The sequence below is a fragment of the Terriglobia bacterium genome (genome assembly GCA_020072565.1).
Taxonomy (GTDB): domain Bacteria; phylum Acidobacteriota; class UBA6911; order UBA6911; family UBA6911; genus JAFNAG01.
Genome location: JAIQGI010000011.1, coordinates 1 through 57,671, shown reverse-complemented (window position 1 = coordinate 57,671; position 57,671 = coordinate 1). Strand labels below are relative to the sequence as shown.

Genomic DNA, 57,671 nt, shown 5'->3' with positions numbered 1-57,671 from the left:
GATTCGTCACCAGGTCGACCACGTTGTAGAATCCGTCGCCGCCGCCTACAGACTGCCAGTCCTCAAACACGATCGGCGCGGTGCCCCGCTTCGAGCTCGGTCCGCGCACGGAGCCGTTGTCCTGGATTCCGCCATAGACGTTATAAGGGTACTGCATGTCGTAGCCGACCTGGTAGAGTTGGGCCAGAGGCAGTTCGTCCGGGTGATACCAATTTTTGCCGCTGTCCCAGGTGATTCCCATGCCATGGTCGTACCCGAGAATCATGTGACTCGAGTTTGCCGGATCGATCCAAAGACCGTGGTTGTCGCCGCCGAAACGGAAAGCAGAGCTCCAGGTCTTGCCGCCATCCGTGGAATGGGACACTCCAACAGAGAGCACGTAGACGTGGTTCACGTCGTTCGGATCGACGCGGATTTGGGAGTAATAATAGCCGGGACCGCCGAAATCAATTCCAGGTGGCAGTTTCTCGGGGCTCACTTTGCGCCAGGCCTTGCCTGCGTCGTCGCTTCTGTATATCTCACCGCCAATCATCCCGGCGCTTGACTTGCCTGCGCGCAATTCCTTGAGGCGTTCTTCGTCGGACATACCGGGCTTGTTGGCGTTCTCGATGACGGCATATACGACATCCGGGTTGTTCCGGGCCACGTCGATCCCGATGCGGCCGAGCATGCCGCCGGGAAGCCCGTTGGTCAGCTTCGTCCAGGTGGCGCCGGCATCGATGGTCTTGTAGATACCGCTCCCTGGGCCGCCGAGGTTGAAGGTCCAGGGTTTGCGCTCCTTGTCGTAGGACGCCGCGTAGAGCACCTTGGGATTCCGCGAATCCATGGCGACATCGCAGACGCCGATCGAGCGGTTGCCCACCTTGACGTCGAGCGATTTCGTCCAGGTCCTGCCGCCATCGGTTGTCTTGTACAGACCGCGCTCCGGGTTTTCTGAGTAGAGGTGGCCTAGAGCAGCCACGTAGACAATATCCGGATTTTTCGGGTCCACAATGATGCGGCCGATATGATGGCTTTCCTTGAGCCCCACATTTGTCCATGTTTTGCCGGCGTCAGTGGACTTGTACACACCGTCACCCCAATAGGTGCTGCGGGAGGTTGTGGCTTCACCGCTGCCTACATAAACGACCATGGCATCCGAAGGGGCAACAGCGACATCGCCGATCGAAATAACCGCCTGATTGTCAAAGATCGGTTCCCACGAAGTGCCGTTGTTCATCGACTTCCACAGGCCGCCGGAGGCTGCAGCAGCATAGATCGTGGCCGGTTCGAGGTCGGGGACCGCTATGTCGACAAACCGGCCGCTCTGGCGCGTCGGCCCGATGTTGCGGAAGGCGAAGGCCTTGAGGATATCGGGCGTGAGCGCCTGCGCGCCGAGGTCGGAGGCGAGGAGGAGTGCCGACAGCGCAAGCACTACCACGCTGCCGAGGATCTTAAGACGTGGCGTTCTCATATTAAACGGCTCCTTTGATAGAGGCATTTATCGCGGATTTGCCTGAAAAAGTTAAAGGCATAGTATCGCGGGTTTTCGATTCGTAGGCCTATGCTCGTACCCTGCCCGGGTCTATGACAATGTAGGGACATTTGTAGCGCGGGTCTGCCTGCAGAAGCAAGCTGGAAATTCACCATGCATTCGGCAGTTTGCTGTGAGACTTCTTAATTCCTATGGCCCGCTGCCCTCTGCCCATGCCGCTGCCTACCTGGCGTCGGAGCGGAATTGTTCTAGGACGGCTCCCTGCACCTGCGTTGCATCGCGGGTTGACTTGCGTCGCGCCGGTCGTGCTAGACTGAAGCCGGCCGGATCGGCCGCCGCCATGTTGTTGGCAGGAGAACCGGCTGTGGGAGGAGCAATCATAATGAGGAATTTTCGCCAGGAAGCATCGGGGGCGGTGACGGGAGATTGTGAAGAGTTTTCAGGTGGAACGCTTCCGGCACGCACTCTGGAACGGATCATCGGCAAGCCGCCGGCAGCGTGGACATCGCAGGACCTCGTCGAGCTTTTTCGCTCAAAGCGCATCCGCCTGGTGAGCCTGATGCATGTGGGGGGCGACGGCTGGCTGAAGACTCTGGACTTTGTGCCGCGGGATTTGCAGCATCTTCAGGACATACTCGAAGGAGGAGAGCGAGCAGACGGATCCAGCCTGTTCGCCGGCAAAGGAATTCGCGAGGGAACCTCCGACATGTTGCTCCGGCCCCGCGTTGAGAGCGCATTCCTGGACCCCTTCTCGCCCAGCCCGACCCTGGTGCTGATGTGCCTGCACCTCGGCCAGGATGGAGGTCCGTTACGCGAATCGCCGGACGCCATCCTCCGGCGCAGTTACGAGCATTTGCGCGCCACGACCGGTGTCGATCTCTGGGCCCTCGGGGAGGTGGAGTACTTCCTCGGTAAGCATGCGTCTGAAAGCGACATCTATGGCGCCGACGAGCGCGGCTATCACGCCAGCTCGCCTTTCGTTTTTGGCCAGACGCTGCGCCGGCAGGCTCTGGTTACGCTGGCTGAAATCGGTGTGCGGGTCAAATACGGCCACAGCGAGGTCGGCTATATTGCTGCAACCGAGGCCGATGACATGATTTGGGAACAGCACGAGGTGGAATTGGCCCTGACCCCGCTGCCGCAGGCTGCGGAGAGCGTCGCTCTTACTCAGTGGGTGCTGCGCAACCTGGTGCATCAGCACGGCATGCGCTGCAGTTTCGATCCGATTCTGCGCAAGGGGCACGCGGGATCGGGCCTCCATTTCCATCTCTCGCCCATGGTCGACGGAAAACATGCCGGGCGTTCATCCGGCGCGGAGCAGTTGAGCGCCCCGGGAAAGTGGCTTGTTGCCGGGTTGGTACAGTTCGGCAGCGCGCTTATGGCCTTCGGCAACCGAAGTGCCGGTTCGTTTGTCCGACTGAGCCAGGCCAAGGAGGCCCCCACAGCAATTACCTGGGGGGCATATGATCGCCACGCGCTCGTGCGGCTGCCTCTCATTGCCACTACAGCCGAAGGCCGCGTGGTCAGCCCGCCGACTATTGAGTTTCGTCTGCCGGACGGTTCGGCGCATCCTCATCTGCTTCTTGCCGGCGTTGCACAGGCAATGTTTGCCGGACGCCTGACTCCCGACCTGGACGCTTTGCTGGCACGCACATCCTCTTCGAGCGTCACGCCGAAAACCGGAGCCGTCACAAACGGCGATCGGCTTCCGGCCTCCTTCCCCGAGATCGCGGACCTGCTCGCCGCCCATCGTTCGGTCTTGGAACAAGGGGGCGTTTTCCCTCCTAGTCTGATCGACCAATTCCTGACCGTCCTTCGATCCTAGAACCGGTGCCGGGCAGTGGGAAAAAGACCGGCGATGATTGGCACGGAGGGCAGAGCCGCATCCAAAAAACCTCAACGCAAAGTGTGCTGAGATCGCAGTAATCGCGGAACATTCGCGCTGCTTGACCGCCAGGGACGAAGGGGCCGGAGAAATACCAGGCAAGCGCTTTCGCCCCTGTCGCGGCGGCGGCGCATGCGCTCCTCCAGGCCCCATTCATGTTGTTCGCGTCATTCGGCGCTGCTTTTTACCCGCTGGGTCCGAGTCGCAGGCATTTTGCGGCAGAACTGTCTGCTGCGATCGTCGTGTGATAGAATAAATGGAATTATCCGAGCGAGTTAGATTGATTGTTTTTGACCTGGTCGGGGATGGAGACAGGTGAGGAATGACTGAGGATCATGCAACGGATTTGATCGATGACTTTCTTGGCAGTGCCCACGTATTCGCCTCAGCGCTGGCAGACGTGATCGAAGAAGAGTTGCTGCGGGAGGTGGCTGAAAACCAAATCACCGTCTCCCAGTTGAAGCTGCTCAAGCTCGTGAACTTGACCGAAGCGCAGACGATTGGCGATGTGGCCGCTTTTCTGGGGGTCAGTAACGCAGCTGCGAGCAAGGCGGTGGACAAGCTGGTGCGGATGATGCTGCTGCGGCGCAGTGAAGGCGAAACCGATCGCCGCGCGATCCATCTCTCCCTGACGCAGCCGAGCCGGCGTCTGCTGGCCGCTTACGACGCCGCCAGGCGGCACAAGCTGCAGCAGATCTTCGGAGATTTCGAGCCTGAGGAACTCCGGCAGGCGGCGGCGCTGCTCGATCGGCTCTCCGCCCAGATCGTCAACCAGAGCGCTGAAGGGGAACAGATGTGCCTGCAGTGCGGTATCTATTTCCGCGAGAAATGCGTGCTGCGCAAGCTGCTCAGCCGCCAATGCCTGTACCAGCGCCAGAAGGAGCGCCAAGGGTCTGATGAATTACAGATGAAGAATAACCAGTGAAGGGCAGTGCTTGTTTTTGGAAGTAAACATCGGTCGATCGGCGGGCATCGTTCATTTGACCTCCCAATTGCGGTTTACAATCACAGGCCATTTACCTATCATTTCGGGGCGTGCCTGATCCCAGTCGGTTCCCGGGGCCGAACTCGGAGCAATGCATAAGCCGCAGTGGCACTCTGGAAACTCAGGGCGAAACCTATCGTTTTTCTCCACGGGAATCTCCGACCAGGTGCGCATGGATGATTCACCGGCCCCGTCCGGTTTTCGAGAGCGACCAGAAACATGAAGGAAGATGGTATGGACCGCCGCGATTTCCTGAAACGATCATCCCGGGTGGGCGCGGGCGTAGCTGCCGCATGCGGGCTCGGCTTCTGGCTCCACTCGCGCAGCCGTCACCCCGGCCAGGAGCTGTCGACCTCGCAGGTAAGAAACTATCGCGTCAATATCGGAAACGATCTGCCAAAGATGGTCGTGGTTTCGGGCGGCACGCCGGGCGGTCTGGCGGCGGCCGCGCTGGCGGCCCTCGGCGGGATGCAGAAGTTCATCGCCAGAGGCGATGTTGTGGTTCTGAAGCCCAACATCGGTTGGGACCGGGTCCCTCAGCAGGCGGCGAACACAAATCCCGAGCTTGTGAAGGCTGTTGCTCAGCTGTGTTTTGAAGCGGGAGCCAAACAGGTGGTGGTAACGGATGTATCCTGCAACGACCCCCGGCGCTGCTTCATGCGCAGCGGCATTGCCAGCGCGGCCGAATCCGCAGGCGCGACAGTACTCCTTCCCGAGGAACGCAAGTTCCGGGATTACCGCATCAATGGCGAGCTGCTGTCGGTTTGGCCGGTGTATACGCCGATCATCGAGGCTGACAAGATCATTAATATCCCGATTGTGAAACACCACAATCTCTCTCGCGTCACGATGGGAATGAAGAACTGGTATGGAATTCTCGGGGGGAGAAGAAACCAATTGCATCAGAATATCGACGTCGGCATCGCGGATCTGGCGACCTTTGTGCGACCGACGCTGACGATCCTGGATGCCTACCGGGTGCTCATGGTGAATGGGCCTCAAGGGGGAAATCTCAACGACGTCAAGCTGCTCAAGACAGTCGTGGCCGGCGTGGATCCTGTGGCCATCGACGCCCTCGGGGCCACGTTTCTGGGCTTAAGAGCAGAACAGATCCCTTATATCATGATCGGTCACACGCGCGGTCTGGGGAACAAGAACTATTCGGAACTGCAGGTGAAGTATGTCAACCTCGAATAAATCGATACCTCGCCCGGCTTTCCCGAGTCCCGAAGCACCAGAGAAGCGAAGACCCAGAATGTGGCTGCGCCGGCTCCGACGCATCTCGCAGATCGTCTTTCTGGGGCTGTTCCTGTTTCTGCTTTTCCAGACCGAGTTCCGCGGCACCTTTGCACGAGGCGCGACCGACGCTGTCCGGCTCGACTATCCGGTCAGCATTTTCCTGGAGATGGATCCACTGGTGGCTTTCTCCACGGCACTCTCGACTCATGCGCTCTACGGCAATGTCATCTGGGCGCTCGTCATCATTTCGGTGACCATCCTGATCGGAAGGTTCTTCTGCGGCTGGGTCTGCCCCTTAGGGACGCTCCACCACTTTTTCTCGAGTTATAAGCCTGAGCGCAAAGGCAAGAAGCGCGTGGATGCCAACCATTACAAAAAATGGATGTCGATCAAGTACTACCTGCTGTTCGGCCTGATCGCCATGTCGATTTTCACTTCGCTGCAGACCGGCATCCTCGACCCCATCCCGTTCCTGGTGCGCTCACTCGCAGTGTCGATCATTCCCGGGCTCAACTTCGGGCTGAGAAGCGGGTTCGATTTCTTGTACGGGACCAACATCGCGGTTCTCCAGTGGTGCGCCGATGCCGGATATCGCCTGTTCGGCTCAAACATCTTGAGCTTCAAGCCGCAGTACTACTACTTCGGCTTCCTGCTTGGGGCGATCTTCGTGGCCCTGGCGATCCTCAATCGTGCCATCACGCGGTTCTGGTGCCGGGGCATCTGCCCGCTCGGCGCCTTCATGGGGCTGCTGTCGCGCTATTCGATCTTCGGCATGGAAAAGAACCACGGCAAGTGTGACGACTGCAACCGGTGCCTGCTTCATTGCCAGGGGGCCTGCGATCCGCAGGGAAAGGTGCCATGGCGGCAGGCCGAATGCCACCTGTGCTTCAACTGCGAGGCGGCGTGCCCTGAGGATGTCATCCGTTTCAAGTTCTTTCCGAAGGCCGACTCCATTAACGTTTTGCCTGACTTGAAACGGCGCCGGGCGCTCGAGAGTGTTGCGGCCGGTCTTGTCATACTGCCGGTCGTGCGCGCGAGCACAGGTTTGGCCAAGGATTACAACTCCGGCGTCATCCGCCCTCCGGGTTCGCTGGCAGAGAACGATTTCCTGGCCCGATGCATCCGTTGCGGCGAGTGCATGAAGGTGTGCCCGACCAACGCGATTCAGCCGGCGCTTTTTGAGAGCGGCGTGGAGGGCCTGTGGACGCCGATGCTGAAGATGCGCGTCGGCTACTGCGAGTACAGCTGCGTCCTGTGCGGCCAGGTCTGTCCTACGGGGGCGATCTGGAAATTGACGGAGGCCGAAAAGCTGGGCAAAGCAGGGGCAGATGCCTCCGGGAAGAAGAACCCGGGGCCTGTGAAGATCGGCACCGCGTTCTACGATCAGGGAAGGTGCCTCCCCTGGGCGATGGCCACTCCGTGCATTGTGTGCGAGGAATTCTGTCCCACTTCGCCAAAGGCGATTTGGGTGCAGGTGGAAACGATTCCGCGCCGTGACGGCACCATGGTGACGGTTCAGCGCCCTCGAGTGGACGTTGACCGGTGCGTCGGATGTGGAATATGCGAGAATGTCTGCCCGGTCCAGGATAAGCCCGCGGTTTACGTGACCAGCATAGGGGAGACCCGCTCGCGCACGAATCAGATTCGCCTCGAGAGCGGCGCCTACCGATAATTGCGGCAATAAGAGGGCATTCCGATTTTCCCGTCAGTATTCTAGTATTAGGAAGCTATGAGTGAGAAATCGGAGTGTCCCCCTTTGCGGAGAGTATTCATGAAAAAATCCCTCGTGTTCTTCCTGCTTCTGGCCAGCTTCGGTGTTGCTTCTTGCGCCAAAAAGGAAAGCAGCAACAAGGAGGAGGCCAAGGCCGTCGAGCCGGCGGCGCGGCCTTCCGATGTATCGCCTCAGTTGCTGGCGCTGCTCCCAGCCAAGAACGAGGTCCCCGGGTGGGCGATGTCCCAGAAGCCGCGTTCTTTCAAGGCAGGGGATCTCTACGAGTATATCGATGGCGCCGCAGACAGTTTCCTGGCCTACGGATTTCAGGAAGTCGCAAGCGCCGACTACAAACAGGACGGGACGGGCTACGAGGCAGTAGTCGAAATCTACCAGATGAAAGACCCGCTCAACGCCTTCGGCAAATACACCGAGGAGCGCAATCCGGGATACCAGTTTCTGAAGATCGGGAACGAAGGGTATTCGGGAGGGACATCAGTGAACTTCTGGTCCGGCCCCTACTATGTCAAGATCACGACCTTCGATGAAAAGGATGCGATCAAGCAGGAGATGACCAAGCTCGCGAATGCCGTCGCCGGCAAGGTGCCGGCCGCGGGGGCGGAGCCGGCGGAAGTTTCCTACTTCCCTAAAGAAAACCAGATGCCCCACACCATCGCTTACATTCCCAAAGACGTGCTCGCGCAGAGCTACTTTACCAACGGATTCGAGGCCAGGTACAAGGCGGACGCCAAGGAGTACAAGATGATCCTCGTAACCCTGGAGAGCCCTGCGGCCGCACAGGACGCGTTGGCGCGCTATCGGCAGTTTCTCTCGACCGGAGGGAAGGATGTTAAAGATCTAAAGTCGCCGGGTGAGGGGGGCTTTTCAGGCAGAGACAGTTTTTACGGCAACATGGCGGCGATCCGCGCCGGGAAGAACATTGTGGTCGCGCTCGGCATTGCTTCCGAGGAGGCGGGGAAGAAGTTGATTGCCGAACTGCTCGCCCACATCAAATAGCCGCATCCGGCCGACGCAGGATCGAAACTGCAGACAGACACCGATGGGGGCTGATCGATGTCAGCGTTCCTCGGTGTCCATCTGCGGTTATGATTCTCTCTAGATATAGATTGCTCTCAGGTCGGCAATCCTCTCACCGATTCTGACATTATTTGCGCAGCGCGCCGAACAGCTGGAGCAATCAGAGCAGTTCCTCAAACCTTCATTTTCAGGGATCTCCTCAAACGTGGCCCGGGCCTGATCGAAGTTGGCGTAGCAGGCGGCGTACATGTGCGTGCGCATGAGCGTGGGTATGTCGACGCCCTTCGGACAGGTCGCAAGGCAGGTTCCGCACTGCTTGCAGTAGTCGAGGGCGAGCATGACGTTCTTGTCAGCCAGCCAGGTCTTCTCTTCGTTGGTGTAATCCAGGCCCGAGGCGACGGCGAAGCTTTCATTCAGCTGGTCGAAATTTGTGAAGCCTGGAATTGCCGTGGTGATTTCCGGATGCTGGAGCACCCACTTGAGCATGGCGGTCTGGTTGAGCGCACCCAGATTTTTGGCGCGCCCGCCGGTCTGCGTTTTCATGGCGACAATACCGACCCCTTTTGCAGAAGCGGTTTTCAGTGCCTGAAGGAAATCCGCATCACCGGAGTTCTGGAAGTTAAACCCGACCACAACCATGTCATAAATCCCGCTCCCGGCAGCACTATTCAGAATTCCCGCCTGCCCCGCGTGCTGAGAGACGCCGATATAGCGCGCCTTCTTCTGCTGCCTTGCCTCCTTGAGCGCTTCGATGACCTCCGGGTTGTTCATTTGATCCACGTTGGGCTGATGAATCAGCAGTCCGTCAACGTAATCGGTCTGAAGACGTTTCAGGCACCCGGCGAAATCGCTCAGGAACTTGTCCTTGATCGAACCGGCCGGGACGCGGGGAAAGGGAATCTTGGTCTGAATGATGACTTTGTCGCGCACCCCCAGCTGGGCGATGACGCTCCCCACCATTTCCTCGTTTCTCCCCTGCTGATAACCCAGCGCTGTGTCGAAGAGGCGCACCCCTGCTTCATAGGCCTGTTTCAGTACTTCAGGATTGTTGGCGTTCATCACGCCCATGCTGACAATCGGCACCCTGATGCCGGTTCTGCCGAGGGTGCGCTGGATAGCGGCCTTGCCCTTTGCCGTGTTGCCAACCGGTTGCTGGCCGGGCATCCAGCGACGCGGCACGCCGATCACGCCCGCAGAGGCCAGGGCCAACGAGGTCTGAGACAAGAATTTCCTTCTGTTTTTATCCGGACTGTCTGATGCCATAACTGGGGCTCCTGATTGATTCATGAGTTTCTACTTCGAGGCTCTTTCTTTCTCCGGGAAAAATTTCTCGAGCACTTCCGGGCCGGGCTTCGGAGTCGCCAGGCTGACGATGATAAGGGCGCCCAGGGATGCAATGAGCGCCGGATAGATGAGCGGGATCCCCCAGGGATCGCCCTCGGGGACCTGTTCTGCAGGCAAGAGCTTGGACGCGATGAAGAAGAACAGGCAGACGGCCGTTCCCGAAATGATCGAAGCCAGACCGCCCGCCTTTGTGGCGCGCTTCCAGGCCAGGGCCGCGAGCAGGGCCGGTGTGATTGCGACGCCGTAGATCGTATAGGCGAACAAGCTCATCTGGAGGATGCTCGTCAGTTGCGTCGCGAGCAGGAAAGCCAGCACACCGATGACGAGGACGAGGATCTTCTGCAAGGGGACCAGGGTCTTTTCGTCTGCGTCCTTTTTCATGAATCGCTGATAGATGTCGCGCATGAGCGTCGTCGACGGGGAGAGCAGATAGTTCATGCCCGTGGAGAGGACGACGGCGCAGGCCGCACCCAGGAGCAGCACCCCGACCCATGGCGGCACCAGGCTTCGGGCGGCCATGAGAACTACTTTGCCGCCCGCTTTAGGGATGGTCAGGTCGATCTGGCCTTTAAACTTGCTATAAGCGAAGACGGCGATGATGACCACGACGGTTTCGACAAAGATCGTCCCGATCGTCCACCAGGCGACGGCCTTTTTCGCGTCCTTGGCGGACTTGGCGCTATAGAACTTCTGGTACATGCTTTGGACACCCATGAGCAGGAACAGCGTCGAAAGGAAATAGCCGATGGCCTTAAGCCATGGATGGGCTCCAAACTGGTTGTTGACAACGGCAAAGTATCCGGGATCAAGTGCCGCGTGGGCGCCCGGCAGGCCACCCGCCGATGAGACGACGAAGGGTACCGCCAGGAGACAGGCCAGCACAATAACGATTCCGTTCGGCAGATCCGTGTAGGCGATGGCCACCATGCCACCAAGCATTGTGAAGAGAATGACGAACGCGGCCGCGATGATCGTGCCCGTCCACTCGGAGATCTGGCCGTCGGTGATTACGTTTAAAATGAATCCGCCCGCCACGAATTGATAGGACACGATCGAGATGAAGGACAGGATCAGCGCGAGGGCTCCGAAGAGCCGGGCCGCCGGTCCGTAGCGGACCTCAAGGACATCGCCGACCGTATACTGGCCGAAAGTGTGGATCTTGGCCGCAAGAAAGTAAATGAGGATGATGCCCACCCATGCCCCGCCGGCGAGCCACAGGGCCGAGAAGCCGGCCTTGGAGGCGAACTCGGCTCCGCTGATGAACGTGCCGGAACCGATCCAGGTGCAGATCAGCGTGAAGACCATGACCTGCCACTTCAAGCTGCGGCCGGCGACCATGAACTGCTCCTGGCTCTTAATCCGTCTGGAACGGATGAAGTTCAGCACCGTAAGGCCGAGGAGATAGGCCAGAATGATGTAGAGATAGAAGTACATTTTCCCTCCTTCTCAGCAGGGTTGTTGAGAGGATCGGTGTCGCTCACGTTGGCAAGGAGAGTTTGTATCTCAAGCGGGCTGGAGGAACAAGGAAAATCCGGGCGCGGTGCAAGAGCGGGGGGCCTACCCTGAAGTGCGGCAACTTTCTGCCGCCTTTAAATGGAGCAAAGCGGAGCCCGGCATCCAAGGCACAAGCACCCTTATGCACTCCCGCGGCTTTGTCGAGAATTTTCAAAAGCACTTGCCTCCCCGGGGGCCGCAAGATTTCTCGCTTGCTCCTCAATGCCGCCCGCATGAAAATGAAATTTGGCATCCGACGACAGCGCAAAACGGAATCACAGCCGGACGCCGATCCGGCTGGATAATGATCGGCGTTTATCCGCAAGCATCTGTGGTTTAAGATTCTTGATCGCCTGGCCGCCAGGTGAGACCCGGAGAGGTCATGCAAGAATCCACGCAACCCCAACTGGTTAGAGCGCTCGGGCTGCGCGAAGCAATCGCGATCCAGATGGGCATGATCATCGGGTCGGGGATCTTTGTGGTTCCGGCCACGATCGCCGGCCGCCTTCATGCCCTCGGGCCGATCCTTCTTGTGTGGGTTCTGGGCGGACTGCTGATTCTCTTCGGAGCCCTGACCCTGGCCGAGTTGAGTTCAATTCTCCCCCAGGCCGGCGGTCCTTACGTGTACCTCCGGCACGGCTTTGGATCCGTATGGGCTTTCATGTTCAGCTGGAATCATTTTTTCATCAACACGGCCGGTTCCGTCGCCGCCATTGCGGTGGCCTTCGCGACCTATCTCGGGCACTTCATCCCGGCGCTCTCGCCCCAGCGGCCCTTCCTTTCCAGCCACTGGGTATGGTTCGGTCGCCCGATGAGTTTCACGGTCGGTTGGGTTCAGATCGCAGCCATGGCGACGATCGCATTGGTCACCTTCATCAACGTCCGCGGGGTCAAGCTTGGCGGGTGGGTCATGAATTTTTTCACGGCGGCAAAAGTCTCGGCACTGGCAGCGTTGATTCTCGCGGTGGTTTTTTCCGGCAAAGGCAGGATGGCCAACCTGTCGCCCATCTGGCCTGACAGTTGGACGAGCGAGTTGACCGCCGGCCTGGGCCTGTCCATGATCTCCGTGCTGTGGGCCTATGACGGCTGGATCACGGTGACGCTGACGGCGGGAGAAATCAAAAATCCGCAGCGAAACGTCCCGCTTTCACTGGTGACCGGCACCCTTTCGGTTATCGCACTCTACGTTGCCGCCAACCTCGCCTATGTCTATGTCCTTCCGTTGCCCGCCATGGCCGGTTCCCCGCGCGTTGCCGCCGACGTGGCCGGCGAGGTGCTCGGCCCGTTGGGTGTCCTGTTGATCATCGCCGGGATTCTTTGCTCGACATTCGGCACCATCCATGGCTGCGTGCTGGGCGGCCCGCGATGCATTTACGCCGCCGGTGCAGACGGCACATTTTCCAGGAGCTTTGGCAAGGTGCACAAGCGGTTCCACACTCCCGCAGTCGCCATCGTGACTCTAGGTGTCTGGGGCGGTTTGCTTACGCTGAGTGGAACCTATGATCAGATCACTTCCTATGTGGTCTTCGGCTCATGGGGATTTTACGCGCTCACCGCTTTGTCGGTCATGGCCCTGCGGCGGAAAATGCCCCAATCACCGAGGCCCTACAGGGCATGGGGCTATCCGTACACTACGCTCCTGTTTGTCGCTGTGACGGGCTGGTTCCTCGGCAATACGCTGGTGCGCGACCCGCGCAATGCGATCATCGGAATCGTCCTGCTCCTTATCTCTCTGCCGTTTTACTATCACTGGACAAGGAAAGCGAGGACTGTGTGAGGAAGTGCCTCAATGACCGAAAGGAGTCAGAGCAACAATGGGAAAAAGAGTTCTCCTCGTGGGATTCGGCATGCAAGGAAAGGCGGTGCTCCATGATCTGGTGCACTGCGCCGACATCTCCCGCATCGATGTTGTGGACAGCAGGCCCGATCTCCAGTCTGATTTGAGCATCTACCCGTCCGGAAAAGTCAGCGGCCGAATCCTGGATGCCACCGATGAGGAAAGTCTGGCTGTTCTCTTGCGCCATGCGGACGCCGTTGTCGAGGCTCTGCCCGGGGCTTTCGCCCTTCAGGTAGGCCGGCTCGCAGCGGATTGCGGCGTGAACCTGGTGAGCAGCATGTACTATCTCAACCCGGGCGAGCAGGAGGCCGAAAAGATCCAGTCCATCAACAACGAGATCCGTTACATCCATGGCAAGGCGAAAGGGAAAGGGATAGTAATACTCACTGAGTTCGGATTGGATCCGGGCCTGGACCTCATTCTCGGGGCCAAGGCAATCGGCGAGCTGGACGAGGTCCATGAACTCCACATGTATGGAGCAGGCATCCCGGGCCCGAATGCCCGCTCGAATCCATTACAGTACAAATTCTCCTGGTCGATCATCGGGGTCATGAAGGCATATCGGCGTGCTGCCAAAATAATCAAAGCGGGACAAGTTCAGGTCATCGAGCCAGCCAGGCTCTTCGAACCAGCGAATTGTCACCTGCTTGATGTGGCTGAGATCGGCAGCCCGCTGGAATGTTTTCCCAATGGGGACAGCGTTCACTATGCCGAGTTGTTCGGCGTCCGGGATTCGATTCGGGAAATGGGGCGGTACACCTGCCGTTTGCCCAGCCATTGCGCCTTCTGGAATACCATGGTGAAGTGCGGCTTCCTCGATGACAAGCCGATACGCTGTGGTGATCTGTCCGCGTCGCCGATGCTCTATACGACGTCGCTTCTGGCGTCGCAAAAACAGTTTTATTATGCAGACGACGAACAGGATATGACATTGGTGCGGGTAGAGGCGCGGGGGACGCGCCATGGGAAAAAGACCGGAGTGATCTACCAACTGGTCGACACCCGTGACCTGGAATCAGGGCTCACCTCGATGCAGAGGACGGTAGGTTTTACGCTGAGCCTGGGTGCGCAACTGATCCTGGAGCGAAAACTGGATAGATCCGGTCTTCTGACACCCCTGGACGTGCCTTATGAGAAGGTGTTTCCCAGACTGGAAAAGCACAATATTCATGTTCAGCGCCTGGAGATTCCGGCAGACCGCCTGCGGATGTGAGCGTAAACCGATCAAGGAAAGAGCAAGGGGCAAAGGGGGATGCTTGACAAAATGAGATTCAAATTCGCCGGGTTCACACTGCCCAAAGCCAGATACCTCGGAGACTGCAGCACACAGGTCCAATCGAAGCAGCCTGGAAGGAGGAGGTAAACCATGACTGACGAAGTGCGTTCTGCGCTTGAATCAGGGATTCTCACGCTCACAATCCACAGGCCTGATCAGAGGAACGCACTGAATCAGGCGGTGCTTAAAGGGCTGGGGGAGGCGTTCCGACAGGCAGCCGGGAACCGGGCGGTTCGGGTTGTGACTCTTACGGGAGCCGGAGATAAGGTTTTCTGCGCCGGAGCCGACCTGAAATCATCGCTTCCCCAAGGGCTGGGAGGGGACGCGTTCAGCCGAAGCGACTATCGCGAACTGCTCATGGAAATCCTGCGCTGCCCCAAACCCACGATTGCACTGGCCCGGGGGCATGTCATGGCAGGGGGCATGGGCATCCTGCTTGCCTGTGACCTGGCGCTGGCCTGCGATGACGTCCACTTCTCCACACCCGAGATTCAGGTGGGGATGTTCCCGATGATGGTGCTCGCGCTTCTCTATGGCCACGTCGGGCGAAAGAAGGCAACGGAGATGCTGTTCCTCGGGGAACGGATGGCGGCAGGAGCAGCCATGGAGTTGGGAATCGTCAATCATGTGTATCCTCGCGATCGCTTCGAAATAGAGGCCGGTGAGCTGGTTCGGAAACTGGCCGATACGAGCGGCAGCATCCTCCGCCTGGGTAAGGAAGCAATCCTGCGCGTCGAAGGCCGGACCTTGCGGGAGGATCTCGCGTATCTCGAGTCGGCCCTGGCCAGGGTGATGTCATGCGCCGATAGCAGGGAGGGCATGAGCGCATTCGTCGAAAAACGCAAGCCGCAGTGGAAAGACGAGTGAGACGCAAATGACGAGCGACGAATGGCATGTGCTGCCGGCGCCATTCCTCCTCATCATTCGCGTCTGAAGTGAGGTACTACTTTAACTTACCCAACAAATGGCGCGCGATCACCAGGCGCTGGATCTCGCTGGTTCCTTCGCCTATTTCGGTGAGCTTGGCGTCGCGGAAATAGCGTTCTACAGGGTAATCCTTTGTGTACCCATAGCCGCCGAAAACCTGGATGGCCTTGGTTGTGGCGCGCATCGCGACTTCACTTGCATACAGTTTGGCCATGGACGATTCGTGGCCATGGGGCCTGCCTGCGTCCTTGAGGCGTGCCGCGTGATAGGTGAGGTGCCGTGCCGCTTCGATTTCGGTCGCCATGTCGGCAATCATGTTGGAAACCGACTGAAACGAGCCGATGGGCTGATCGAATTGACGGCGCTCCTTCGCGTATGGGATCACCTTGTCGAGGGCCCCTTGGGCAAGACCCAATGCGAGCGCGGCTATGCTTATGCGTCCGCCGTCGAGGGTGTTCATGAAGATTTTAAATCCCTGGCCCAATTCCCCGAGCAGGTTTTCCTTCGGAATTCTGCAGCCCTCAAAAATCAATTCACGCGTATCCGAGGCTCTGAGCCCGAGTTTGTTCTCTTTCTTCCCGAGAATGAATCCGGGAGTTTTTATGGGTACAATGAACGCGCTGATGCCGTGGGCGCCCTTGATTTCCCTATCGGTCTTTGCGGTTATCACCGGCGAGAGGCTGTAGGTCGCATTTGTGATGAACTGCTTGCGTCCGTTAATGACCCAACAGTCGCCCTCGAGCACAGCCTTCGTCTGGGTACCGCTTGCGTCGGATCCTGCGTTGGGTTCGGTGAGGCCAAATGCGCCAAGTCCCGTGCCGTCGCACAGCGGAGGCAGGTATTTCTTCTTCTGCTGCTCCGTGCCGTAGGTCAATACCGGGTACACCCCGAGTGAGGTGTGTGCGGCGAGCGTCAGCCCGTGAGAACCGTCCACGCGCGAGAGTTCCTCGACGGCGAGGATGTAGCTCAATTCATCGCCGCCCGAGCCGCCGTATTCTTCCGGTACTGTAATCCCAAGGATCCCCAGTCCGGCGAGTTCCCGGACTGTATCTCCGGGAAACTTCTGCTGCTCGTCGTGCTCGGCCGCAATAGGTTCGATTTTCTCGCTGGCAAAATCCCTCAGGGTACTTTTGATGAGAGCTTGTTCTTCGGTCAAATCAAAATTGGTAAACATGCATGGCTCCTTCGCTCGCAATAAACCCCTCGAAGGAAAACCCTATTTACACACGAGCCCGAGTTTACGGAGTGCATCGGCAAGCGTGCGCGTTCCGGGACTTCGTCGCAATCCTGCGGCGTGCAAATTCAGGAAACTGCTCGCTATGCGCCGCTCGCTGCCGGTTTCAGTTCCACCAGAGGCTGAAATGCGTCCACCTGCTGGCCTGCTTTGACGTAAACCTTCTCGACGGTTGCCTGGAACGCCGCGCGCATCTCGTGCTCCATCTTCATGGCTTCGACGACGACGAGGCCATCGCCGCGATCCACCTCATCTCCCTCGGTGACATTCACCTTGATCACCAATCCGGGCATCGGAGCCTTGATCGTTCCCTCGGCTTTTTCCGGCATACCCTCTTTGAGACGGGACAGCGCGCTCTGCTGTTTTGGCTGTTCCAGGCAGAAATGGATTGCGCCGACGGCAACGAAGATCTTCTCTCCCCGAGTGGCCACACGCGCCAGGTAGGACTTGCCGTTTACCAGCAGAGAAACGGCCTGCGGGGACACCCAGTGAACATCCACCTCGATCCGTTCGTCCCTCAGAGTAGCGATGGCTTTCCCCTCGATGTGTTCCAAAGAGATTCTGTGGGTTGTTCCGTCTGCAAGAAACTCGTAGTCCATGCTATGTCCCGCCGATGGTCCACTTTCCTGTGGTCTGCCAGGGAGTGGGTTTTTTCAGCATCTGTTTTCTTGTACCGGCAACGCCGCCCTGGGAGTCGGCCAGCGCCGCTGCGATCAGGGCGATGTCCAGAGAGCCGCCGCTGCTGTTGCCTTGTTTCCAGCCTGAAAAATGTTGCTCGATAAAGTGGGTATGGGTCCTGCCGGCGACGAACTCTGGATGAGCGAGCACATCGGCCAGAAATCCGATGGTTGTGGGAATCCCGAGGATGGTGTAGTCCTTCAAAGCGGAAATCATCCGCCTCCGGGCGGACTCCCGGTCCTCAGCCCGGACGATGAGCTTGGAAAGAATCGGGTCGTAATGTGGAGTTACTTCGATCCCTGAGTAGATGCCCGAATCGCAACGAATGTCGGGCCCGGCAGGCTCCTCTGCCAGTAGGATCCGGCCCGGGCTGGGGAGGAAGCCCTGCTCAGGATCCTCGGCGTAAATCCTGCATTCCATGGCATGGCCGCGCTGCCTCAGGTCATTCTGCACGAAGGGGAGTCTGGCGCCGTCGGCGATGTGTATCTGCTGTTTGACCAGGTCTATTCCCAGGACCATTTCCGTGATTGGATGCTCCACCTGGATGCGGGCATTGACCTCGAGGAAATAGAAGTTCCGGGTTGTATCCAGGAGAAACTCCACAGTGCCGGCATTGGTGTAATTGGTGGCCCGGATGATTGCCACGGCAGTCTCGCCCATCCGCTGGCGCAGGTCGTCATCGAGGGCGACCGATGGGGTCTCCTCGAGAATCTTCTGGTAACGGCGCTGGATGGAACATTCCCGCTCGAAGAGATGTACGATCCCTCCGTGCCGGTCCGCCAGGACCTGAAACTCCACATGTCGTGGCTGCTCGATGTATTTCTCGAGGTAAACCGAGTCGTCCCCGAAAGCGGAGCGGGCCTCACGCCGGCTGGTTTCGATGGCGGAATTGAGTTCCCTGGGCGCGCGGACGATGTGCATGCCCTTGCCCCCCCCGCCGCCGGAAGCCTTGATGAGCACGGGGTAACCGATCCTGTCGACCGTCTCCTCGAACTCGCGCAGCGACCTGCTGGAGGTCATCATCCCTGGAATCAGGGGCACTTTGATGCCGGAGGCAGTGTTGCGCGAAGCTACCTTGTCGCCCACAAGCGCCAGTGCCCTGGAATCCGGGCCGATGAACACGATGCCCGACTCTTCGCAGCGCCTCGCGAATTGAGGATTCTCGGCCAGGAAGCCGTAGCCGGGATGGATGGCACCGGTGCCTGTGCGTCGGGCCGCGGACAAAATGGCATCGATGTTCAGATAGCTCTCCAGCGGTGGTGGAGGGCCGATGCATATCGCTTCATCCGCCATCTGCACGTGACGCGCCCCTCGATCCACTGTGGAATAGACGGCGACCGTAGCAATCCCCATTTCCCGGCAGGCACGGATCACGCGCAGGGCGATTTCTCCACGATTGGCTACCAGGATCTTCTTGAACATCTCATCCTCAGAAACCACGAAATGCTCGGTAGACACGAATCTGATTTCGCGTCTTCCCTGCGTTCCGTGCTTTCCTTTTCATGCTACATTCGAAACACGCCGAATTGATGCTCGGGTATGGGGGCGTTCAGGGCCATGGAGATGCCCAAGCCAACAGCTGTCCGGGTGTCGATGGGATCCAGGATGCCGTCATCCCATAACCGGGAACCGCTGAAGTAGGGACTGGATTCCTCCTCGTACCTGGCCAGGATAGGGGCCTTGAACTTCTCCTGTTCTTCTTCGCTCATGTTCTGTCCCTTGGCCTTGAGGCTTTCAACTTTCACCTGCAGGAGCACAGAGGCTGCCTGCTCCCCGCCCATGACCGCGATTCTGGCATTCGGCCACATCCAGAGGAGGCGCGGTGAATAACCGCGCCCGCACATCGCATAGTTGCCGGCACCGTAAGACCCGCCGACGATGACGGTGAACCGGGGCACCTGGGCGTTGGCGACGGCGTGAACCATCTTGGCGCCGTCCCTGGCGATGCCTCCGTGTTCATACTGCCGGCCGACGATAAATCCGGTGATGTTCTGCAGGAAGAGAAGAGGAATCTTGCGCACGGCACACATCGAAATGAAGTGCGCGCCTTTCAGTGAACTCTCCGAGAAGAGAACGCCGTTGTTGGCCACAATGCCGACGGAGTAGCCCATGAGACGAGCGTAGCCGCAGACCAGAGTGGGTCCATAGAGTTCCTTGAACTCGTGGAAACAACTGCCGTCCACAATGCGGGCGATCACCTCGCGCATGTCGAAGGTCTTCCTGAGGTCTCTGGGGATTACTCCGTAGAGCTCTTTCGGATCATATGCCGGCTCCATGGGGTCGGCGATGTCGACAGGGAATTTTTGAGGCACTGGAAGATTCTCGATGATGTTGCGGGTGATTTCGATGGCGTGCTGGTCATTGAGGGCGTAGTGGTCGGACACGCCGGAGATGCGGCAGTGCACATCCGCCCCGCCGAGTTCCTCGGGCGTGACATCGACACCGGTTGCGGCCTTGACCAGAGGCGGACCGCCAATGAAGATCGTGCCCTGCCCTTTGACGATCACAGTTTCGTCGCTCATGGCGGGCACGTAGGCTCCTCCGGCAGTGCAGGAGCCCATGACCGCCGAAATCTGGGGGATGGCCAGAGCCGACAGGCGAGCCTGGTTGTAAAAAATCCGGCCGAAGTGGTCCTTGTCCGGAAATGTCCCGGTGTGAAGTGGGAGGAAGATGCCGCCCGAATCCACGAGATAAACGCAGGGCAGGCGGTTTTCCAGTGCGATTTCCTGGGCACGGACATGCTTCTTGATGGTCTCCGGGAAATAAGTCCCGCCTTTGACCGTGGCATCGTTGGCCACGACCAGGACTTCCTTGCCGTGCACCACCCCGACACCAGTGATGATTCCGGCACCGGGAGCTTCGTTGTTATACATCCCGTAGGCTGCCAGGGGACTGAATTCCAGGAACGGGGTGTTGCGGTCGAAGAGCAGATCGAGGCGCTCGCGGGCGCTCAGTTTTCCCCGCGCTTTGTGCTTCTCGAGGGCGGCGGGAGGGCCTCCTTTCTTCACCTCAGCGAGGCGCTGTTTGAATTCCTCCACCTGAGCCTTCAGGGCTGCCGCGTTCTCTTGGAACTCCTTGGACCGGGGGTTAATCTTAGATTCTATTCGAAACATAGGAAGGGCCGGGAATCTGGGAATGCGTTGCCCAGGCCGCAATACCGTGCGGATCCACTGCGTGCCTGGCGCGCGGCAGCCACCGCGTGGCCAGGACCGCCCTGCCACGCAGAGCCACGATCCGGCTGCACAACCGTTTATCTCTCATTTCTAGGCCGGCACACACTTGTAGCCGTAGCACAGGATGCCTGCGTCACCCTGTTTCTGGAGCCTGCGAAACTCGATGCGCATTCGCTGCCCCATTACCAGTTTGTCAAATTCACAATCCACAATCTGGATCGTGATGCGAACCCCGCCGTCCAGCTCCACGATGCCCACAGCATAAGGTGTCTGATCCGCGAACTGAGACGGTCCGACCCGGATAACGGTGTAGGTCACGAGATGACCCTCGTCATGGAGCTTTACGGTCTCGAACCGGCGGCATCGGCACTTGGTGCAGATGAGGCGCGGCGGGAAAAAAACCTCGCCGCAGGATGTGCACTTCCCGGCTTCGAGGCGATAGCGCTGAGGGATTTCTCTCCAATACCTCGCAGGATTGGGCATGGCCTACAAACCTCCCGTCAAAAGCTTAAGAAACGGGTTCCCGCCGCCGAGACGATCTCAGAATGGCCCGTGAACCCGGTTCAAAAACCACGAGGAACGCGAAAAACCTCCCCAGGCATTTCGTGTGTTTCGTGGCTTGATATTTTCTTGTCATTCTCGAACCGGAATACGCTAAACGGCCTCGAAGATGTGCACCACGCTGCTGCCGCCGGTGCCTCCCATGTTTTGCGTCAGGCCGATCCTGGCCCCTTTTACCTGACGGGCGCCGGCGCCGCCCCGCAGCTGTGTGGCGATTTCAACTACCTGGGCCACTCCGGTGGCGCCCACAGGATGGCCTTTGGATTTCAGTCCTCCGCTGGTGTTGACCGGGATTTTGCCTCCGAGGGCGGTTAAGCCACTCTCCGCCGCCTGGCCGCCCTTGCCTCGCTCCACCAGGCACAGAGCCTCGAGCACCATGATCTCTGCAATCGTGAAGCAGTCATGGACTTCGACCACGTCCAGATTTTTTTGGCCTATGCCGGCCATGCGGTAGGCGCTCTCGGCAGCCTTTGCGGTCGATTCCAACCAGGTCAGATCCTTGCGGGAGTGCAGGGCGATCGTGCTCGATGCCTGGGCCGACGCCAGCACCTTCACCACGGGCTTTTTGGATATTTTTCGCGCCATTTCCAGAGGACAAAGCACGACGGCAGCCGCCCCATCCGTGATGGGCGAGCAATCCAGGATGCGCAACGGATCCGCCACCAGCACAGACCCCATCACATCCGCGAGACTGATTTCGTACCGATATTGCGCTACGGCATTCATTGACCCGTGCTTGTGGTTCTTCACGGCTACATGGGCCAATTGTTCGCGCGTGGTGCCATAGCGGCACATATGCGCCTGGGCCATCAGGGCGTAGAGCCCCGGGAAGGTGATCCCTTGATATGCCTCGTATTCCATGTCCGCGGCTGCGGACAGCGCATAGGTCGCTTCATCCCCGTTCACATCGGTCATCTTTTCGACGCCGGCCACGAGGACCAGGTCGCTCACTCCTGACGCCACTTCGATGAATCCCTGCCGGAACGCAGCGCCACCCGAAGAGCAGGCGGATTCCACGCGCGTGGCCGGGACCGGGTTCATCCCCAGGTAGTCGGCCAGCAGGCAGCCCAGGTGTTCCTGCCCTACGAACAGCCCGCCGGACATGCAGCCGACGTACATCGAATCGAAGTGGTCCAGGGCCGCATCGTCCAGAGCGTTCAGCGCGGCTTCCACAAAGATGTCACGCAGTGACATCTCCCAGAGCTCGCCCCACCTCTTGTTCAAGCCGACTCCCAGTACTGCTACTTCTCTCATTGCGAGCTTCTCCTTACTCCGCCTTCCGGATCTTGCCGCGGTATTTGGCATAGGTCCCGTAGTCGATATAGACCTTATTGTTGTCGAGCATTTCCCGGGTTTTCACGGCCTTGTCACGGACCTCCTCGATGAGGTCGGTCACCGTATAAATGAAACCGTCGCTGCCCGCGCCCGACCCATAGGAGACCATCAGGATTTTGTCCCCAGGCCCGGCCACATCCAGGATCGCCGTGAGCCCCATTGGAGACGAGCCGGAGTAAGTGTTTCCCAGCTTGGGCACCAGCCGCCCGGTTTCGATCTGTTCTTTGGTGAAACCCAACTCCTTGCCGGCCCTCAGAGGGAACTTGCCGTTGGGCTGGTGGAAGACGACGTAGGTGAAGTCCTTGGGGGTCATCCCCGCCTTCGCCATGATGCCGCGGGCTGCGCCGAGAACGTGCTTGAAGTAGGCCGGCTCCCCTGTGAAGCGGCCGGCGTGCCGTGGGTAGTGCTCATATTCCCGGCGCCAGAAATCCGGAGTGTCCGTCATGAAGGAGTATGTCTCGTTCACTTCCGCGACGACGTTTTCCCTGCCGAAGATGAAAGCCGCAGCGCCGGCAGCGGTGGAATACTCCAGAGCGTCTCCCGGAGCCCCTTGAGACGTGTCCGCCCCGACGGCCATGCCATACCTGATCCGTCCCGATTCAACCTGGCACAGACACACGAACATGGCCTCGGTCCCGGCCTTGCAGGCGAATTCAAAGCTGGCGGAATGTACCTCGGGGGTGGCGCCGATCGCCTCGGCCAGGATTGTTCCGGAGGGCTTGACCGCGTAAGGATGGGACTCGGAGCCGACGTAGACCGCACCGAGATCCTTCGGATTGATTCCCGCGCGCCTGATGGCTTTCCTGGCGGCCTCCACGGACATTGTGATCGTGTCCTGATCCGGGCCGGGCACTGATTTTTCCTCCAGGCCAAGACCGCGCTTGTAACTGGGTGCGTCCGCCCCCCAGATCTTGGCAATCTCTTCGACTTTGATTCTGTTGCGAGGGATGTAGGCTCCGTAGCCGATAATACCGGCCATTAGTGATCCTCCTCTGAAGACTGAGCAAGAAGAGAGAACTCAAACCGGTTTTCATTTAACCAGTTCGTTTTGCGTAACACAAGGGCATTATGGCTTTCTCCTGATCTGAGGGAGCATCTGCGCTTTGCCGGGACACTGATTCAATCCGCGTCAGGACGAGTGTTTCCAAATCCAATTTGCCTGGAACGAATCGGGACGCACAGATACCGTGGTTTTACCACGGCCTTTCAGACAGGAACCGGCGGTTGGCTTGCTGCGCCTGGCGTTGCGCTTTAACTGCGGCGATGCGGCTCTCGATGTAGGGCCTCAACTCGGGCGCCAGCAAAAGACATCGGGCAAAGTCACGCTCAGCCTCAGCGTCTCTGTTTTGCATGAGTTGTACCAGGCCGCGGCACAGGTAGGAAGGAGTGTCATTCGGCTGAAGCTCGATCGCTTTGTCGAAGTCGGCAATGGCTGCTTCCAGGTTGTCTCTCCGCTCGTGCACGCGGCCGCGCCCGGCATAGGCATTGGCGCATTTGGGGTCGATTTCGATGGCTTGATTGTAGTCGGCGATGGCTTTATCCGGCTCGCCTCTGGACGCCCAGATCGATCCTCTATCGGAGTAGGCTCCCGCCTCTCCAGGGTCAATCTGGATCGCACTGGTAAGATCGGCAAGCGCGGCATCCAGGTCCCCGACCTCAGATTGCACCCTGCCCCGATTCCGGCAATATGCCGCGATATCGGGACGCAGCTCCATGGCCTTGGTGAAGTCGGCGATGGCGGCGTCGAAATCCCGAATGTGCCGGCGGGCGGCTCCGCGATTGTTGTAAGCACTCGCCAGACGGGGATTGCTCTCAATGACCCGGTCAAGATCAGCGATCGCACCCGCAAAATCGCTCCTGATCAGGCGGATTTCACCGCGAACGTTGTAGGCATCGGCGAGGCTGGAGCTGATCTCGATGGCCCTGCTGAGATCATTCAGAGCGCCATCGAGATCCCCTTGGTTCTTTCGCGTGAGGCCGCGATTGTAGTAGGCCTCGGTTGAGTTCGGGTTGATTGCCAGCGCCTTCGTGTAGTCCCTGATCGCACCCTCGCGGTCCCCTTTGGCTTTGACGGCATTGCCCCGATTTATGTAAGCCGCTGCCAGACGCGGATTGATTTCCAGGGCGCGCCCATAGTCGGCGACCGCGCCGTCAAAGTCCGATAGAGCATGCCGGGCCAGGCCGCGACTGTTATATGCCGCGGCCAGATTGGAGTTCTTGACGGCAAGGGAGAACGAATCAGAGTAGAACTTGGGGAACCTGGCGATGGCAAGATCGAAATCCGCTATTGCGGCGGTGAAGTTCTTGTCGGCATATCGAGCCTTGCCGCGGTTGTAGAAGGCTTCTGCCAGAGATGGATCGATGCGGATTGCCGTGCTGAAATCGCGGATTGCTTCATCGATTTTCCCCTGGGAAAAGCGCACGCCGCCGCTGCAGTTGTAGGCTCCGGCGAGCTGGGGCTTGATTTCGATGGCCCGGCTGAAATCCGCCAGGGCGCCATCCGGGTCGCCCTGGCGCTGACGTGCGATGCCGCGGTTTACGTAGGCCTCCGCCAAATTGGGCTTGATCTCGATCGCCCTGCTATATTCGCGGATTGCCTCTTTCAGGCTATCCTTCGCAAGATACAGATTTCCCCTGTTGAAAAAACTCTCCGCGGACGGGTGCTCCAGGTAGCTCTGGGCTCCGAGAGCTGCAAATGGCGACATCAAACATAAGAGAAGTGCAAGCCAGACAGGCTGTGTTTTCGTGACCATCGGGCAGCCTCCGTCCTGTCTACACTAGGGCATGAGCCTGGAGCAACTGCGTCACCAGGTACTCTTTGAGCGCCATGGCGCGGTGCGGCCGCTTGACCTGAGTTGTGTTCGAATGTGGCGGCAAGATATCACAAGTAATTGGAGAATCCTAATGATTCCAGTTTGGTGTACCTGTGAAGTGTTGCCGGATGGCGGGGAGGGATGCTTACGGACTTGGGATCGGACCGGGAATGTGTCTTGTCGTCCTTTCCTTATTTCCCGATGGTGCCGGTCTTGGGCATGTCTTCGGTGAACAGCCAGTCTTCGATCGGGATGTTGAATTTCACGCTCTCGTAAGTGAACGGTGTGATTTGCTCTCTTTGCGACCCGGCGACAATCTCCAGGAGCCGGGTCGGCATCGTGACGTCGCCGAATTTCTTGAAGTCCCAGAAGACGCGCTTCGACCTGCCCGCAACCTCCTGCAAGAAATAGAAACTCTCCTTGTCAATATAGAGGTCGGTGGTTTCTCTGCCTATGAGTGCGGCGATGACGTACGCAGGCCTGGTGGCGACCACCTTGTACTCGTTCGATTGCAGATCGGTTTTTTCCCTCCATTCGACAACAGCGTCTTCCTTGCGCACCAGCGATTCGGCCTTGTCGGCATAGTGTGCGATGCCGTAGCACTGATTCATCCATCGCTTCATTTCCTCGAGGTTGCTGCGCTCAGGAACAAGGTTCCTCCGGCTCCAGGCCGTTCCGTTATTCAGGAAGTACTCGTAGAAATAGCGACCACCCCGGACCACCGTCATGTCCTTTTCGACGCGGAGCTTTCCCGGTGCCTTGGCAAACACCCGGTACGCTGCCCGGAATGTGATGCCGTCGGACATGTCGACGGTTCCCTTGATGGTCATGCTTTTCCAGCTGGTGAGCTTGTCACCGCCGTGGGCTTGCACGGAGCGGCTGACGATGTCCTTCGGCGACATCTCATATTTGAAGCCTCCGAGGAGAGTGAGGCACAGCAGCAGTGCGGGCAATGGCTTGACGATGGCTCCGGTTTTCATGACCGCTCCTCAGATCCGGGTTCGGTAAACGTGAGTTGAGCATGTGCCTCGAGCAGGCGCTCGCGCACGGGCAAATGGTACCTGCAGGCATTCTCGCAGGGCGCATTGCACCCGCGGCATGCAGCCGCAGTCCGAGCGACGGGGACTTGCCTGTATTTCGCCATCGCATATTTCTGGTCGCCATAGTTCTCGAAGTACATCTTGTAGCGCAAGATGTCCCAGATCGGCACTCCCTGCGGGCAGGATCCATAACAGCCGTTGCAGCCGGGCCGGCAATACTTCGTGCTGATGGCTGCCTCCAGAACCTCCAGGTGGTCCTGGTCTTCCCGCGTCAGTTTTGTGGTGCCCGAGACCGCGAGATATTCCGTGGCCAGGTCGAAGTTGGGCATTCTGACCACCATGGTGTCGAACAAATCCGATGCCAGGATCCACTTGAGGACCGCCTGGCGGGCGCTGGTGTTTTTATTCTGCAGCGCCCGGATGTTCAGATCCGACTGGTAAATCGTCATGGTTTTCATGGCTATGGTCGCAACGCCCCGGGCCCGGGCCTTCCTGAGCAGAGGTTCGACGCCGTGCGTCAGGAAGTTGGCCCCGACCAGGATCACATCGAACCGGTTGTTGTCGATGCCCCACTCCATTTCCCGAAGCACGTTGACGCTGTGGCCGGAAGCGCCCGTGAAGCGAATCTTTCCCTGCTTCTTGGCCTCATCCCACGCCTCGTAGATCGCCGGGTTTTGAATGCGCTCGATGCCGCCGTACCTGGGGTGGCCGATAGAATGAATCATCATGCAGTCGATGTATTTCGTGTTGAGCTTCCTCAGCGAGACGTCGAGCGCCTCCAACAGCGCACTCTTGGAAACGGACGCTGTCACCAGCGGTGGATCCCATTTGTCTACGACGAAGATTTTGTCTCGCCACTTGGGCAAAGCCTTGCCGACGATCTCCTCATGCCCCTGATATTGAGCGCCCGTATCGATCAGGTTGACCCCGCATTCGAAAATATAGTCTATGATTGCCGGCTCGGTCTGGCCCGACCCCCCGGAGATGTCACTTACTTTCCATCCGGTCTTGCCGAATGGCTTGAGTCGCCTGATCTTGGGTCCGGCTGCCGGCTGAAGGGCGATCATCCCCGAATTACGGGGAATGGCGGCGCCGGCGGCGAGCGCAGTTGAACTGTGGAAAAACTGGCGTCGCGAGAGTTTCCTCATGAGGTTCACCCCACCTGAGTGATGCCGATGCTCTGGGAGTGTCAAGACACGTTTTCATCTCGACAAACAATCCGCGATACGTGGTCCGGTAGCCTATCACGAACTTTCGGCAATGCCGCAACGAAATTGCAGCGATCTCCGTGGAATACGCAAGCTCGCCTGTGCCTTGATTCATTCAGTGGGGTGCGGGAACTATGGTCGTCGGCAGGCTGCCGAACTCCAGCAACAATGTGGCAGGCAAGGCAGTTGACTGATTCGATATATCGTACGATACTATCGCCAGATATAGCGTTAGATGACGAGGTGAATATTATGCGAGTTCATGGTTGGGGATTTTACAAGGGACGGTGGAGTTCATTTGGCCCCTGGGGTCAACGCGGCAGGTTTTTCGAGACGGGCGAAGTCCGACTCGCGATTCTTTCGCTCCTGAATGAGGGACCCAAGCATGGATACGAGCTGATCAAGGAGCTGGAGGCGCGTTCCGGCGGTCTCTACCGCGCGAGTGCCGGGACGGTCTACCCGACGCTTCAATTGCTCGAGGACGAAGGCCTGATTGTCTCAGAGCCCCAGGCGGGCAAGCGGGTATATCGGCTTACCGACGCCGGGAAGGCCGAGCTCGAGCGGGAAAGCGATACCGTGCGCGGCATCTGGAACCGGGCGGCGCGCTGGGAGGATTGGTCCCAATGGATGGGGCCTGAAGCCGCGCTCATCGCTGTCCCCCTGGGTGCCCTCATGAAGGCCACATTCCGGGCTGTTACGCACGCCGCCGAAGACCCGGTTCGCCGGGAGCGGATCCGGGAAATTCTCGAGCAGGCGCGCCGCGAGCTGGAAGAGTTGAATGATTGATTGCGAACGGTCGGGGAGGATTGAATGTCCGTCAGTATTCGCATGGAAAATCTCAAGAAAATCTACACCTCTGCGCCCCCGCTGGCCGCTGCCGGGATGCGGGGCGCCGCCCACAGCATGGGCGGGTTCCGGCGCAAGAAGCAGGCAATTCGGGTTGTGGCGCTGGACGGGATCTCACTCGAAGTCGGCGCCGGCGAAATTTTCGGGCTGCTCGGGCCCAATGGCGCCGGCAAGACCACGACCGTGGGCATTCTCACCACCCGGGTCCGTCCCACAGACGGCACGGCCTGGATCGGCGCCCACAACGTGTGGCAGGAACTGGTGCAGGTCAAGCGCTTGATTGGCGTGGTGCCGCAGCGGCCGAATCTCGATTTCAGTTTGACCGCCCGGGAAATCCTCGTCTTTCACGGGGCCTACTTTCAGGTTCCCCCGGCGCAGCGCACGCGGCGCGCCGCCGAGTTGCTCGACCGGTTCAAGCTGACCGAGCGGGCCAATGAGATGCTGCTCGGCTTTTCCGGCGGAATGCTGCAGCGGCTCTCGATTGCCCGGGCCATGATGCATGACCCGGAAGTCCTGTTTCTGGATGAGCCGAGCGCGGGCCTGGATCCGCAGACACGGCTGCTGCTTTGGGACATCATCCGCGAGTATCATGCGCGCGGCAAGACCATCCTGCTCACGACCCACAATATGGAGGAGGCGGACGCGCTGTGCCGGCGCGTGGCCATTGTGGATCACGGCAAAATCATTGCCCTGGGCACGCCCCAGGAACTTAAGCAATCTGTGCCGGGGGGCTTTCTGCTGCAGCTGCAGTTTGACGCGCCGACGCCGGAGCTCCTGCAGGGGCTCGAGCGGCTGGAGGGCGTCACGGAAGTTCGGCCCCGCGGCGACGGCACTGTCTACATCTACGCGGACCGCGGCGGCTCGCTTGTCCCCGAAGTGGCAAGCCTCGCAACGGAGGCGCGCGTCGGCATCCGCGACGTACACATCTCGGAGCCAAGCCTCGAGAATCTGTTTCTGCATCACACGGGAAGGAGCCTGCGCGAATGAATCCAAAAACCTTTCTGGCCATGCTGGCGCGCGACGCACACGTCGCGCGCCGCAACTTCGTGACGATCCTCGTCCAGACGTTGCTGCAGCCGATGTTTTTCGTCTTTATCTTCGGACGTGTGATGACGACGAGCGGCCTGATGTCCGGGCAGTACAAGGTGCTGCTGCTGCCGGGGATCATTGCCATCAGCATGGTCATGTCGGGTATCATGGCCGTGGCCATGCCCCTGGTGGCCGAGTTCCAATTCAGCCGTGAGATCGAAGACCGGCTGCTGGCGCCGATGGAAATCGAGTGGCTGGCCGTTGAGAAGGTCCTGGCCGGGATGATCCAGGCGCTGGCGGCCGGGCTGGTCGTGCTGCCCGCAGCATGGCTGGTGATGGGGCGCGTCGCGGTAAGCGTCGACCATCTCCTGCTCTTTACGGTGATTGCCCTGCTGGTGTCATGCCTGGCGGCGGCGGTCGGCCTGACGCTGGGCTGCAGCGTGGGGCAGACGCAGATCGGCCTGATGTTCAGCATGGTGCTCGCGCCGATGATTTTTTTCGGATGCACCTACTATCCGTGGCGCACACTCGACGCGTTCCCGGTGTTGCAGTGGGCGGTGCTGGTGAACCCGGTGGTCTATGCCAGCGAAGGCTTGCGGAGCGCTCTTGTTCCACAGTATCCGCACCTGTCGGTCTCCCTGGTCCTGATCGCTTTGGCCGTTTTCGATTTCGCGTTTCTCTTTTTCGGCCTGCGCCAGTTCCGCAAGAAAGCAGTGAGCTGAGGAACAAGCCGTGAAACCCGTGAAAAACACGAACAGGAATGCTCTGGTGAGTTGGGTGGCCGCCTACTCCACCGTGACACTCTTGGCAAGGTTGCGGGGCTGATCGACATCGCAACCGCGCAACACTGCGACATGATATGCGAGCAGCTGCAGCGGGATCACGAGCAGCAGGGGAATCAGATAATCTGACAGCGCGGGTACGTGGATGATGTGGTCCGAAAACTGGGCGACGTGCTCGTCCCCCTCGGTGGCGACGATGATCACGATGCCGTCGCGCGCCCGCACTTCCTGGATATTGCTCAGCATCTTCTCATAGCGCAGCAGCGACTTGGGATTTGAGGCATCCTTCGCTGCCAGAGCCACAACCGGGAGATCCCCGTCGATCAAGGCGTTCGGGCCGTGCTTCATTTCACCGGCGGGATAGCCTTCCGCGTGGATATAAGATATTTCCTTGAGCTTCAAAGCGCCTTCGAGGGCTATGGGAAAGTGGATGCCGCGCCCCAGGTAGAGGAAGTTGTAGCGCCGGAACAGGATGGAGGCGAGTTTCTCGTACTGGGCGTCGCGCGCCAGGAGTTGCTCGATGCAGTGGGGGGTGCGCATGAGGTCGGCGAGCAGGACCGAGGTCTGCTCGGCTGTCACCTTCTTGCGCAGCTGTGCCAGATGCAGCGCCAGGAGGAAAAGCACGGCGAGCTGAGCAGTGAAGGCCTTGGTCGAGGCGACGCCGATCTCGGGACCGCTGCGCGTGTATAACGTGCCATCGCTTTCCCTGGAGAGCATGCTGCCGACCACGTTGCAGATTGCCAGCACCCGGGCGCCCTTGGCTTTTGCTTCACGCACAGCCGCGAGCGTATCCGCGGTTTCGCCCGACTGGCTGATGGCGACCACAAGGGATCGTTGGTCCAGGATCGGATCCCGATAACGGAATTCCGATCCGTAGTCCACTTCCACGGGGATGCGGGCCATCTCCTCCAGGAGATATTTGCCGACCAGTCCGGCGTGCCAGGAGGTGCCGCAAGCCACGATGTGAATACGGTCGATGCCCGCAAAAACCTCTTCCGACAGGTTAGTCTCATCGAGAAACACGCGCCCGGAGTCGAGCGAGACGCGTCCTGCGATGGTGTCCTTGATTCCGCGCGGCTGCTCGTGAATCTCCTTGAGCATGAAGTGCCGGTAACCGCCCTTCTCTGCCATCGCCGGGGTCCAGGTGATTCGCTGGGGCGTGAACGGAACGGTCTCACCCATGAAGTTTTCGACCCGCACTCCCTCGGCTTTCAGCGTAGCCATTTCCCCGTCACCCAGGAAATACACCATCTGGGTGTGATCGAGCAGCGCCGGCACGTCGGAAGCCACCAGCTGTTCTCCGTCGCCCAAACCGAGGGCCAGCGGAGGACCGTTGCGCGCTGCCACGATCATTTTGGGGCTGTCGGCCGAAAGCACGCAGATGGCGAAGCTGCCGCGCAATTGTAAGGCCGCTGTGCGCACCGCCTCCGGAAGTGAGTGCCCGGGCATCAGGGATTCGATCAGATGTGCGATGACTTCCGTGTCGGTCTCGGTGACGAATCGGTGGCCCGCCTGATGCAACCTTGCCTTCAAGTCCAGGTAGTTCTCGATGATGCCGTTGTGGACCACTACTATTTTCCCGGAACAATCCCGATGGGGATGGGCATTTTCCTCGGTGGGTCGCCCGTGGGTCGCCCACCGGGTGTGCCCGATGCCGTATTCTCCCTGCAACGAAGTGCCATTGATGGACTGGATGAGGTTGTTGAGCTTCCCGGTGGATCGGCGGATCTGCACGACATCGCCGGAAACGACGGCGAGCCCGGCGGAGTCATATCCGCGGTACTCGAGCTTGCGCAAGCCCTGCAGGAGAACCGGTACGGGTGGTTTAGGCCCAATATAGCCAACAATGCCGCACATAACAGTCAAGCTCCATCAATTGAGGTTCTCTGCCGCCGAAGATGCGTGCTAGAATCCCGGGCGAACAGTTATTGTGATCGGCCAACCATGGGCGTTGCCCGGAAGATCCCGCAGCAGCGGGAGATGAGAAATGCAATTCGTCGGAGGTGCGACCCCGTTACCACTCCTGCCTCCGACGCTTTGAACCACATTAAATCAATCGGTTTCACTGAAACGAGCCATTAGGGTGAATACCATGGATCTGAAGATTGTCCAACTATCCGTTCCGGACGGCAGCAACATCATCCTGGGCCAGACACATTTTATCAAGACGACCGAGGATCTTTACGAAATCATTACCACGGGCTGTCCGCACGCCAAATTCGGAGTCGCCTTCTGTGAAGCCTCCGGTCCGTGTCTGGTCCGGGTTGAGGGCAATGATGAGGCGCTCAAGAACCTTGCGGCGGAGAACGCCATGCTGCTCGGAGCCGGACACACTTTTGTGATTCTCCTGAAGGACGCCTTCCCCATAAATATCCTGAATGCCGTGAAATCGTGCCCCGAAGTCTGCACTATATATTGTGCCACGGCCAATCCGCTGCAGGCGATCATTGTGGAAACATCCCAGGGCCGCGGCATTCTGGGAGTTATTGACGGTGCCCCACCCAAAGGGGTTGAGATGGAAACGGATATCAGAAATCGCAGGGAGTTTCTCCGCCGGATCGGATATAAAAGATAGTTGATGACGCACCTTAATGTTTGCCTTTCGACCGGGAGTTGGAGGATAGGCAGCAACAGCAATCTGGATGATAAGCGGGATGTCCCTAGGCATGCCAGGCTATTATTTTATCCTGTGAATTCCGTCCGTCGCTGGTGAAAGGCTCTGCCTTTATCGAAATGCGAGGAGCGAGATGAACCTGCAACAGTACAAAGTGTCTCCGGAACAACTACGCTGGCGCTGCGACTGCTCCGCCTTTCCTTTCGGCACCACGGCCGATATTCCTCCCCTTAAAGGGCTGGTAGAGCAGGAACGGCCCATCCGGGCCATCCGCTTCGGGCTGGGCATCGCCTCCCCGGGCTACAACATCTATGTGAGCGGCCTCACGGGCACTGGGAAAACCACCGTCATCAAGCAGTTTCTCGATGATATTGCCTGTACCATGCCCACGCCCGACGACTGGTGTTTCGTTTACAACTTCCGCAGCCCCAATTCCCCTACCGTCCTGAACATGCCGGCCGGCGGAGCCAAAATACTCAAGGCCGGAATGGACGAACTCGTGCTTCACTTGAAAACCGACATTCCTAAGGCTTTCGAGAGCAAAGAGTACGAACAGAGCGTGCACGCCCTGATCCATGAGAACCAGAACCTGCAGCAGGAAATGTTCAACCAGCTTTCGGAGAAGGCCCGCACGCAGGGGTTTTCTCTGGAAATCTCGAAAATGGGCGTTTCGGTCGTTCCCATCATCGACGGCAATCCTGTCGGCCCGGAGCAGTTCGAAGCGCTCGATGAGGCAACCAAGAATGATATCGAGACGAGGCGTGAAGCACTGCAGCAGGAGATCAACGCCTTTCTGCGCCAGGTGCGAGACATCAATAAATCGAGCCGCGACCGTGTCAACGAGCTCAACAGGCGTGTCGGCATGTATGTCGTGGGAATGAAAATCGAAAGCCTTAAGGAGCAGCACGCTCAGTTACCCAGGGTCACTGCCTATCTGGACGACGTCCAGGACTATATTCTGTCCCATCTGGATGATTTCACGGAGGATAGTCAGAAGCAAGAATCTTCCCCCACTGCGAAGCTGAGCCTCGAGCCGCCGGCAGACCCGTTCGTTAAGTATCGGGTGAACATCGTCGTGGACAACACCGACGTCCAAGGGGCGCCTGTCGTCATTGAAACCAATCCCACCTACTACAACATTTTTGGCCGCATGGACCGCTGGACTCAACTGGGCACCCTTCAGACAGATTTCACCATGATACAGGCCGGCGCCTACATGAAGGCGAATGGGGGATTTCTCGTCGTCAATGCCCACGACGTTCTGTTGAACTTCGGCGTGTGGGAAACCCTGAAGCGCACGGTGAAGAACAAGGAAGTCCGCATCGAAGACCTGAGCGTGCAGTATGGCCTGGTGCCGGTTGCGGGAATGCGTCCGAACCCGATTCCGACCAATGTCAAGGTCATCATGATCGGCAACCAGATGATCTATCACCTCCTGTATGAGATGGACGAGGATTTCCGCAAGATTTTCAAGGTGAAGGCGGACTTCGACTCCCAGATGGACCGAAGCACGAAGTCGTTGCAGAGCTACGCTTCCTTCATCAGCAACCGTTGCCATCATGAGAACCTGCTCCACTTCGATCCGACCGGCGTTGCCGAGGTCATCGAGTACGGCGCACGCCTGGTGGATGATCAGGAAAAGCTTTCCTCGCGGTTCAGCGACGTCGCCGACATTGTGAGGGAAGCGAGCTTCTGGGCGGCCCAGGACCGGCGGGAGATCGTTTCGGCCGATCATGTGCGCCGGGCCATTGAGGAAAAATATTTCCGCTCCAGCCTCGTCGAGGAACGCCTCCGGGAGTTTATCACCGAAGGAACGATCATGGTGGACGTGACCGGGGAAGCCGTCGGGCAGGTGAATGGACTTGCGGTGATCGACCTCGGCGACATCCGCTTCGGCAAGCCTTCGCGCATCACGGCGAAAACATTTGTGGGCAAGAGTGGGGTTCTGGATATCGAGCGGGAGTCGAAGATGAGCGGGAAAATCTACGAAAAGGGGGTGCTGATCCTCGGCGGGTATCTCGGTGCCAGCTTTGCCCAGGAACGGCCGCTGTCGCTCTCGGCGAGCATCTGCTTTGAGCAGTCTTATGAAGGCGTCGACGGCGATAGTGCTTCATCGACGGAACTCTATGCGCTGCTCTCGAGCCTGTCGAACGCTCCCATCAGGCAGGGCATTGCGGTGACAGGCTCGGTCAACCAGCACGGCATGATCCAGCCCATAGGAGGGGTGAACCAGAAGATCGAGGGATTCTACGACGTCTGCAAGGCCAAAGGGCTGACCGGAGACCAGGGTGTCATGATCCCGATCCAGAACATCAAAAACCTCATGTTGCGCCCGGATGTGGTAGAAGCTGTGAAGCAGGGAAAGTTCCACCTCTATGCCGTGCGCTCGATCAACGAAGGCATCGAGATCCTCACCGGTTTGCCCGCAGGGGTCAAGGTCAACGGTTGCTATCCGGAAGGCACCATCAACCAACGTGTAGAGCAGCGGCTGAAGGATTTCGCGGAGGGACTGAAAAAATTCACCGAAGCGGACAGCGAAAAAGAGAAAGACGCAAAATAGGTCCGATCGACGGATAACACCCCTGAAACACATGGAGCTCGTGTCGTGTGTCTCGCGTCTTTCGTGGTTTTGAGAAAAGCAGAGCATTGAATGGATCTAATAAGCATTGAGGAGGCGTACGGGCTGGTGCTCGAAAGCCTGCCTCCCCCCCGCGTGGAGCGAGTCCATTTCCAGTCAGCGCTGAACCGCGTGCTGGCGGAGGATCTGGTCGCGAGCATGGACATACCTCCATTTCATCGCGCCGCAATGGATGGCTATGCCGTGCGCGCAGCAGATGTCAGGAGCGTCCCGGCCGCTCTGAAACTCGTCGGTGAGGTGCGTGCCGGCCGCGAAGCTTCAGCGGCGATCGACCCGGGCCAGGCAATGGCGATCACGACCGGGGCGGCGGTTCCGGCCGGGGCCGATGCCGTGCAGATGCTCGAACACGCCCAGCCGGCTGCAGACGGACGGAGCGTCACCATCCTTCAGCCCGTTGAGCCGGGCCAGAATGTCGTGCCGCGGGGTTTGGAGGCGGCAACCGGTGAGACTGTGCTCGATGCCGGCCGCATGCTCGGCCCGGCAGAAATCGCCGTACTGGCGACCTTCGGCTGCACCCAGGTTGCCGTCTGGAGCCGGCCACGGGTTGCCCTGCTGGCGACGGGCGACGAGTTGGTCGAGGTCGAGGAGACTCCTCACGGCGGACAGATCCGCAACTCCAATGCCTACTCCCTGACGGCTCAACTCCGCTGCCTGGGAATCGAGCCCGAGTATCTGGGCATCGCCTGGGACCAGCCGGCAGAGTTGCGCCGAAAGGTGGTGGAAGGCCTCGCTAGAGACGTGATCATCATCTCGGGCGGGGCTTCCGTCGGTCCCTATGATCTCGTCAAGACCATCTTCGAAGAGCTGGAGATCACAATCCTCTTTTCCCGGGTGGCTGTAAGGCCGGGCAAGCCAACGATCTTTGCACGCAAGGGAGACAAGCTCGTCTTCGGTTTGCCGGGTAATCCGGTTTCGTCCCTGGTATCATTCGAGAACTTCGTGCGCCCGATTCTCGGACGCATGTGCGGCCTGCCCAGACCGGACCTGACGCGCATTGCCGGAGAGCTTTCGAGCCCGATGAAACAGATGCCGGGAAGAACGGCCTTCTTGCCCGCCCTGGTATCCTGCGAAGGCGGCGAGTGGAAGGTGGACCCGCTTCCCTGGAGAGGTTCCGGCGATATCATCGGCTTTTCACGCTCCAATGCACTGGTCATTTTCCCCGGCAACCGCGACATGCTGGCTCGCGGAGAAAGGGTCGAGGCCCTGCTTTTGCCGGACTTTTTCCTGCGGAGGCGCTAGATGCACGACCCGAAGCTCTCGCATGTCAATTCCGAAGGAGCGGCGCGCATGGTTGATGTCTCCGAAAAGCCCGTAACCCGGCGCCAGGCGATCGCAGAGTCCTATGTGAAACTCTCGCGCCAGACCATGGCGCTTATCACGGAGGGCAGCTTGCCGAAGGGAGATGCGCTGGGGACCGCCCGTCTTGCAGGAATCATGGCGGCGAAACGAACCCCCGATTTGGTGCCGCTGTGCCATCCTCTGCTCCTGACTCATGTGGATGTCCGGACGGAAGTACGTGATGCCGGTGTGAGATTTGAAGCAAGCATCTCAGCCGCCGGCCAGACGGGTGTCGAGATGGAGGCGCTCACCGCCGCTTCTGTGGCTGCGCTCACGCTCTATGACATGGTCAAGGCCGTGGAAAAGGGCGCGACGATCGAGAGAATCCGGCTGCTGGAAAAATCCGGCGGCAAGAGCGGCGCATTCCGCCGCAAGCGGGTCCGACCGGCCAAATACACGAAGTGAAAGAGGTGCCATCCCGAATTTCCCGAACCATATCCGGCCCTTGATGGTGAGACCTGGGAATTCGGAATGTCCCCTTTTCACTTTGTGGCTGCCGCAGCTTGCCAGTTCAGATTTGCGCGCGCTATACTCCTCGCTATCGGTTGGGATCGTGTTACGTTACTTTGAATCAGACAAGGCTGCAAGACTATGCCGATCTACGAATATTCCTGTCTCGGCTGCAAACGCAAGATGAGCTTCCTGGTGCTGACGCCGTCCTCGTTTCAGCCTGTCTGCAAGTTTTGCAGGGGCACGAACCTGGAGCAGCTGTACTCGCGCTTTTCTTCGCCGAAATCCGAGGAACAACGTCTGGAATCCCTGGCCGATCCATCGAGCCTGGGCGGTCTGGATGAGAACGATCCTGCCAGCGTCGCCCGCTGGATGAAGAAAATGGGTAAAGAGATGGGCGAGGATGTGGGGGAAGATTTCGACCAGATTGCGGAAGAGGCGGCACAGGAAGTTGCTTCCGGCAAGGCAGGCGAGGACGAATCCGCAGGCCCGGGTCCCTCCGACGACTTGTGAAATTACCGCGGGACACACAAAGGCTCTCGTGGGTTTCGGGTCGTTCGCGGTCTTCCCTCTGTCTACTCGAAACGGAGCAGGCGGGCTCCCAGCCACCCAAGCACCAACGCGGCGGTCAACATCGCGATCACATGAGGGAGCGCGCTGGTCCAACCCGCCTGAAAGCTGATCAATTTGTGCAGCGCGCCCATGGCCCAACCGGTCGGCAGGCAGGCTGCCAGTGTCTGCATCCACCGCGGCGTAATCTCGATCGGCCACCAGCATCCGCCCACAGCGGCGAGCACCATGCCCGCCAGCACGCCGATCGCGCTCGCTTGTCCTTCCGTACGCGCCAGGTTTCCCAGAAGCAGGCCAAGGGACGCGCAGAGGGCTGCCCAGCCAAGCATCACGAGGAGAATCATCGGCAGTGCAGGTCCCCATCTCATCGAGAAGATCACCGTCCCTGCAATCATGGCGAAGGTGATTTGAACGCACGCCAACGCCATCTTGCCTGTCCATTTGCCTAGCAGGATGGCGCCGCGCGGAATCGGCGTCGAGGCGAGCCGCCGCAGAAGCCCCTTCCTGCGCTCGACGACAAGGGTAATGGCGCCGCTGGTCAACAACACGGTGAGGGTAAACATTACCATGATTCCGGGAATGGCCTGCTCGAATCCGGTCGGTATCAGCCGGCGCTTTCCTGCCGGCTGGACGTCCAATGTCACGGAACGGGGAGCCTCCTTCAGCCTGCGAAAAGCTTCGGGGCTCGGCTCCTCTCCCGCCTCTAAGGTGCTGATCAGATCCGCCAGCGTCGTATAGACGGCACGCGCGAGTCGGACCTTGTCGTAGTCCTGCTCCAGGCCCGCTTCCTTGCGCTGAAGACGCAGAACAACCTTCTCTCCGTTGACCACCTTGTCCGTAAAACCTCGGGGGATGACCATGCGACGCGGCTGCTCCGCAAAACTCTCCGCCGTCTGCGGCCTGACGATACGGTAACCGCCTTCCTGCAGGCGAACGGCTATTTGATCGGCGAGAAACCCGGCGCCATCTTCCACCCGGAGCGCCAACTGCTCGCCCTGTGCGATCGTGCCGCCGCCAAAATCCTTCGTGACCGTGCCGATGAAGTAAAAGAAAATGATGGGCATCACGAAAAGCCAGAGGAGTGTCAAGCGGGTGTGCAGCACGAACTGCAGGTCCATCCTGGCGATCAGCCATGTGCTGCGCAACATTTTTACCTCCCTGCCAGAACGTGCCGGATGCGGCGCGCGCTCAAAAAGAGAAGGCACATGCAGGCGACCAGGAAGACAGCAAAAGCGATCGTGATAGACACTGGATCCGCCCGCTTCAGGAGTATGTCCTTGAGTCTTTCCGCAGCCCAGCCGTTCGGCGTCCAGCGTCCGACCGCGGCCATCCAGCCGGGCATGGTCTCCAGAGGGAAGAAGCTGCCGCCGAGCATCAGCAGTGGGAACACCAGGCTGGTTACCAGCACGGATGCGGTCTGGCGGCTGGGAGCAAGTGTTTGAAGCAGCAAAAAAAGCGCAAGCAGCAACGCGCCTGTGGCGGCTGACCATGCCACGGCCAGCGGGAAAACCCCAAAAGGCAGCGAGAGGTACGCCATGCCGATCGCGAGGATCACGGACGACAGGAGCGTCGAGATGATCAGGGCGGAGATCATTTTCCCGGCCAGGAGCCCGGGCACGCCGCCCGGTGTAGTGAGAGTTCGTGCCAGCGTTCCCCGATCACGCTCCTGCCAGTAATCATCGCTCAAACCCAGAGTAGTAAACGTCAGAGCCATGAGGAGGATCATGGGTAAAAACAGCAATGAAAAGTTGATCTCGCTGCTTTGGGCCTGGTCTGTTGTGGTCTCGATCTCTATCACCGGTGGAAAGAGATACTTTTGCTGGCGTTGGACGAACCGGTTGATCGAGATGCTCAGCCGGGCGATGGTAGCATCGGGAAAACTGGTGCGGCCCGCCCCCGGACCGGCGGCCATTTCACGGAGTTCCTTTCCGAAGAGCTGTTGCAAATAGGCGATCGCGTCCGTCAGCATCTCGAGCCCCTCTTTGAGAATTCCTGGCAGGATGCGCTGTTCGGGATTGGTCACGAGCAGCAGCCTGGTCGGCTGCTGGTTGAGGACTGCCGCTGCGAAACCCCGCGGTATCACCAGGAGCGCACTTCCATCCCCCTGCTCGAGGCGGGTTCGGCCCGTCTCCTGCGCGACCGATTCCGTCTGGACGAGATTGCCGGCGTCGAATTGCCCAAAGGATCTCACCAGGAGGCTGCTCAGGAGGCTGCCGTCTTCATCCGCAACGAGGAGGCGAGCGCTGAGCTGCGGTCCTTCCTGGCCCCCGAATGCGAGCGCGATCAGGCTTGCAATGGCCAAGGGAATGACGAGCCAGAGAAGCAGGGCAAGCGGATCGCGCAGGCGACGCCGCACGTCCTTGATCGCCGCGCTCCATAGGAATCTCACGGTCACTCCCTCAGTTCCTTGCCGGTGAGCTTGATGAACAGGCTCTCCAGGCTTGGCTGAGTCAGCGTGGTTTCGCGCACCTCGGCGCCTGTGCGCGCGAGGGCAGCGAAGAGGTCCGGTAGCTTGCGCGAGGCGCCGAGAATCGCAAGCCTCAGTGCCCCTTCGTCAGCCTGCACTACTTCCACTCCATCCAGCGCCTTCAACGCCTCGACCGCCTTGGCGGCGTCGAAATGTCCCACGAGCCGCAGGATGTCGCTTTCGCCAAGAAGGGCTCGAAGTTCCGGCAGCGAACCGCTTGCGATGACCTTGCCGTGGTCGATCGCGGCAAGCCGATCGCAGAGGGTCTCGGCCTCATCCATGTAGTGGGTGGTGTAGAGCACGCAGGCGCCTTCGCCTGCCTGGCTCCGCACCATACCGAGCAGATGCACACGAGACTGCGGATCCACGCCGAGCGTGGGTTCGTCCAGTAACAGCACCTTCGGCCGATGCAAAATGCCGCAGCCGAAGTTGAGCCGGCGCTTCATGCCCCCGCTGAAGCGCTTGACCGGTTCACGCGCCCGATCGAGCAGGCCAATGCTCGCGAGCACCTCTTGGGCCCGCTGCTTGAGTGGGGCCCCCCGCATCCCGTATGCCGCTCCCCAGTAGAGCAGGTTTTCAGTGGCGGAGAGCTCTTCATACAGGGCCAGGTCTTGCGGGACGATGCCGACCTGCGCTCGCGCTGCGCGACCCTCCAGAATCACGTCGTAACCCATCACACGGACTCTGCCCGTGGTGGGCTGGAGCAGCCCTGAGATGCAGCCGATGGTCGTGGTCTTGCCCGCACCGTTGGGCCCCAGCAGCCCCAGAATTTTCCCGGCCTCGGCGGTGAAGCTTACATCTGCAACTGCGAGCAAGTCGCCGTATTTCTTGGACAGTCCTTCAACCTCGATCAAGATGCCTCCGCAAACTCCAGCACCGCAGTCCTGGTCCGTGTTCCTCCCACTGGTTTCATATACGAATTTTTTTGCCAGTCCGTTGACCGCCAAATTCACGGGCACGCTTCGTATCAGCACACGCCCTCACATTTCTGTACCATGGCCGCAGCTTTGGGCAGGGAGGTTTCGATTCATCAAATGCGCGATTCAAGTAAAAACAACAGCTCGGAGTCCGCCGTCAGCGCAGGGGGCCTTTGCCCTGCCTGACCAGAACGGGTTCCTCCTGAGTCAGGTCAACAATAGTCGAGGGCTCCAGACCTCCAGGTCCAGCATCCAGAAAAAGATCCACCGTGCGTGCGAAGGTCTCAGCTATTTCATCAGGGTCGCTGAGAAAACCCTGATCGGGCAGGCAAGCGCTCGTGCTGATTATGGGCAATCCGAATTCAGACAGCAGAGCCTGGCAGGTGGCGTCATCCGGCACCCTTATGCCAACCGTTTTTCGATTCTCCAAGAGGATCCGGGGAACCTGCTTCGTAGCAGTAAGAATGAAGGTATAAGGCCCAGGAAGCAGATGCCGCATGATTTTATATGCGGGATTGGAGACGAAGGCATATTCTGCAATGCCCTTCAGATCCGGACAGATGAAGCTCAGAAGCTTGCGTTTGTCATTGCCTTTGATCTGATAGATCCTTTCGACCGCCTTCTTGTTGAAAAGACCGCAACCGAGCCCGTACACGGAGTCCGTGGGATAAATGACAAGCCCGCCGTTCCTTAGCACATCGACGGCGGCTTTCAAGTGCCGTTCTTGCGGACTCACTGGATGTATCGGCAGTCTTTTCATAGATTCAGAATCACTTTACCCGATTTCAGCACATTGGGAAACCTGGCGCCAGGCCGGGGACTTCCTGCACGACCGGCTCTCCGGGACCGTTCTGCCGAATAGCCGGGGAATTTCCTCCAGATCCCATGTCATTCCATGAGCTGTTTTTCCCCTGGTTTTCGCATTTGGTGGCAGAGGACGAAACTTGGCGCGATCCTCGGACCCTTTGCTCAGACCCAGCCAGCGGGGATGACCCGCTTCCGAATTCAAAGGAGGTTTACTCATGAGCGCAGTCTTGGTTATCGTCATCGGCTTGGCGGCGGGATTTCACGCAGCCCTCTATGGTGCCTACAAGGACTCTCCCCATGAATCGTTTATGGCTCGGCGGTTTGTGCGCGAGCTTGTTTTCGCCACCGGTGTGGCCGCGGTGCTCGCTGCGCTGCACCTCTCCGATGGCCAAACCCCATTCGTGATCTACCTGTCGGTTTTTGCGCTGGCGCGCATTATCACGGAATTCTGGAAGCTGTTCCTGCGCGTCGAACCGCAAGAAGACTTCCGCATCCCCACCCAGGTCCATTGGGTCAGGGGAGTCGTGCATGATCCTATCATTCGTCTGATCATGGGCATCGGCTTTCTTGCCGGCATCTACGGTTGCTATCGGCTGTTCCGGCTCTTGCCGCACTCGCTGCCGTGGGTCGTAACCGGGCTGATCGTCGGTTGCGGGATAGGCCTCGCGGAGGCGATGGTCGGCGCATATAAGGACGGGACCATTGAAGGTTTCTCCTTCCGCAAATTTCTGAAGAGCCCGACCTTCGGGACGCTCGGCGGACTCGTCGCATGTTTTCACACGACCAGCCTGGCGTTCCTGCTCCTTGCCGCCATCGGGACCATGCGGATGTTCAACGAGCTGCTGTTCAAAATGATCGTGCGCGACTATACCCCTGGAAAGTTCAAGTCCATGGTCGGCCCCTTCCAGGAATGGATGACTCGGCGGCGCTTCTTCCTGCCGCCCTATGCCGCGACTTGGCTGCTTTATCTGGTCCTCTTCGCCCGTTTGAGCTGATGGGGAGGGCGAGAAGCGGAATCCGTACAAGACAGGAGAGTGCCATGACAAGGCTTGGTTTTATAGACTGCGTCCTGAACGCCGCCTGTCTTGTGCTTGCTTCTCACGGCATGAAAGGCCCTGGAGGAGGATGACATGGAGACCTGGCAGCAACTGAGCGCGACGGGATTGTTTCTCTTATGCTTCAGTCTGTCGATCGTGAGTGCCCTCGTGCCCTGGGTGAACGGCGAGGTGCTACTGCTGTCGCTTACCGCGCTGGCCCGCTCTCCATCCGATCTTGTGGTGCTGGTACTGCTTGCGAGCGCAGGACAGATGGTGGGGAAGTGCGTCCTGTATTGGGCAGGCCGCGGCACGGGCTGGCTCCAGTCCGCGCGCATCCGGCGCGTGGTGAACGCCTGGCGGGAGCGGTTCGAGCGGGCGCCCTCCAAGCTGCTCGCACTCGTCTTTGTGAGTTCCGCCCTCGGCATCCCGCCCTTTTATGTAGTAACGATTCTGGCAGGAGCTCTCAGGGTGAGGTTGGGCCCCTTCATCGGCGTGGGAACGTGCGGCCGGTTGGTACGGTTTGGAATTCTGGTCGCCGTCCCTCACTTCGCGATCCGGCTGCTTCGCTAGAAGCCTCTTTGGAGCTGGGCGACCAGCAGGATGATGCAGACAAGCACCGCGATCCCGTACGAAAGCGCGAAAATCCAGCGCCGGGCCAGCCAGACAGGATAGCTGACCGGTTTGTTGGCGTGCATCCCCCTCACCTGGCGCTTCAAAAACGTCTTGTAGAGCTCTACGCCGACCCGTTCACCCCCGACAGCAGCAAGGGCGATCACGAACCAGTTCGTCGAGAAGCGGATGAAGAGCATCCCGGTCATGGCGCTCACGATGGGGCTCCGGACGAATTTCGCCGGTATGAATCCTTCGAACTGTGAGTCCTTCAGCGCACCGCCGATGGCAACGAGCAACCCGCCGGCAGCCCCCACAATCAGTCCCGGCAGCCACAGGTTCGCAGAACCGGTCACCATCCTGGCAAGCCACCAGGCCAGCAGGCGGAACAGCCAATAGGAACCGATCACGAAACCGACGCCCAGCAGCACTTTTACGACACGAGCATCGGCCGGCACGCGCATCCTGTTGAGTAGCTTGTAGTACTCGCCGTGCGCGCCTTTACGGAAGAAGCCCTTGTAGGCCTCGTCGACCACCCGCTCCACCGCTACAATTGCAAAGGCAAAAATGCCGAGATTGTCTGTGGCGCGAATTCCGGCGATGCCGGCGTAGGATAAGACAGCGCCGGCGGCAGCCCCGACGAGAATACTGCGAAAAAACCTGCCGATAAAGAAACCCTCCCACGGCGGATCCTTAAATCCCTGCCAACTGGATACGATGAGGCCAGCCACCGCCCCCGTTGCTATCGGAAGAATCTTCAACAGAGCGAGCACCAGATGATCGCCTCCTTCACGAGCTGCAGAAATGGTACTAAGAATTGCTCTCACAAGCCAGAATTGCGGGCAAACTAAAGTTACCCTGTGTTCCAACCCGAATTATTCGTGAAGCAGAGCCAAACGCCGGTGAAAGGCAACCAAACTGGACGCGGATAGACGCTGGCCGGAGCTTTTGCCGTCCTGCTTGCCCGGAACGCTGGCGCCTGCGGCGCGGCAAAATCTCCTGCACGCCGTCCAAGACCGAACGGTCAGCGTCTGTCAGCGTTTTTCCGCGTCCCAAAATTCATTTTGATCGCATATTCACTAATAATCCGATCCGGGCCAATGTCCTTCCTCTTCTCTGCCCGAGCTAGTTCTATTATGCATGTCGGGCTCTTCCGGGAAAATCGGGAGGCCCCCTTTTTCATTTATGGTAGATTATTTTGATGCAACAGACGCTTGAGAGCCGGACGCCGGCGCTGGAATTGGTCGAACTTCTCGCTCGGCGCCATCCCGATCTCCCCATCGAGGCTATCTTCAAGGAAGACCTCCTGCGGCGGGGGATGGCATGGTCGGGAGAAGCGCTGGAACTGGCCGCGAATTACAAGCGCAAGGCTTATTTCATTTTTTCCTTCGACATGGTGCCGATCTCGGGAATGGAACTGGGCGAGAACATCAGGGCCCCCGAGGAGGTCCGCCTGGTTGGAGGCGCGTTCAATTTCAACCCGGTGATCGTCTCCGTGCGCCTCAATCCCACATCTCCCTATCGGGTGGAATCGGAGGAAAGCGGCCTGGTCCTCAAACTCGATGGGCACGCCGTCGCGCGCGTCGAGCTGCAGAAATCCCCCGCGTACTACGAGCGTACTCTTTCGAACGGCAAACCGATCACCGATATCGCCCCTACCATCGAATGGGGCTATCTGCTGTATCTGACCGTATTCCGCCTTTGCCAGTATTTTGGGGCCCAGGAGGAGTGCCAGTTCTGCGACATCAACGAGAATTACCGGCAGCAGAAACAGGCGGGCAGGCCCTACACTTCCGTCAAATCGGTGGCCGAGATCCTGGAAGCGCTCGAGATCATTGCCGCTACCGACAGCGACAGCAAGGCCTATACCGTCACCGGCGGGAGCATCACGTCGACGCTGGAAGGGAAGTCCGAGGTTGACTTTTATGTGCAGTACCCGGAAGCCATAGAGACGCGATTTCCCGGGCGCTGGATCAGCAAGGTCGTGGTCCAGGCGCTGCCCAAAGATGAGGTTCAGAAACTTCGCGATGCGGGGGTGCAGATCTATCATCCGAATTATGAAATCTGGGACAATAGCCTGTTCGAAACTTTGTGCGCCGGGAAAGCCCGTTACATCGGCCGGAAGGAGTGGATACGCCGGATCCTGGATGCGGCGACGGTGTTCCCTCCCGCGCATGTGATCCCGAATTTCGTGGCCGGGATTGAGATGGCCGGACCGCGCGGTTTTGCCACGGTGGACGAAGCAATCGCCTCGACGGCGGAAGGGATTGATTTTTTCATGAGCCACGGTATTTCGCCGAGGTTCACTACATGGTGCCCGGAACCGCTAAGCGTGCTGGGTAGAGATCGAAAAGGCGCCCCGCTGGAGTACCACGTTCGCCTGCTGCGTGTGTACCGCGACACGCATGCGAAGCACCACCTTCCTGCCCCGCCCGGATACGGGGAGCCGGGTCTGGGGCGGGCGGTCTTTTCGGTTTCCTCTTTTATGGATGTGCTGCCGCCGCGGCCGGACTGTTAGTGCCCCATGCCCGAATTGCCCGAAGTAGAGACCATCGCTTGCAAGCTCCGCAGCACGATTGCCGGCAAGCGCATCGCCGCGGTTCACCTTTCCGGCAAAGCCCTGCGCCGGCCCATCCCCGCCGATCTTGCTTCCATTCTTCAGGGCCGCGCGATTCGGTCGATACACCGCAGGGGGAAGTATCTGATCCTGGAGATGGAACCACACGCCTTCTGGCTGATCCACCTGGGGATGTCAGGAAGGATTTTCTATCTGCCCAGCGCGTCCGAACCCCCGAAGCACACCCACGCTACTTTTCGATTCACCGATGGAGGAGAGCTTCAGTTTTGCGACCCGCGGCGTTTCGGACTGATGGATGTTTACCAGGTCTCCAGCCTGGCGGCTCTCCCCGAGCTGCGCCTCTTGGGAAAAGACCCTCTCAGTTCAGGATTTAACGCTGACTGGCTTTTGCCGGAACTCGCGCAGAGCCGGAGGGAGATCAAGTCGTTTCTGCTCGACCAGCATAAAATCGCCGGCCTGGGAAACATTTACGTTTGCGAGGCGATGTTCCGCGCCCGGGTGCATCCGACAAGGCGCTGCGACACCTTTACCCGGCGGGAGGCGGTCAGTCTGGCTCGAGCGATACGCGAAGTTCTCCGGGCTGCCATCCGCAATCGCGGCACGAGCTTTTCCGACTTCATGGATTCCGACGGGGAACCCGGTGCGCATCAGGACTTCCTGCATGTCTTTCAAAGAGAGGGAGAGAAATGCCGGCGCTGTCGTGCGACAATAGTGCGCATGAGGCAGGGGAATCGCAGCACATACTATTGTCCTCGCTGCCAGAATGGCAGGCTGGGGAGCCAAGGAAAGAAGGGTTGATCCTGTGACAGAAGACTACAAGAAATGCTCGCATTGCAAGGGTACCGGCATCTGCCATGTGTGCCATGGAACCGGGCGGCTGGCTCTTCAAAAGGGCAAGCAATGCACCTCCTGTTTCCCTCATGGGAGCGGGAAATGCCAGAACTGCCGGGGACTGGGGGGCTTTGACCGGGCCGGCCATCCCTCCGCGCCTCCCGATTCGGCCTCATCATCAGAGCCGGTCTCCTGATTTTGGATCTTGGATTTTGGATTTGAGCTGGATAGCGACTTCGAATCAGTTGAGGTTAACTCCGAAAGACAGGCCGGGATTCCAAAATCAGAAATCCAGAATCCAAAATATCAAGGTGCTCAACGTGTACTGGTCACCTTCGTGAGGCTTCGCGGGCGGTCCGGGCTCAGGCCCTTCAGGAGTGAGAGCTTCTCTGCGAAGATCTGGCCGGGGATGATGTAAGGGATTGCCGAGTAGAGTTCCGGAATGGAGGCCGGGATTTCGATCGCGCAGCGGGCTTGGTTCAGTGCCGTCTTCTCGCTCGAGATGACCAGCATGTCTGCCTGCAGCTCCTTGAGCCGCGAAATGAGCACGCGCATGTCGCGCAGGACTTTGCCGGGTGGTGCAAAGAGCATCACCGGAAAATCCCGCTGCACCATGGCAATGGGGCCGTGCAGAAAATCCGCGGCAGAGAAACGCTCGGCGATGATGTAGCAGGTTTCCATGAGCTTAATGGCGAGTTCGTAGGCATTGGCGTAGTTCAGGCCGCGGCCGACCACGGCGCAGCGGTCCATGAATCGATATCTTTCAATGATCGACTCGATCCGCGGTGACAGGCCGAGGGCAGCCTGCGCGTAATCGGGGATGCGACGGAGGGGCTCGCAGTTGCCGCCGCTCAGAGTGTCGGCAAGCATGTGGAGGAGCATGAGCTGACAGGTGTAGGTCTTGGTGGCGGCGACGCTTCTTTCCATGCCGGCGCGGGTGACGAAGGCTTCATGCACAATACCGGCCATGCTGGATCGGCTGTGATTGGTGATGGCGAGCACGTGCGCGCCGCTCCTCTTGCAGCTTTCCAGGACGGCATTCACGTCGGCTCCCTCACCCGACTGGCTGATGCCGACGACCAGGGCGTCACGCAGCTTCAGCCGTTTGCGATACAGCGTATGCACCGAAGGGGCGGAGAGAGAAACCGGTATGCCGGTGCTGATCTCGAGCAGATATCGCCCAAACAGAGCGGCGTTATCCGAGGTCCCGCGCGCGACGAGCACGATGAGGCGCAGATCGCGACTCTTCAGGAAAGAGGCCAGGCGAACCATCCTCGGCAACTCGGAGCGCAGCGTGCGGTCGAGAGCCTCCGGCTGCTCGGCGATTTCCCGAAACATGATCGACACGCGGAATTTCCTCCGGCACCGATCATGGGCAACGAACGGCATTTTTGTCAATGACTGAAAAGGGGACATCCCGCTTTTCCTGCCTTTTCGCGGCCGTCAGGATGTGAAGGCAGGAGATGCAAAGTGTCGCCGTATGTGCGAGGAGGTGGCGGCATCAATCAGAATCGTCGTAAAGCAATCGAAACCGGGGATCGTGCCGAAAGGGCCGGGGTCGTTGGTTGTTATCTTTCCGGTCGTATGCGCGAGCAAGCCGAAGAATCGCTGCAGGAACTCGAAGCGCTGGCAGATGCTGCCGGCGCCGAGGTCGTCGAGCGTGTGCTTCAGGTGCGTCTCAAGCCCGATCCGGCATTCTTCATCGGCCGAGGCAAAGCTGAAGAGCTCCGCCTGCGCACAGAGGCTGAGAATCTCGATCTTATCATCTTCGATCAGGAGCTGACTCCGGGACAGCAGCGCAACCTCGAGAACAGGATCGGCTGCAAGATCCTCGACCGCACCCAGCTGATCCTGGACATATTCGCGCGCCGTGCCCGCACGCGGGAAGGGCAACTCCAGGTCGAGCTGGCGCAGCTGAATTACCTGCTTCCCAGACTGACAGGGAAGGGCACGCTGTTGTCACGGCTGGGCGGCGGGATCGGCACCCGGGGGCCGGGCGAGACGAAACTGGAGATGGACCGGCGGCGCATCCGCAGCCGGATCGCTCGCCTGAGCTGCGAGCTGGAACAGGTGCGCGCGAAGCGGGACCTTCAACGCGCCCGGCGGCAGGGCGTGCCGGTGCCGATCGTGGCTCTGGTAGGCTATACCAATGCGGGCAAGTCGACGCTGTTCAACACCTTGACGCAGGCAGGCACCGAAGAGAGCAGTCGGCTTTTCGCGACGCTCGATCCGCTGCTGCGTCGGGTGATACTGCCCAACCGGCTCCAGATCGTCCTCTCCGACACGGTAGGCTTCGTGCGCAAGCTCCCTCACGACATCGTGGCCGCATTCCGCGCTACGCTCGAGGAAGTGCGGGAGGCGGACCTGTTGCTGCACCTCATCGACATCAGCAACCCAAACTGGCGCGATCAGGCCAAAGCAGTAGAGGACGTGCTGGCGCAGCTGGAGGTGTCGAAGACCCCTACCATCGCGGTCTATAACAAGACCGATCTGTTGCCCGCCGGCATGGCCGCACACACCCCCCCGCTGCCCGGGCACCGATTTGTTCTTGTCTCCGCCAAGACCGGCACGGGGCTGCCGGCCTTGATCAAGGAACTCATGGCGGAACTCGAGTCCTTTGCCATGCAGGTGGAGCTCAAGATTCCGTACGCCAACGCTGCAGTGCTCTCCCGGATTCACGAACAGGGCCGGATTCTCTCGGAGGTGTACGAAAACGACGGCGTCAAGGTCAACGTCGTGATCCCGCGTTCGGCGGCGCGGTCGTTGCGCCGTTACGTTCTTCACAAGGAGCACGAGGAGCATTCAAAATGAAAAGAAGGGAATTCAATCGCCTGCTGCTGGCATGCGCCGTCGGAGCGGCGGGCTCATTCCGATTGCCGGAGTTCGTCAGGTCCGGTGCCGGGCCAAACCCGGCGGGCTACACCATCAATCCGGATCGCCTGCGCTCGAGCCTGGAAGCGCTGTCGCAGTTCGGGCGCAATCCGCAAGGCGGCGTGACACGCGTAGCCTGGACTCGGGCGGATATCGAAGCCAGGCGTTTTGTGATGGGAAAGCTGATGCCGGCTGCCGGCCTCAAAGTCCGCATGGATCCTGCCGGATCAATTTTCGGCAGACGGGAGGGGCGCGAGAACCTGCCGGTGATCCTGTTCGGCTCGCATATCGACAGCGTTCCGGAAGGCGGCATTTTCGATGGTGCGCTCGGCTCGCTGTCGGCGATTGAGATCATGCAGACGCTTGCGGAGCGAAGGATCGAAACCCGCCATCCGCTCGAGTGCGTGATCTGGTCGAACGAAGAAGGCACGCACTACGGGCGCGGATTGTTCGGATCGCGGGCAGTCGTCGGAGAGTTTGAACCCGGAGAGCTGGATGAAAAGGATGAGCAGGGGGTATATATCCGGGACGCCGTTGCCGGCATCGGCGGCGATCTGTCGCGCATAGGGGAAGCCGTGCGCAAGGCGGGCGAAATTACGGCGTACCTCGAATTGCACATCGAACAGGGGGGCGTTCTTGACCGGGCGGGAATTCCCGTTGGGATTGTGGAGGGCATTGTGGGCGTCGTGCGCTACCGGGCGGTAGTCAACGGGGAAGCCAATCATGCGGGAACCACGCCCATGCCCGACCGGCACGACGCCCTGGTTGCTGCCTCCCGACTGGTTATTGCTGTCCGGGAGGAGACCGTTCGGGAACCGGGCCGCCAGGTGGGTACGGTGGGAAAACTTTCGGTTCATCCCGATGTGCCCAATATTGTTCCAGGACAGGTCGAGCTCGTCATCGAACTGCGCGACCTCGCAATGGGAAAGGTCGCCGGCATTTTCAAGCGCATCGAGATGCGCGCCGCGGAGATCGCCGCTTCAAGCGGCACAAAAATCACGCTTCAACCCACCAGCACGCACCAACCGGCGCTGGCCGCTCCCTGGGTGAGAGAAGTCATCGCGCAGGCGGCGGCAGCGACGGGGCTGAAGACGCTCAGCCTGCCATCCGGTGCCGGGCATGACGCCCAGATGTTGGCTCGAATCGCTCCTATGGGGATGATTTTTGTGCCATCCGCGGGCGGCATCAGCCACTCGCCCAAGGAACTGACCCGATGGGAAGACGCCGCAAACGGATGCGAGGTTCTCTACAAAGCAGTCCTTGCCGTCGACAAACGCTACTGAGGGTTGACACCGGGAATGGTTCTGCCACGGGCCTCCCTGGAGGCATCGGGGGATAAATTCAGTCCCCACCAGCTCCAGTGCCGTCCAGCTGGCTTCATACGCGGTTTCTGCCGTGCGCGGGATGATGATGGTTCAAAGGCACGATTGGATTCTGCCTTTCCACATCCCGCCTTTTCCTTGCCAGTGTCGTCGGGCCGAGTCGATGGTCATGAACGTGTAGAGGAGCGCTGCCACGGGGAGCAGCAAGGCGGTCAATCCAGGTTGCCGGTAGAGTCGGATGGTGGGCCGATAGGCCAGAGCCATGAGCGCCCAGGCGGCACCGCCAAGCCCGGCAATCAGGAAATGACGCGTGAGGCTTCCAGCCGCAAGGCCGATCACCGGCACCATGTAAATCACGATCATTCCAACAATTGTGAGCAGGAGCCCGATCGGAGAATATTTCAGCTGCACGTAGGCGCTGCGCGCCACCATATTCCAGATATCTGCAAACCTGTGAGGGCGGATGCTGTGTGAGCGCTGAGTGAGCTCGATCCGGATTGGTCCGCGGGCCTTGATCAGCCGCGCCAGCGCGCAGTCATCGATCAGATCCCCGCGAATGGCTTCGAGGCCGCCCGCCCGTCGCAGCGCCTCGATGCGCACCAGCATGCTGCCGCCGGCGGCCGCGGCGATCGGATGCCGGGGGCTGTTTGCATATCGGAACGGATAAAGCTTGCGGAAATAGAATATGAATGCGGGAATCAGCATTCGTTCCCAGAAAGCGGCACAGTAAAGCAGCGCCATGGTCGAGACGAGATCCAGCCTCCGGCTCTCCGCCCGCCCAACGAGATCGCGCAAGGCCTGCCGGTCATGTTCGAGATCGGCATCGGTGAACCATATGTACCTGGCGCGCCGGAGAACGACACTGGCATGCTCTACTCCCTGCGCCATTGCCCAGAGCTTGCCGGTCCACCCCGTGGGCAACGCTTGGCCGGGAAAAATATGAAACGCATGTCCCTCACCTTCGGCGGCCAGCCGAGCCTGAGCCGCCGTTCCGTCATCGCTGCTGTCATCGATCAGGACTATCGAAAACTCACCGGGATAATCCTGGGACCGCAATGAGGTGATAGTACGTTGGATAACAGGAGCCTCGTTCCGGGCAGGCACCACGGCTACCACGGCAGGCCACTCCGCGAACTCATTGGCGTCAGCCGGCAGATCCATGTCGAGCTTCCAAAAAAATCCCCGGAAGAGCAGCAAGTAAAGCCAGGCAGCCAAAGATAATGAGGCGAGTATGAGCAACACGGTGGCCAAGATATCACCTTCCAGGTACCACGATGAAAAAAATGGGTTACAGGATGCCGGTTTTTGAGGAGCTGTTTTCGGAGCAGGAAACGGCTATTCAGTCACAGGATTTCGTTGATAGTATTACCACATGGAAAAGCCTGTGATTCGGGTGGGCGTCAGCAGCTGTCTCCTCGGCCAGAAAGTCCGGTTCGATGGTGGGCATAAGCTTGACACGCTGATCACAGAAGTACTGGGGAGCTGCTTTGAGTGGGTTCCCGTTTGCCCCGAGATGGAGATCGGCCTCGGAACCCCGCGGGAAAGCCTGCGCCTGATCGGGAGTTCCGAAAGTCCGCGCCTCATCGCGATCAGATCGGGCACAGACCACAGCCGTAAAATGCGGGACTGGGCCGAAAAGCGGCTCGAGGAGCTTGCGCTACTCGATCTGAATGGCTACGTATTGAAGAAGGACTCCCCTTCGTGCGGCATGGAGCGTGTGCGGATATATGACGAGAATGGCATGGCGCGGCGCACGGGGAGCGGGATCTTTGCCGGACTGCTGATCCGCCGGTTCGAGATGATTCCGGTGGAGGAGGAGGGGCGTCTGCACGACATGAGTATCCGCGAGAACTTTGTCGAACGCGTTTTCGCACATCATCGCTGGCAGGAATTCGTAAAGGCCGGGCCGCAGTCGCGTGATCTCGTGGTTTTTCACACCAGGCACAAGCTGACACTCTCATCTCATAGCAGTGAGCGCTATCGGAAATTGGGGCGTCTGGTCGCCGACATCGGCAGACGGAAAATAAACGAGGTGCTCCAGGAGTACGGCCATCTCTTCATGGAAGCACTGAGAGTCAGGGCGACTGCGAGGAAACATGCCAACGTCCTATTTCACATCCTTGGTTTCCTGAAAAACCAGATCGACGCGGAAGATAAGGCTGAACTCGCAGCGAGCATCGATGACTATCGCAAAGAACTCGTGCCCCTGGTAGTGCCCATGACTCTTCTCCAGCACCATCTGCGACGCCACCCGGTCCCTTGGGTCCTGGAGCAAACCTATCTGAATCCCTATCCCGCCGAGCTGATGCTGCGCAACCATGTGTAAAGCAAAGCACCCGATACAAATGAATGAATGATAAGGAATTGCTTTGCAGGGAGTGCGTGAGGATGGGGCAGGTGGGCGGGGAGGAGTAGGGGAATATGCCCGGTTTCGGATGGGATGCAGCTGCCGCATCCGTGAAAGGTAACCTGCAGGAGGCGAAAGCGGGAGAGGGAGAGGGGCGGGACGTCCCGCCCCTCTCCCTCTTTCCGCGCCGGCGCCGGATCCGGGCACACTTCCGCCCGGGCAAGGCCGGCTGTGTTGAAAGCACAGGAGCGCAGGCCGCCTCAGGCGGTTGCGTCCGGCCAGTGGCCGGCGTCGTCAGGGTCGACGATCTCCTCATCGTAATGGACCCATTATGCGGCAGGGGGCGGCGGCGGGCGCTCGGGCCGGTCCCACATCTTCAGGCGGCGCAGGATCTTTTCGATGACCGGGGCGTCTCCGATCAGGCTGATGATCTTGAGTGGTCCGGAGCAGCGGGGACAGACCAGGGGAAGACGTCCAGGGACTCGCCTCCAATCAGATGTCCTCATTTCCGCATACGCAAACGATGCCCGGGTTGCGCTGGACATATTCCGCACCGGAGGTCTCGACAGTTATCTTTCCGCTCCGGGCATCAACACCGCGATGGCGAGGCTCAAGATGGGTGAGCCGAGCGCGACGGCCGGAAGATGGAATGAGTGGCTGGGAGTCACAACCGTGCGGGAGATTGCCCGACTGACCGGCGGCCGGGCAGCGATTTACGAAAACGTCGGCAAGGCGCTCGACCGCATCAACGAGATCACGCGGGTGGAGTACCTGCTTGGCTATTACCCGAAGGACGAGACCTGGAACGGAGATTACCGGCGGATCGACGTGAAAGTGAATCGGCGCAATCTGCGCGTTTCCTTCAGGCACGGGTATTACGCTCGCGACGCCGTGCAACCTTCAGAACGTGACGAGAGATTTATCAATTCCCGCGTTACGGCCGCCGGAGCCTACGAGCGGGACCTGGACGAGCTTGAATTCAAAGTCGACACGGCTGCACTGAAGGACGCCGGCGGCCAACCTCAAATCAAAGTCGATCTGCAGATCGAAGCCGCCGATGTCGCATACAAGGTTTTCGGCAACCTGCACACAGCCAGGCTGCGCATCGCCATCTATTACGCGGACGCCCAGAGACATTATTTGGGTGCCGACTTGAAAACAATGGACCTGAACCTGCTCGAAGAGACCTATCAGCAGTTTCTACAAACGGGGATCCATTGTTCCATCATGATCCCGGAGAAGGCGCCCCGCCAGATTCTCAAAGTGATCATCTACGACATAGGGGGCGATAAGCTTGGAAGCAAGCTGGTAAAGTTGAGATAGTGTCGCCAAATTTGTTCAAGGACGCTTCTGTTGCCGGCAGCCCTCAGGATTTGGCTCTCTGGGTTCGCTGCCATCGGGCTGATTCATACCATACGTCAGTTCTCCGGACTTGCGCCTGGGCTTTGCTGGTGGACCCTTTCAGGGCCTCAATTGGACTTTTTATGCATGCGCCATTCCGGTCTGTCGCCAAAGACTGGAGTAGGTTACCTGGCATGTTAGATCATGATTTGGTATGATGTAGCATGAAAGGAAATGCTATGAAAAACGAGCCCTTTGCCACAAAGCTCCCGTCCGATCTCACCGCCCAATTGGACGCTGTCTGCAAAAAGCTGGGCCTGCGAAAGAACTTCGTACTCGAAACCGCCTTGAGAGAAAAACTCGAAGACTTGCTCGACGCTGAGGATCTTCGAGAAGCAATGAGCGAAGCCACGGGATTTCACGCCTGGGGCGATATAAAGAGAGAATCACGCCGGGGTGGCAAGAAGTGACGTATAAGGTAGAGTTGGAAACCCGCGCCAGACGTGAATATCGCGATCTGCCAGCCGAGACTCGCGAGCTGATCTCCGATGCCATCGACGACCTCCAGGCGGATCCTCGGCCACCCGGATGCAAAAAACTTGTCGGGGGCAACGGGTTTCGCGTTCGGACCGGTGACTACCGCATCCTTTACACCGTCGATGACAATCTGCATCTTGTGAGGATCTACAGGATCGGCCATCGTCGAGAAGTCTATCGCCGGCTTTAATGTGACGAAGCAGGTGATTCTGGAGAATCCGATAAGTATTGCGTCCCCGGGTCTCCGAAGGAAGACCGCCTATGGCGCATCGTTCAAGATCAAGAGCCTGCGGATCGTTGACGTTGGCAATGTTGCTTTGGGCGCTGGCCGCAATGCCCCAGGCCACAGAGTCCCAATTTGCTCCCCCCGGCGCACGCCCTTGGTCTGACACTTCCCCTACCGTCTCAAAGACCGCGTTTTCGCGAGACGGCAAATTGGTAGCCCTGGTTTATAGATATGGGGTTACAGTGTTGGATCTTGAGTATTGGAGGGAGAAGTGCCTGGTTACCAAAGAAGGGGTCACCGCACTCGCTTTCACCCATGACGGTGCCGAACTGGCAATCGCTGCGAAAGGTTCCAACGACAATTCACCGATCGGCGAGCCCGCTCCTTTCGTTGAGATTCAGATCATTGATGTGCGCACCGGCGCCGTAAAGAAAAAACTCCCTGACACCAGAGTCACGAATGTTATGGAAATGGCGTTCACGTCCGCGGGAGCGCTGTTTGCGGTGGTGGCCAACACTGGACCCAATGTGGCCGGGCGGTACTATATTCCCCCGCTCGACGGATTATTTCTCTGGAATGTGTTTGCCGGCAAACTGACTCCCCTGTTGACCGGAGACCAGGCGCCAACAGTGGTGTGTCAACGCGCCGCATTCGCTCCCGACGGCGAGTCTTTTGTCTTGTCGCTTGGCAATGGGCCCAAGGATGAGATCTGGATGGATTCCACTGCCGCGCCTTCCGTCGCACACAAGATTGCAGGGTTGGCAGACTATTGGGGCTACCCCTTCCGCGTCACGGCTCTGGCATTTTCAGACGACGGAAAGACGTTAGCATATTGCGCTAATCAATCTGGTACTGTTGGTCGCGGGATCGGTTCCTATGTAATTGGATTTCACGACTTTGCCAAAAGCAAGGATGTGCGAAGAATCCGGAACTTCCCGACCAACGGAATGTCCCTCGTGTTTCTGGCCGACGGAAGGCTTGCGGCCCTTCCCCAGACTTTATTACAGGCACGGATGCAAGCGATCGACTTGCCGTCCGCTTTGCCGGCGCAAATAAATCAGGCCCTCCGCGCAGTTACGATATGGAATCCGGCGAATGGAAAAGTCGAGAAGAGAATGGTTCTCCCGAGCGACAGTACCGTAAACCTGCTCATCCCGAAACAAAATGCTCTGGCCTCACTGGCCGGAAGCACTTGGTCATTTCGTGACCTGCAGACTGCCGAAGTCAAGGCCAGCATCGTGGCTGTGGGTCCCCAGTGCATTCCGGCCGGCGCCGCACTTCTGCATCAGGAAATGCGACGGGCCCAGCAATCGTTCAGCATACATCGAATCCTGGCCATATCCTTCCTCCCCGGTGATCCCGGCGTGCTGGTGGGCGTCAACGATGACGGCGTCGCCTATTTCTGGAACATGGCAACGGGAACTGAGCTGCAAAGGAGCCGGATTGTGCCTTCCACGGACTGTCTCGCCATATCGGAGAATGGCCGGACCGTCGCCGCGGCGGGAGAGGATGGGAAATCGGTTTTTTCTTTGGAGGATAACGGCAGCCTAAGAAGGGTTCCATCGACCGACATTGCGCAGCGGGCCGGCGCCCTCGCGGCATCACCGGGCGGAGAAATGCTGGCGTTCGGCGGAACGGATGGGATGATCGTCATCTGGGATGTGACAAAACGTGCGGTAGTCCGGCAATGGAAGGGTCACGGCGGGGCGGTCCGCTCCATGGCGTTTTCCCGCGATGGCACGATGCTGGCAAGCAGCGCGGATGACCTGACGCTGAATTTATGGAGCGTGGGTACAGGCGCCTTGGTGCAGTCCTTGGAAGCGCGCAAGAGGAAGGCAAATGCAGTGACCTTCGCGGCGGGCCCGAATGCGCTTCTTGCGAGTGGCGGGGATGACTCGAAAGTCATTTTGTGGGATGTGAGAAACCGAAAAAGCGTAAGAACGCTTGACGGGCATCGGGGTCCGGTACGCAGCATCTCCTTCTCGCCCGACGGCTCGATTCTCATCAGCGGGGCTGATGACGGCTTGATCGTGTGGGATGTCAAGACGGGCAAAAGGATCAAGGTCCTGTTGGGAAACTCGGCAGAATGGCCCGGAGGCCGCGGCGCACCGATAGGGAAGCCAGCGGTCCCCGGAGGCAATTACATCACCATCATGTCCATCCGTTTTTCGACCGACGGCAAACTTGTTGCCTGCGGAGGGACCAACAACACGGCTATGGTCTGGGACACCAAAACCTGGGGAAAAAGGGTGTTCAAGCCAA

General features: G+C 59.2%; 48 protein-coding genes (1 of these 48 running past the window's edge). 27 read left to right on the top strand and 21 right to left on the bottom strand.

Annotation, left to right across the window (positions count from 1 at the left end; all coding sequences use genetic code 11):
- Positions 1-1,453, bottom strand: the 5' portion of a protein-coding gene (locus LAP85_08720) for a hypothetical protein (GenBank protein MBZ5496473.1). The gene continues 1,301 nt to the left of window position 1, outside the view; the window shows 1,453 of its 2,754 coding nt (coding positions 1-1,453); its start codon is at positions 1,451-1,453; its stop codon lies beyond the left edge, outside the window.
- 403 nt (positions 1,454-1,856) lie between these two features.
- Here LAP85_08720 and LAP85_08715 point away from each other — a divergent pair, with 403 nt between their 5' ends.
- The 5 genes from LAP85_08715 (at position 1,857) to LAP85_08695 (ending at position 8,311) form a co-directional block, all read left to right on the top strand.
- The gene (locus LAP85_08715) at positions 1,857-3,299 is read left to right on the top strand and encodes a glutamine synthetase beta-grasp domain-containing protein (GenBank protein MBZ5496472.1); all 1,443 of its coding nucleotides are present in this window, start codon (positions 1,857-1,859) and stop codon (positions 3,297-3,299) included.
- 382 nt (positions 3,300-3,681) lie between these two features.
- Positions 3,682-4,284, top strand: coding sequence for a MarR family transcriptional regulator (locus LAP85_08710; GenBank protein MBZ5496471.1), 603 nt, complete (start codon positions 3,682-3,684; stop codon positions 4,282-4,284).
- 294 nt (positions 4,285-4,578) lie between these two features.
- A complete protein-coding gene (locus LAP85_08705; GenBank protein MBZ5496470.1) occupies positions 4,579-5,541 on the top strand; it encodes a DUF362 domain-containing protein in 963 nt (320 codons plus the stop codon).
- A 58-nt stretch (positions 5,542-5,599) separates the two neighbouring features.
- The gene (locus LAP85_08700) at positions 5,600-7,255 is read left to right on the top strand and encodes a 4Fe-4S dicluster domain-containing protein (GenBank protein MBZ5496469.1); all 1,656 of its coding nucleotides are present in this window, start codon (positions 5,600-5,602) and stop codon (positions 7,253-7,255) included.
- Between the two features lie 99 nt (positions 7,256-7,354).
- The gene (locus LAP85_08695; GenBank protein MBZ5496468.1) at positions 7,355-8,311 is read left to right on the top strand and encodes a hypothetical protein; all 957 of its coding nucleotides are present in this window, start codon (positions 7,355-7,357) and stop codon (positions 8,309-8,311) included.
- A gap of 99 nt (positions 8,312-8,410) precedes the next feature.
- Here the strand turns inward: LAP85_08695 and LAP85_08690 are convergent, their stop codons facing one another.
- Together LAP85_08690 and LAP85_08685 are read right to left on the bottom strand one after the other, a co-directional pair.
- Positions 8,411-9,595 (bottom strand): aldo/keto reductase, encoded by a 1,185-nt coding sequence (locus LAP85_08690; protein MBZ5496467.1) that lies wholly within the window; start codon positions 9,593-9,595, stop codon positions 8,411-8,413.
- A 30-nt stretch (positions 9,596-9,625) separates the two neighbouring features.
- Positions 9,626-11,110 carry a sodium:solute symporter family protein gene (locus LAP85_08685; GenBank protein MBZ5496466.1) on the bottom strand — a complete coding sequence of 495 codons (1,485 nt, stop codon included), beginning with the start codon at positions 11,108-11,110 and terminating at the stop codon, positions 9,626-9,628.
- A 442-nt stretch (positions 11,111-11,552) separates the two neighbouring features.
- Here LAP85_08685 and LAP85_08680 point away from each other — a divergent pair, with 442 nt between their 5' ends.
- From LAP85_08680 to LAP85_08670, 3 genes are all read left to right on the top strand, one after another.
- Positions 11,553-12,947 carry an amino acid permease gene (locus LAP85_08680; GenBank protein ID MBZ5496465.1) on the top strand — a complete coding sequence of 465 codons (1,395 nt, stop codon included), beginning with the start codon at positions 11,553-11,555 and terminating at the stop codon, positions 12,945-12,947.
- A 37-nt stretch (positions 12,948-12,984) separates the two neighbouring features.
- The gene (locus LAP85_08675; protein ID MBZ5496464.1) at positions 12,985-14,220 is read left to right on the top strand and encodes a saccharopine dehydrogenase NADP-binding domain-containing protein; all 1,236 of its coding nucleotides are present in this window, start codon (positions 12,985-12,987) and stop codon (positions 14,218-14,220) included.
- Positions 14,221-14,373: 153 nt separating this feature from the next.
- Entirely contained in the window at positions 14,374-15,150 is a 777-nt protein-coding gene (locus tag LAP85_08670; GenBank protein ID MBZ5496463.1) for an enoyl-CoA hydratase/isomerase family protein, read from the top strand.
- A 76-nt stretch (positions 15,151-15,226) separates the two neighbouring features.
- On the opposite strand, the gene LAP85_08665 is transcribed toward LAP85_08670, so the two are convergent.
- From LAP85_08665 to LAP85_08620, 10 genes are all read right to left on the bottom strand, one after another.
- Positions 15,227-16,384: an acyl-CoA dehydrogenase gene (locus LAP85_08665; GenBank protein ID MBZ5496462.1), complete on the bottom strand. Its 1,158-nt coding sequence runs from the start codon at positions 16,382-16,384 to the stop codon at positions 15,227-15,229.
- Between the two features lie 143 nt (positions 16,385-16,527).
- The gene (locus tag LAP85_08660; protein ID MBZ5496461.1) at positions 16,528-17,043 is read right to left on the bottom strand and encodes a biotin/lipoyl-binding protein; all 516 of its coding nucleotides are present in this window, start codon (positions 17,041-17,043) and stop codon (positions 16,528-16,530) included.
- Position 17,044: 1 nt separating this feature from the next.
- On the bottom strand, positions 17,045-18,544 hold the full coding sequence (accC, locus tag LAP85_08655; protein MBZ5496460.1) for an acetyl-CoA carboxylase biotin carboxylase subunit: 1,500 nt from the start codon (positions 18,542-18,544) through the stop codon (positions 17,045-17,047).
- A gap of 83 nt (positions 18,545-18,627) precedes the next feature.
- Entirely contained in the window at positions 18,628-20,235 is a 1,608-nt protein-coding gene (locus LAP85_08650; protein MBZ5496459.1) for a methylcrotonoyl-CoA carboxylase, read from the bottom strand.
- A 150-nt stretch (positions 20,236-20,385) separates the two neighbouring features.
- The gene (locus LAP85_08645) at positions 20,386-20,778 is read right to left on the bottom strand and encodes a Zn-ribbon domain-containing OB-fold protein (protein MBZ5496458.1); all 393 of its coding nucleotides are present in this window, start codon (positions 20,776-20,778) and stop codon (positions 20,386-20,388) included.
- A gap of 171 nt (positions 20,779-20,949) precedes the next feature.
- Entirely contained in the window at positions 20,950-22,110 is a 1,161-nt protein-coding gene (locus LAP85_08640) for a thiolase domain-containing protein (GenBank protein ID MBZ5496457.1), read from the bottom strand.
- A gap of 13 nt (positions 22,111-22,123) precedes the next feature.
- Positions 22,124-23,170, bottom strand: a complete 1,047-nt coding sequence (locus tag LAP85_08635; protein ID MBZ5496456.1) for a hydroxymethylglutaryl-CoA synthase — start codon at positions 23,168-23,170, stop codon at positions 22,124-22,126.
- A 214-nt stretch (positions 23,171-23,384) separates the two neighbouring features.
- A complete protein-coding gene (locus LAP85_08630; protein ID MBZ5496455.1) occupies positions 23,385-24,944 on the bottom strand; it encodes a tetratricopeptide repeat protein in 1,560 nt (519 codons plus the stop codon).
- A 251-nt stretch (positions 24,945-25,195) separates the two neighbouring features.
- Complete coding sequence (locus LAP85_08625; GenBank protein ID MBZ5496454.1) at positions 25,196-25,984, bottom strand: outer membrane lipoprotein-sorting protein; 789 nt, start codon at positions 25,982-25,984, stop codon at positions 25,196-25,198.
- Positions 25,981-27,192, bottom strand: coding sequence for an aldo/keto reductase (locus LAP85_08620; protein ID MBZ5496453.1), 1,212 nt, complete (start codon positions 27,190-27,192; stop codon positions 25,981-25,983). Before LAP85_08620 ends, LAP85_08625 begins: the two co-directional genes overlap by 4 nt.
- A 228-nt stretch (positions 27,193-27,420) precedes the next feature.
- Between LAP85_08620 and LAP85_08615 the strand changes: the two genes are divergently transcribed.
- The 3 genes from LAP85_08615 (at position 27,421) to LAP85_08605 (ending at position 29,849) form a co-directional block, all read left to right on the top strand.
- Positions 27,421-28,038, top strand: coding sequence for a PadR family transcriptional regulator (locus tag LAP85_08615; protein MBZ5496452.1), 618 nt, complete (start codon positions 27,421-27,423; stop codon positions 28,036-28,038).
- A gap of 117 nt (positions 28,039-28,155) precedes the next feature.
- Positions 28,156-29,085, top strand: a complete 930-nt coding sequence (locus LAP85_08610; GenBank protein ID MBZ5496451.1) for an ATP-binding cassette domain-containing protein — start codon at positions 28,156-28,158, stop codon at positions 29,083-29,085.
- Positions 29,082-29,849, top strand: a complete 768-nt coding sequence (locus tag LAP85_08605) for an ABC transporter permease (protein MBZ5496450.1) — start codon at positions 29,082-29,084, stop codon at positions 29,847-29,849. Before LAP85_08610 ends, LAP85_08605 begins: the two co-directional genes overlap by 4 nt.
- Before the next feature lie 63 nt (positions 29,850-29,912).
- Here the strand turns inward: LAP85_08605 and glmS are convergent, their stop codons facing one another.
- Positions 29,913-31,766: a glutamine--fructose-6-phosphate transaminase (isomerizing) gene (gene glmS, locus LAP85_08600; protein ID MBZ5496449.1), complete on the bottom strand. Its 1,854-nt coding sequence runs from the start codon at positions 31,764-31,766 to the stop codon at positions 29,913-29,915.
- Between the two features lie 235 nt (positions 31,767-32,001).
- Here glmS and LAP85_08595 point away from each other — a divergent pair, with 235 nt between their 5' ends.
- The 5 genes from LAP85_08595 to LAP85_08575 all read left to right on the top strand — a co-directional run bounded on the left by LAP85_08595 (position 32,002) and on the right by LAP85_08575 (position 37,462).
- Positions 32,002-32,484 carry an adenosine-specific kinase gene (locus LAP85_08595; GenBank protein MBZ5496448.1) on the top strand — a complete coding sequence of 161 codons (483 nt, stop codon included), beginning with the start codon at positions 32,002-32,004 and terminating at the stop codon, positions 32,482-32,484.
- Between the two features lie 172 nt (positions 32,485-32,656).
- Positions 32,657-35,083, top strand: a complete 2,427-nt coding sequence (locus LAP85_08590; protein MBZ5496447.1) for an AAA family ATPase — start codon at positions 32,657-32,659, stop codon at positions 35,081-35,083.
- A gap of 90 nt (positions 35,084-35,173) precedes the next feature.
- Positions 35,174-36,400, top strand: a complete 1,227-nt coding sequence (locus LAP85_08585; protein ID MBZ5496446.1) for a molybdopterin molybdotransferase MoeA — start codon at positions 35,174-35,176, stop codon at positions 36,398-36,400.
- Positions 36,401-36,904 (top strand): cyclic pyranopterin monophosphate synthase MoaC, encoded by a 504-nt coding sequence (moaC, locus tag LAP85_08580; protein MBZ5496445.1) that lies wholly within the window; start codon positions 36,401-36,403, stop codon positions 36,902-36,904.
- 186 nt (positions 36,905-37,090) lie between these two features.
- Positions 37,091-37,462, top strand: a complete 372-nt coding sequence (locus LAP85_08575; GenBank protein ID MBZ5496444.1) for a zinc ribbon domain-containing protein — start codon at positions 37,091-37,093, stop codon at positions 37,460-37,462.
- A gap of 62 nt (positions 37,463-37,524) precedes the next feature.
- Here LAP85_08575 and LAP85_08570 read toward each other — a convergent pair whose 3' ends face one another.
- The 4 genes from LAP85_08570 to LAP85_08555 all read right to left on the bottom strand — a co-directional run bounded on the left by LAP85_08570 (position 37,525) and on the right by LAP85_08555 (position 41,663).
- Positions 37,525-38,667, bottom strand: coding sequence for an ABC transporter permease (locus tag LAP85_08570; protein MBZ5496443.1), 1,143 nt, complete (start codon positions 38,665-38,667; stop codon positions 37,525-37,527).
- A 2-nt stretch (positions 38,668-38,669) separates the two neighbouring features.
- Positions 38,670-39,908, bottom strand: coding sequence for an ABC transporter permease (locus tag LAP85_08565; GenBank protein MBZ5496442.1), 1,239 nt, complete (start codon positions 39,906-39,908; stop codon positions 38,670-38,672).
- Positions 39,909-39,910: 2 nt separating this feature from the next.
- Positions 39,911-40,840: an ATP-binding cassette domain-containing protein gene (locus LAP85_08560; protein MBZ5496441.1), complete on the bottom strand. Its 930-nt coding sequence runs from the start codon at positions 40,838-40,840 to the stop codon at positions 39,911-39,913.
- A 220-nt stretch (positions 40,841-41,060) separates the two neighbouring features.
- Positions 41,061-41,663, bottom strand: a complete 603-nt coding sequence (locus LAP85_08555) for a threonylcarbamoyl-AMP synthase (protein ID MBZ5496440.1) — start codon at positions 41,661-41,663, stop codon at positions 41,061-41,063.
- A 262-nt stretch (positions 41,664-41,925) separates the two neighbouring features.
- On the opposite strand from LAP85_08555, the gene LAP85_08550 reads away from it, so the two are divergent.
- Positions 41,926-42,705: a hypothetical protein gene (locus LAP85_08550; GenBank protein ID MBZ5496439.1), complete on the top strand. Its 780-nt coding sequence runs from the start codon at positions 41,926-41,928 to the stop codon at positions 42,703-42,705.
- A 135-nt stretch (positions 42,706-42,840) separates the two neighbouring features.
- Positions 42,841-43,317, top strand: coding sequence for a VTT domain-containing protein (locus LAP85_08545; protein ID MBZ5496438.1), 477 nt, complete (start codon positions 42,841-42,843; stop codon positions 43,315-43,317).
- Here LAP85_08545 and LAP85_08540 read toward each other — a convergent pair.
- Positions 43,314-44,129, bottom strand: coding sequence for a hypothetical protein (locus LAP85_08540; GenBank protein MBZ5496437.1), 816 nt, complete (start codon positions 44,127-44,129; stop codon positions 43,314-43,316). The two genes, LAP85_08545 and LAP85_08540, sit on opposite strands and share 4 nt — an antisense overlap.
- Positions 44,130-44,557: 428 nt before the next feature.
- Here LAP85_08540 and LAP85_08535 point away from each other — a divergent pair, with 428 nt between their 5' ends.
- Together LAP85_08535 and mutM are read left to right on the top strand one after the other, a co-directional pair.
- Positions 44,558-45,874 carry a radical SAM protein gene (locus LAP85_08535; protein ID MBZ5496436.1) on the top strand — a complete coding sequence of 439 codons (1,317 nt, stop codon included), beginning with the start codon at positions 44,558-44,560 and terminating at the stop codon, positions 45,872-45,874.
- 6 nt (positions 45,875-45,880) lie between these two features.
- Positions 45,881-46,732 carry a bifunctional DNA-formamidopyrimidine glycosylase/DNA-(apurinic or apyrimidinic site) lyase gene (mutM, locus tag LAP85_08530; GenBank protein MBZ5496435.1) on the top strand — a complete coding sequence of 284 codons (852 nt, stop codon included), beginning with the start codon at positions 45,881-45,883 and terminating at the stop codon, positions 46,730-46,732.
- 348 nt (positions 46,733-47,080) lie between these two features.
- Here mutM and LAP85_08525 read toward each other — a convergent pair whose 3' ends face one another.
- The gene (locus tag LAP85_08525) at positions 47,081-48,112 is read right to left on the bottom strand and encodes an SIS domain-containing protein (GenBank protein ID MBZ5496434.1); all 1,032 of its coding nucleotides are present in this window, start codon (positions 48,110-48,112) and stop codon (positions 47,081-47,083) included.
- Positions 48,113-48,349: 237 nt separating this feature from the next.
- Between LAP85_08525 and hflX the strand changes: the two genes are divergently transcribed.
- Both hflX and LAP85_08515 read left to right on the top strand, forming a co-directional pair.
- Positions 48,350-49,576, top strand: a complete 1,227-nt coding sequence (gene hflX, locus LAP85_08520) for a GTPase HflX (protein MBZ5496433.1) — start codon at positions 48,350-48,352, stop codon at positions 49,574-49,576.
- Positions 49,573-50,919 (top strand): Zn-dependent hydrolase, encoded by a 1,347-nt coding sequence (locus LAP85_08515; GenBank protein ID MBZ5496432.1) that lies wholly within the window; start codon positions 49,573-49,575, stop codon positions 50,917-50,919. Before hflX ends, LAP85_08515 begins: the two co-directional genes overlap by 4 nt.
- A 132-nt stretch (positions 50,920-51,051) precedes the next feature.
- On the opposite strand, the gene LAP85_08510 is transcribed toward LAP85_08515, so the two are convergent.
- Positions 51,052-52,209: a glycosyltransferase gene (locus LAP85_08510; GenBank protein MBZ5496431.1), complete on the bottom strand. Its 1,158-nt coding sequence runs from the start codon at positions 52,207-52,209 to the stop codon at positions 51,052-51,054.
- Positions 52,210-52,330: 121 nt separating this feature from the next.
- Here LAP85_08510 and LAP85_08505 point away from each other — a divergent pair, with 121 nt between their 5' ends.
- The 5 genes from LAP85_08505 to LAP85_08485 form a co-directional block, all read left to right on the top strand.
- Entirely contained in the window at positions 52,331-53,284 is a 954-nt protein-coding gene (locus tag LAP85_08505) for a DUF523 and DUF1722 domain-containing protein (protein MBZ5496430.1), read from the top strand.
- A gap of 420 nt (positions 53,285-53,704) precedes the next feature.
- The gene (locus tag LAP85_08500) at positions 53,705-54,628 is read left to right on the top strand and encodes a hypothetical protein (protein ID MBZ5496429.1); all 924 of its coding nucleotides are present in this window, start codon (positions 53,705-53,707) and stop codon (positions 54,626-54,628) included.
- Positions 54,629-54,885: 257 nt separating this feature from the next.
- Complete coding sequence (locus LAP85_08495; GenBank protein ID MBZ5496428.1) at positions 54,886-55,116, top strand: hypothetical protein; 231 nt, start codon at positions 54,886-54,888, stop codon at positions 55,114-55,116.
- Positions 55,113-55,373, top strand: coding sequence for a type II toxin-antitoxin system RelE/ParE family toxin (locus LAP85_08490; GenBank protein ID MBZ5496427.1), 261 nt, complete (start codon positions 55,113-55,115; stop codon positions 55,371-55,373). The genes LAP85_08495 and LAP85_08490 overlap by 4 nt, the downstream gene beginning before the upstream one ends.
- A gap of 278 nt (positions 55,374-55,651) precedes the next feature.
- Positions 55,652-57,671 (top strand): WD40 repeat domain-containing protein (locus LAP85_08485; protein ID MBZ5496426.1); only part of this gene is annotated, 2,020 nt, incomplete at its 3' end.

Coding starts and splice junctions, on each gene's coding strand:
- LAP85_08660 (MBZ5496461.1), bottom strand. CDS start 17,043: ATGGACTACGAGTTTCTTGCAGACGGAACAACCCACAGAATCTCTTTG.
- LAP85_08645 (MBZ5496458.1), bottom strand. CDS start 20,778: ATGCCCAATCCTGCGAGGTATTGGAGAGAAATCCCTCAGCGCTATCGC.
- hflX (MBZ5496433.1), top strand. CDS start 48,350: ATGCGCGAGCAAGCCGAAGAATCGCTGCAGGAACTCGAAGCGCTGGCA.
- LAP85_08610 (MBZ5496451.1), top strand. CDS start 28,156: ATGGGCGGGTTCCGGCGCAAGAAGCAGGCAATTCGGGTTGTGGCGCTG.
- LAP85_08550 (MBZ5496439.1), top strand. CDS start 41,926: ATGAGCGCAGTCTTGGTTATCGTCATCGGCTTGGCGGCGGGATTTCAC.
- LAP85_08650 (MBZ5496459.1), bottom strand. CDS start 20,235: ATGTTTCGAATAGAATCTAAGATTAACCCCCGGTCCAAGGAGTTCCAA.
- LAP85_08495 (MBZ5496428.1), top strand. CDS start 54,886: ATGAAAAACGAGCCCTTTGCCACAAAGCTCCCGTCCGATCTCACCGCC.
- LAP85_08625 (MBZ5496454.1), bottom strand. CDS start 25,984: ATGAAAACCGGAGCCATCGTCAAGCCATTGCCCGCACTGCTGCTGTGC.
- LAP85_08715 (MBZ5496472.1), top strand. CDS start 1,857: ATGAGGAATTTTCGCCAGGAAGCATCGGGGGCGGTGACGGGAGATTGT.
- LAP85_08710 (MBZ5496471.1), top strand. CDS start 3,682: ATGACTGAGGATCATGCAACGGATTTGATCGATGACTTTCTTGGCAGT.
- LAP85_08590 (MBZ5496447.1), top strand. CDS start 32,657: ATGAACCTGCAACAGTACAAAGTGTCTCCGGAACAACTACGCTGGCGC.
- glmS (MBZ5496449.1), bottom strand. CDS start 31,766: ATGTGCGGCATTGTTGGCTATATTGGGCCTAAACCACCCGTACCGGTT.
- LAP85_08620 (MBZ5496453.1), bottom strand. CDS start 27,192: ATGAGGAAACTCTCGCGACGCCAGTTTTTCCACAGTTCAACTGCGCTC.
- LAP85_08630 (MBZ5496455.1), bottom strand. CDS start 24,944: ATGGTCACGAAAACACAGCCTGTCTGGCTTGCACTTCTCTTATGTTTG.
- LAP85_08670 (MBZ5496463.1), top strand. CDS start 14,374: ATGACTGACGAAGTGCGTTCTGCGCTTGAATCAGGGATTCTCACGCTC.
- LAP85_08570 (MBZ5496443.1), bottom strand. CDS start 38,667: ATGTTGCGCAGCACATGGCTGATCGCCAGGATGGACCTGCAGTTCGTG.
- LAP85_08535 (MBZ5496436.1), top strand. CDS start 44,558: ATGCAACAGACGCTTGAGAGCCGGACGCCGGCGCTGGAATTGGTCGAA.
- LAP85_08515 (MBZ5496432.1), top strand. CDS start 49,573: ATGAAAAGAAGGGAATTCAATCGCCTGCTGCTGGCATGCGCCGTCGGA.
- accC (MBZ5496460.1), bottom strand. CDS start 18,544: ATGTTCAAGAAGATCCTGGTAGCCAATCGTGGAGAAATCGCCCTGCGC.
- LAP85_08585 (MBZ5496446.1), top strand. CDS start 35,174: ATGGATCTAATAAGCATTGAGGAGGCGTACGGGCTGGTGCTCGAAAGC.
- LAP85_08505 (MBZ5496430.1), top strand. CDS start 52,331: ATGGAAAAGCCTGTGATTCGGGTGGGCGTCAGCAGCTGTCTCCTCGGC.
- LAP85_08665 (MBZ5496462.1), bottom strand. CDS start 16,384: ATGTTTACCAATTTTGATTTGACCGAAGAACAAGCTCTCATCAAAAGT.
- LAP85_08675 (MBZ5496464.1), top strand. CDS start 12,985: ATGGGAAAAAGAGTTCTCCTCGTGGGATTCGGCATGCAAGGAAAGGCG.
- LAP85_08555 (MBZ5496440.1), bottom strand. CDS start 41,663: ATGAAAAGACTGCCGATACATCCAGTGAGTCCGCAAGAACGGCACTTG.
- LAP85_08685 (MBZ5496466.1), bottom strand. CDS start 11,110: ATGTACTTCTATCTCTACATCATTCTGGCCTATCTCCTCGGCCTTACG.
- LAP85_08690 (MBZ5496467.1), bottom strand. CDS start 9,595: ATGGCATCAGACAGTCCGGATAAAAACAGAAGGAAATTCTTGTCTCAG.
- LAP85_08635 (MBZ5496456.1), bottom strand. CDS start 23,170: ATGGCCGGTATTATCGGCTACGGAGCCTACATCCCTCGCAACAGAATC.
- LAP85_08500 (MBZ5496429.1), top strand. CDS start 53,705: ATGACCGGGGCGTCTCCGATCAGGCTGATGATCTTGAGTGGTCCGGAG.
- LAP85_08695 (MBZ5496468.1), top strand. CDS start 7,355: ATGAAAAAATCCCTCGTGTTCTTCCTGCTTCTGGCCAGCTTCGGTGTT.
- LAP85_08545 (MBZ5496438.1), top strand. CDS start 42,841: ATGGAGACCTGGCAGCAACTGAGCGCGACGGGATTGTTTCTCTTATGC.
- LAP85_08615 (MBZ5496452.1), top strand. CDS start 27,421: ATGTGGCAGGCAAGGCAGTTGACTGATTCGATATATCGTACGATACTA.
- LAP85_08595 (MBZ5496448.1), top strand. CDS start 32,002: ATGGATCTGAAGATTGTCCAACTATCCGTTCCGGACGGCAGCAACATC.
- mutM (MBZ5496435.1), top strand. CDS start 45,881: ATGCCCGAATTGCCCGAAGTAGAGACCATCGCTTGCAAGCTCCGCAGC.
- LAP85_08705 (MBZ5496470.1), top strand. CDS start 4,579: ATGGACCGCCGCGATTTCCTGAAACGATCATCCCGGGTGGGCGCGGGC.
- LAP85_08575 (MBZ5496444.1), top strand. CDS start 37,091: ATGCCGATCTACGAATATTCCTGTCTCGGCTGCAAACGCAAGATGAGC.
- LAP85_08640 (MBZ5496457.1), bottom strand. CDS start 22,110: ATGAGAGAAGTAGCAGTACTGGGAGTCGGCTTGAACAAGAGGTGGGGC.
- LAP85_08680 (MBZ5496465.1), top strand. CDS start 11,553: ATGCAAGAATCCACGCAACCCCAACTGGTTAGAGCGCTCGGGCTGCGC.
- moaC (MBZ5496445.1), top strand. CDS start 36,401: ATGCACGACCCGAAGCTCTCGCATGTCAATTCCGAAGGAGCGGCGCGC.
- LAP85_08605 (MBZ5496450.1), top strand. CDS start 29,082: ATGAATCCAAAAACCTTTCTGGCCATGCTGGCGCGCGACGCACACGTC.
- LAP85_08700 (MBZ5496469.1), top strand. CDS start 5,600: ATGTGGCTGCGCCGGCTCCGACGCATCTCGCAGATCGTCTTTCTGGGG.